This window comes from Streptomyces sp. NBC_01515, from assembly GCF_045040345.1.
Taxonomy (GTDB): Bacteria; Actinomycetota; Actinomycetes; order Streptomycetales; family Streptomycetaceae; genus Streptomyces.
Map to the genome: position 1 here is coordinate 1 of NZ_CP109416.1, position 57,671 is coordinate 57,671.

A 57,671-nucleotide genomic window follows, 5' to 3' on the forward strand; every position below is an offset into this window, starting at 1 on the left:
TGCCCCGGCAAGCCGGGGCATAGAGCGCGAATTGCGCAAGCGCAATTCGAATTCTCGCGTAAACGCGGAAATGGAATTCCGTAAACGGAATTCCGAAAGGAAGTCAATTCGCGCAAGCGCGAATTGGAGGCACCCGCGCAAGCGCGGTCGCCCGGGCTGGCAGCAAGGGGCGGTGCATCACGTGCGGGCCTGTGTAGCGACTGGGAATCCCAGCCATCTCCCCTACAGCGGAAGTGACGGACTGTCAGGTCGACAGGTGCCGGCCTCACCGCAGTGACGGGCTCCGCTGCGCTCCACCCGAACCCCTCCCCCACTCCCGAATCTGTCAACTGCATGGTTCGCGAATGTCCTGCCAGGCTACACTGAAACTCGCCGCGATGGGGTAGGGTTCGACGGTGTATCACTTCTGAGGATGAAAGTTGACTCAAGATAGATGCATCACGATGATGCACTGTGTAGAGTCTGGTATCAGACAGCACCACCCCCGGACCTCTCAACCGCTCCGGGTTTTCCCCTTTCTGATTGCGCGTCGTATTCCGCTAAAAGGAGAACACGGAAATGGCCGTGAAACTGCGTGACCACCAGACCGAGGCTGTCTCCGCCATTGTGCGCGGTCTCGACATCCCGCAGGGCGGCATTCCCTTCCATGGCCTGCGCGGGCAGGTGCACGCCGCGTGTGGCACGGGGAAGACCATCATTGCGGCGGCGTCGGCGAAGCGGCTTGTGCCCAAGGGGCGCGTTCTCGTGCTGGTGCCGACGCTGGATCTTCTGGCGCAGACGGTGAAGGCGTGGCACGACTTCGGGCACAAGGGGCCGGCGGTGGCAGTGTGTTCGCTGCAGGACGACCCGGAGCTGTGGGACCTTCGGGTGCGTTCGACCACGAACCCTGTGCAGCTGGCGCTGTGGCACGGGCAGGGTCCTGTGACGATCTATGCGACGTACGCCAGCCTGGGTGTCCTGGCCGAGGCTTTCGAGGGCGTCTACGGACAGCAACTGGCACCGGTGGACCTGGCGTTGGTTGATGAGGCGCACCGGACTTCTGGGTCGATGGGTAAGGCGTGGGCGGACGTCCACGACCAGACCGTGATCCCGGCACACCGGCGGCTGTACCTGACGGCCACGCCGCGGATCTGGGAAGAGCGGCTCAACCGAGAGGTTGCCGAGGGGGTGCGGGACCCGCTGCCGCGGGAGATGGCAGCGTCCATGGACGACGAGAAGGTCTTCGGTCCCGTCCTGTACAAACTCTCGCTCGCCTCTGCCGTCTCCCGGGGGTTGCTGGCGCGGTATCAGATCATCGTCCTGGAGCTCCAGGACCCGGTCGTCACCCCGGAACGGCTGATGGGCGAGGAGCGGCGCAGCGAGGAAGTGCGCGGGCAGCGACTGGGAGCCCTGCAGGCCGCGTTGCTGCACACGATGGCGCAGCACAATCTGCAGACGTGCATCACCTTCCATCACCGGACGATCGAGGCGCAGGCGTACGCGGAGGGCCTAGAGCGCGTGGCCGCCAAGCTGCACGCGGATCGGCCGGAGACGTACCCCGCTGGGGTCTGGGCGGACTGGCTGTGCGGCGAGCACGTCCCCGAGCGCCGGCGGGAAGTGCTGGGTTCGTTCGGGTCGACGGCGCAGCGGGCCGTGCTCTCGAATTGTCGTGTGTTGGGTGAGGGTGTCGATATTCGAAGCGTGGATTCGGTTGCCCTGTTGGACCCCAAGGGGGCGCCGCACGACATCGTCCAGGCCATCGGCCGGGCACTGCGGCAGAAGCCCGGGCAGGGCAAGCTCGCCTCCCTGATCGTGCCCGTCTTCCTCCAGCCGGGAGAACAGCCCGAGGACATGTTCACCTCCGGCTCATACAAGCCTTTGGTGAAAGTCCTGGAAGGGCTGCGGGCCCACGACGAAGAGGCCGTGGAACTGCTCGCCATCCCCCAGGAACCGCAGAAGGATGTGGCGCAGCCGTCTGTGAACATCGGTGTCGCGCCGGAAGAAGGCGAAGAAGAAGCCCGCCTGCTGCTCCGCTTTGCCGCTCCGCGTGATCCGGTGATGGTCGCGGACTGGGTGTCCTTCAACCTGATCGACACCGAACGTCAGGACTGGGCCCGCGGCTGGGCGAAGCTGAAGACGTACGTCGAACGGGTCGGGAACGCGAGGGTGCCCTACGGACACCGAGAGGGCGCGACACCACTTGGACAATGGGTCGCAGAACAACGACGCGCCTACGCAGCCGGGGAGATGAACGGGCAGCGCGCGCAGCGCCTGGAGCGGCTCGGCATGGTCTGGTCCGTAGCGGATGAGCGGTTCCAGGAGAACCTGGAAGCCGCCAAGGCGTACTACGACCAACACTGGACACTCTGCGCCCCCCGCACGGCGGCCATGCTGGACAGGCCGTTGGGGATGTGGCTCGCGAATTTGCGGCGTCCCGGCGCGCTGGACGACCACCCCGAGTGGAAGACGGCGCTGGAAGCCGTGGACGAGGACTGGAACCCGTCGTGGCCGGCCGACTGGCAACGCCACTACGCCGCACTCCGCGAACTCGTACGCGACGAAGACAGCCAAACCGGCGGACCCGATGTCCTGCCCGGCCTCACCGTCCACGGCATGGACATCGGACGATGGCTCAACAAGCAACGCCAACACGCCACTTGGACGAAACTGACGGCTCGGCAGCGCGAACGACTGGAACAGCTCGGCATCACACCGCTCACCCCGGAACCGCAGATGCCCGCGAAGCCCTCCATGACGCCCTCAGGGGCCTTCGAGAAGGGCGTGGCGGCCCTCGCGCAGTACAAGACCCGCACCGGCTCCGTGACCGTCCCACGGGGGCACGTAGAGGTGTTGCCGGACGGGTCGGAGGTGAAGCTCGGGGTGTTCCTGTCCAACACCAAGACTCGGCGCGCGAAGCTCAGCAGCGACAAACTCGCCGCACTCGCCGACCTCGGGCTCAACTGGGCGGTGGTGTGACGTTGCCGTGAGCTGGCCATTGGAAACACGTGGCCGCCCTGTGATCGCGCAGGTATGGTCGCTCGGCATAGAGAGGGCTGCGGATGAGCAAGAAGGTTGTGAAGCTGCCGGAGATCCCCGGGGCCGGTGAGGAACTCGAGGATTACATTGCCGCGCTTTTCCAAGCATCGAGCCACTTTGTAGAGAAGCAGATTGTGGAGTCCGATCCTGCTGACCTCCTTGAGCTCGACATCGTCACCACTGATTACGCGGATGAGCAAGCCCCGCGGCGGCTCATTGAAGTCAAAGGTGGCAAATGGGGGTACACGGAACTCTTCAAGGTCGTCGGTTGGATGCAGTACCTGAAGATCCACCAGGGCGCCTTCTTCCACACCCGTTGGGACGACCGCGAGACAGCCCCCACCCGAATGGGCCCTCTGGGGCTTGAGGTCATCTGCTTCAACGACTTCCAGGCCGCTCCAAAACAGTTCTCGGAAAAGGGCTTCGGCACCTTCGTGGAGCCGGAGCTCATCGACCTGTGGCGGTTCTCGTACGGGGTGGAGCGTAAGTTCGTCCATCTCATTCATGAGCGGGCGAAGAAGGGCGAGCAGGGCGCCAGGTCGGCGAAGACCTACCATCGCCAGATCAACAACGGCACCTTCCTCGCGCGGGCTCCCGAAGAGTCTGTGGCGATGCTGTACGAGGCGTACCAGGAGCATCCACAGTTGACGCGCGGCTATGCGCATGAACTCGATGGAGGCACGTTTGACCCACAGTCGGCGCCCGCCAGCAGCCCGAGCTACCAGGCGATGCTCAGGGGGAAGTATCCGGAGTTGCAGGCATGCACATACCTCGAGCATCGTGCCCGCCTGGCCATCCTCAAGGCCGCCGTCGACTACGCGCTCGCACACCCCGACGGCGCGCCGGAGTTCAATATGTCGGAGGACCGAGGGGTTTTCATCTTCCAAGGGCTGACTTACCACACCCTCCCTTCGACCTTCCACACCGGCATGGAGTGGCTGCGGGAGCAGCCGAGCTTCCGACGCTACGCGACCTTCTGGCAGCAGTTTCTGTGGGGCTGGGGAGGGTTTTACCTTGAAGACCGGAAGGAGCAGGAGTTCGATTGGATGTCGAAGTACTCCAGCATCCCGGTCGACGAGATCCCGACGGCGCTCGAAGCCTTCGACCACTTCTTCCCCATCTCAGACGGGTGGTTCACCACAGCGGGGGCAACGGACGTCCGCATGGTCAAGCTGGTGCCGTGGGTCTTTCAGGGACTTGGCGCCCACCACCGCCGCGTCCAGTACGGACTGATCGACCAGCCTGACCTTTCCGCTCTGAACCCGAGCTCCTGGTACACCCTCGCTGACCTTCACAAACGCATCGGCTGCGCTGTCGACTTCCTGCTCCTGACGGACAAGGAGCTCAAGTAGTCGAACTGGGCCTGAAGCACCGGGGCCACACGATTGTTGTGCCCACTCCGATGAATTCGGAGCGGGCACGGTCAAGAAGCCGATGCCTTTCGCACAGAAGGAGATCTACGCCGCAACCGCCCAGCTCGGCCCCTGAAACGAGCGGTAGGCAGCGGGCCGTTCGTCTCGTGTCAGGAATTACCCGGTGGATCCGGTTTCGCCGCCGCCTGCACAGGCGCCGTCTGCCGGCACGTTGGCGTAATCGACCCCGGGAAAGAGCCGGATACGGCTCTCATCGACGCGGACTCTGGCTGGCCGCGGAGCGTCATCCGAGAGGCGGCACAACACATCCGCTTCACGGCGGCCGTCCCTCGTAGTGTGCCAGGATCGCAACTGGCCGAAGCGACGTTTCCCGTCGGCGGTCTCCACGAGGACGAGCGGGCCGGGTGCGCGTCCCGGCCCCTCGGTGACCTGGGCGAAGAAGCCTTCCTGGCGGAGCCGGGTGCACAAGTCCACCAGTGAGGATGCCTGGGTGCTTCCCAGTTCCATGCCTATCTCGAAGTGCTCTTGAAGACCGAGGGAGGACAGGTTCGCGCTGCCGAAATAGCCAGTGGCGCGGTCGGCGACTACGAACTTGGCGTGCATGATGCCGGGGTTGGCCCCGGTCCACCAGTACAAGGACGTTCTTCCGTAGTCGGCGCAGTCTTTGACGAGATCGTTCAGGGGTTGGGCCCGGCTGCTCGGGTCGTGGGCGTAGAAGTGGACGGCGACCTGACGCTCGGCGACAGCGGGCAGCAAAACCTCGCGCAGCAGGTCGCAGCCGTGGCGGTTCCAGAAGGGGCCGCCGATGTGGAGTTCGCTGTTGGCCCCGGCGATGACGTCCTGGACTAACAGGTCCAGGCGTCGGACGGGGGGCGCTACCAGGTGGGCGGCGGCTCGGGGGGTGGTGAACACCAGAGGGCGCTCGGATGGTGGTGCTGCAGGCGGTGGGTCAAGGCCGTCCAGGACGTCCAGGAGCACCTGGAGTTGAGAGAGGCGGGCAGGGACGAGCCCTGTGTTCCGGCCTGAGACCAGTAGGCCGCACTCGGCGGCGAGCTGGCGTACGGCGGTAGCGTAATCGTCTGCGACCCCGTGCACACGGAGGGCGTCAAGGGTGTCGGCTCTGGCGACCTCCCGTGTCCATTCGGCGGCTGCCGCGTAGCTGCCCGCGAGGCGCTCCAGTAGCTGGGCGAGCGGGACCAGCGGTCGCAGTTCGTCGGTCATGTGTGGCTCGAGGCGGCCGTGTGGCGGAGGAACTCTGCGGCAAGGCCCCGGTCGAGGTCGTCGTTGAATAGCCGGCAGCCGAACGTGAGGTAGACGCAGCGTTCGCAGCACCGTGGTGAGGACTGATGGCACAGCGGGTCGTTCTCGCAGCTGAGCACCGAGTCTGCGGTGCTCTCCAGCCAGCTGAGCACGCGGTTGCTGAGCAGGGTCCACAGTGATCCGAGAGTGAATTCACGGACGTTGTCGGCGTAGATGGCGACGGTGAGCGCCTTCGTGACGACCCATTCGGCGAGCGTGTTCTCGGCCAGTCCTACTTGGCCGTCGTCCAGGGACCGAAGCAGGAGGTGGCCGAGGGTGTGGATGACCGTGTGTACGGTTGCTGCCGCGCGGACGGCTTCCGGATCATCCTGATCCGTGAACAGTTCCAGCAGCCGCTGGCGGGCCGCCGATTCGTCTTCGGCCGCCCCGACGGCGAGTCCTTTGGCGATCAGGAACGATAGGACGGAACGTGCAGAGAAGGTGACCAGGAGGGCTTCAGTGTCGGATGCTGCGACGTAGACCGGGTACTTCCCGTCGTGGTGGTACTTGTTGTGGAAGCCGGTCAAGACGCCCCGCTCGGGCTCGTGCTCCTCTCTGGTGTAGCCGAAGGCAACTCGGGCTACGGGAAACTCCCAGGTGACCGCGATCTCTGCAATCCCCAGGGTGCGGGCCTGCTCGCGGGCGCGCTCCGTGGTCTGCTGGGCCAGCCGGTCCTGGAGCTCGGCGAAGCGCGCACACTGGTCGTCGAGGGTGATGCGCTGGATCTGAGCGGGGTCGAAGACGGCTGCGCGTTCCACGAAGGGGCGGTCTGCACCGAGCAGCTCCCACCGCGCGTTGTCGGCGTCCGTGTTCGGCAGAGCAGCCAGGCCGCTCTCCTCGGGGCCCATCACTCTGCGGAGCTGCTCAATCTCCTCCTCCCCCATGTGGATCTGGCGCAGTTGCTCTTCTCTCTGTTGCCATTCCTGCGGGGACAGGCGCGTCACCGTGACTCCGTGGGAGGCATCGCCGATGCCCTGGGCGAGGGAGCCAATCAGATTCAGATAGTGGGCGGCCGCGATCCGGCCGCGCTGGGGATGGCGCTGGTACTGCCGGAACTCGGAGTTGTCGATGTTGACGAGCTGCAGGGCATGGACCTGGTAGGCGCGGGTGTCGTTGAACGTCCTTGCACGCATCATGGCGCGGCCGGCGGCGTCCTTCCATTCGCAGCCGCAAGGGGACTGCGATGTCCCCTGGAGCTTCACTCCGCCGCAGCCTGGGCCGACGCAGCGCCAGAGGGCGGTGACGAAGCTTCCCGTGTTCTCGAACACGATGTGGTCGTAGCCGTGCGCGGGAACACGGCACTTGGGCACGTACATGGGGCGGACGCGTCCGCAGTTGTGCGCGTTGAAGTACGGGAGCTGCCGCAGCTGTGCGCCGCAGGTGCGGCACCGGGGGTCAGCCGCGAGTTGCTGGGCTTTCATGTACGTGCGCACGCGGCGGCAGGAGCGGCGGACGCATTCGAGGACGAGCGGGAACACCTCGAAGCGGACGAGGTCGGGACTGACCAGGACGAAGTTCTGCCGCAATCGGCCCTGCGGCACGGGCAGGGCGGCTCTGGCGTCCTCGCTCCAGCGCTCTAGGTAGCGGGAGATCTCGTCGTAGATGACGTCTTCGTTGAGCTTCTTGACCACGTCCCCGTCGACTGCCTGGACCCTGCCTCGCAGCCGCTGCTCGTGGCGGAAGACGGCACCGGGCAGGAAGGCGGTCATGGCCTGGCTACGGCTGCGGTTCATCCTCGCCCCCCTTGCTGTCGGCGGTGTTGGTGGCGAGCGCTTTGAAGGCGTCCTGGCTGCTGGTCAGTGACTGGAACGATGTGCTCTTGTCGATGTCGCGGAAGCTGGTGAGCGGCTGTTGGAGGAAGAGGTAGGCGGTGCGCCTTTCCTCTGCGCCCTTGTTGAGGTTGGGCCGTTCCTCCTGCCGCCAGGTCTCCATGATCCGCTCAACGAGGTCGTTCTCCAGTCCGCGCCCGTTTACGCCCGCCACGCGCTCGCGATAGCAGGCGGGGATGCGTCGTTCCAGCCAGGGGTCGAGGAGTGGTCGTTGGGCGCTCCACCAGCGCTTGAAGTCTTTGGAGTAGTCAGCCCCTTCCGGTGGTGGCTTCAGCGCGGGGTCGCGGGCGGCGTCGTGGAGCAGCGCCAGCACGATGCCGGGCAGGGTGCGCCGGGCTGCGAAGTAGGCGTACTTGTTGACGGGCACGGGGGTGACCATGCGGTCGAGCAGGCGGTGGTAGCTCAGGAAGTTGGAGAACATGGAGCGTTCGCGGCGCGAGACGGGGTCGTAGACGGTGACGACGAGGCCTGCGTGGGTTCGCCCGGCCCGGGCGGTGACCTGGATGTAGTCGGCGGCGGTCGGCGGCATGCCGGCCAGGACCAGGAGGTTGAGGCGCTCTAGGTCCACCCCGTGGCTGAGCACGCTGGTGCCGACCAGGGCACGCAGCCGCTCTCCTCGTGGTGTGTCCAGGTGCTCGCGTTGGACCCGGGCGATGGCCGCCGCGAGGTCGGGAACCGGGACTTCGCCGGTGAGCACCGCGTGCTCGACGCGGTCGAGGCCAGCGTGCTGCAGGTCGTCGGAGAGCTGGCCGAGCTCCTCGTCGAGCTGGGTGCCGTGCTGCTTGCTGTTCACATAGGCCAAGGAGACCTCGTAGGGGAAGAGGAGCCGTGGGAGGTCCGAGTCGGGCAGCCCGTGCAGGGCGAGGCGCTCGCGCAGGGCCTTGGGCTCCTCCTGGAGCCGGGCGATCTCGGTGAGGAGCTCGCCCTGCACGATCGCGGCGACGTCGGCTTTGCGGCGCTTGTGCGGGAGCACTCCGATGTGAACGCGCCGGAAGTCGGGCCGGGTGGTGGTGTAGAAGCTCTCGCCGAGTGTCCATCCCGGTGCGGGGAAGGCGCGGGGACGGCGGCCGTAGAGCTGGCGGAGCTGGTCCTGGTACTGCTCGATGGTGGCGGAGGCGCCCAGTACTTTGCTGGGCAGACCGCTGCCTGCTCCTGACTGGAGTTCGGCGATCAGGCCTTCGTAGTGCGCGTTGAACGCGCCGAGCTCCTCCTTGAGGAGGTGCATCTCGTCCTGAACCGTCAGTGCCGGTACCGGGTCCTTGATCGGGCGGGCCGTCGGGTAGCCGCCCTTCGGCGCGGTGCAGTGGCTCGGTCCGGCCAGGCAGGCTCCAATACGCGGGAAGGAGAAGTAGCCATGCTCGGCGCAGCGATGTCTCGGTCCGTGATGGAACGCGGTGAACTCGGGGAACCAGCTGTGCCCGGTGAGTTTGTCGACGGTGGAGATGACGATCGCCGGCAGGGTGCGGTAAACCTCGACGTCGCTCACGTGCAGGGGCAGGATCCGCTGGCAGGCGGCGCACTCGTGATGCAGGCGGACCGCGTCGGTGTCCAGGCGCAGCCGTACGCTGTCGCGCTCACAGTAGGGACAGGTGATCACGAGCCGGTCGCGCAGGTGGTCTTCGGCGAAGGTCCCCGCCCGGGTGGCGGCGGCCTCGGTCTCCCAGCCGCGCCACCAGCCCCGCTCCCAGTGGAGGTCGTTGGGACTGCCCGCCCCGCCCGCCAGGTAGCCGAGCGCGAAGGGGTCGTCGTGGGGGGATCCGATCCGACGTTCGACGCGAAGTCCCTCGGCGGCGATCAGCATGCGCAGGGTGCGGTCGAGTTGCTGCACGCTGAGCATGCGCAGCGGGAAGCGCAGCCAGGCGGTGACCCCTGCGTGCTTGCCTCGCAGCCGGTCGTAGAACAGGGCCGTGAGGATCAACCCCAGGTACGCCTCGGTCTTCCCCCCACCCGCGGGGAACCACAGTACGTCGGTGTGGTCGAGTTCAGCGCGCAGGTCCGCACGCTGCGGGTGCTCGCGCACGGCGAGGGCCGGCAGGTGGGAGACGATGTAGACCAGTTGGAAGAGCCGCCAACTGTCGTACGTGCGGCCTTCGTTGACACGGGCGAAGACCTCGTTGGCGAGCTGGAAGGCACGTTTGAGGTCCGGGTCCAGGTCCAGGCATTCGCGGCCGAGGCCGAACCGCTTAGCCTCGTCGTCGAACTGGGCGCGGTCGGCTTCGATGGCCTTGTGGTGCGGCAGCTGTTGGGCGGCACGGCAGGCGGCGGCGAACTCCCGGGAGTAGCGGGCCATCGCGACTTCGACGGAGTCCAGGATCGGGGCCGGGTCGTCGGCGAGCTCACGCCACTGCGGGTGCCGCACCCCGGCTTGGCGGGGCACGACAGTGCGTTGGACGTGGACGGGCAGGGTCTCGGTCCGCAGGCCGCTGCCATGGGGGACTGCTGCGCAGCCGGTGCCGCGGCCGATCACCTCCGCCAGCGCCTCCAGCCGGTAGTCGCGGGGGGCGAGGTGGAAGCGCTGGGGCACGATGCTGATGCCGTCTCCGGGCAGGACCGCGAAGCGGCAGTCGTACACGGAGAGGTCTTGCCAGTCGCTCTGCGCCGTGTCGCTTTGGTTGTGCAGGGAGACGCGTATGAGGTGGTCGCCGCCGTCCAGGGCTTGGGCGTGCGCGGACAGCACCAGCTGGGGTGCGCAAGGGGTTGCGTCGCGGTCCAGCAGTGCCGCGACGTGGCGGTGGAAGGTCTCCTCGTCGGCCATGGCCTCCGCGGGGAGCACGTTGCGCCTGCGTCGGCCCTGGCGGCTCTGCGGCCCTGCGGTGAGCGGGCGACGGGCATCGGATCCGGCGAAGTGCGTGTCCACCGCGCGGCGGACCGCCCGGTCCAGCACCTGCTGGGCCTCGCTGAACGCGTGCGGATCGACGTCGCCTTCTCCTAGCGGCACTTCGATGACCAGGTCGGGCACGTGGACGTCGTGGCGGCGCCAGACGCCCAGCAGCTCTCCCGGCCGGGTCTGTGCGCCGGATGGGTCTTCATCGCCGCGCAGGTACTCCCTGTGCTCGGTGTAACTGGCAATGTCCTCCAGGTACAGGGCGAATCGGCAGTGGACGGCGAGTTGTGCGGTCCTGCGGCCGGGGATGGTACGCACCCGGAAGTCGAGTGCCAGGACCGGGGGCGTCTGTGTGCCGCGCAGGGATTCGACGGGCCGGCTCGGGTCGGCCGTCGCCTCGTCTGGTGCCAGCAGGTGTCGCGGCGGGACCACGGCGGCGGGCAGCACTCCGACGACCACGTGGTCGCGTGGTGTCCACGGGGGTTTGTGCGGGGCACCGCTGCGGTCGGCGAGCCTGTCGGCGAGGACCTGCGTCAGGTGGTCGATCAGCACCGTCTCCCGCTGGTTGTCCGCAGCACTGTCGGGGTGCGGCGCCAGCGGGTTGTTGCGGGCATCGTTCACGGCGCCTCCTGTGGTGAGCTGCTTGCGCTGCGGGGACCTGGCGCGCGGTCCAGGGCGGACGCGGACACGCTCTTCTGGCCGCCGACGCGGCGGACGACGACCAGGTCGAACTCCTCAAGGACCTCCGAGACGTCGATCCCGGAGCACAGTGTCTTTAGCTGGCGAAGGGCGGGGCCTTCCGTGCCCCGTACGGCCTCGGTCATCGCTGCAGCCGCGGTGTGGCCCAGCGCCCGGTGTAAGCGGCGTAGTTCCTCCGCCATGCGAGCCAGGCGCTGCCACGTGCCTCCCGAGGTCAGCCGGGTGTCCCGGGCCAGCAGGGCAACCCGGTGGATGTCTTGCGGGTCCTCCGGGGCGATGACGCTGCCGTCGGCCCATTTACTCACCGCCTGCCATGACGAGACCTCGCTCCCGAGGTTCTTCAGGGCGGTGAGCACGTTTGGCCACGACCCTCGCTGCTCGTGCACGGCGATGATGGCCTGGCGGAAGAAGCCGATCATCGTGTCCATGGCGGTCACCTCGGCGCTGTCGTGCATCACCATGACGAGCCGGTCGTGGAGTCTGGACTGCCCGTCGCCGCGTGCGCGCAGGAGCCGGCTGCCGGGGGTGAGCGCGGCCACGGGCACCCTGGCGTAGCGCTGGCCGATGAGGACATCGACCTGCTCGTCACTGCGCAGCCAGAGCACCGCCCCTTCGGGCTCGGTGAGCACGGCCGTGGCCGGCACCGGGCCGTCCGCCGCCACCGCTGTGGCACCGCGGCCGGGGGCCGCCGGGGTGCTGATGGCCCTGGCCGGGGCGTCGTAGTCCTCGAAGAGAGCCGAGAGATCGAGGGCGAGTCGGCTGTCACGCTGGGGCGAATCGTCTGGTGCGGAGGACGGTCCGGAGAAGTCGACGGGGCCGTACGCGACGGGCAGCGGGGGCGTCGCCGGCTCCGGTACCTCGCCCAGCCGCAGCACCGCGGCAGTCTGGCGTATCTGCTCGTGCCAGTCGTGCAGCGCGCGGCCGGCCGAACGCTCCAGCCACGTGTACTCGCTCTGCTCCACCACGGCGACGTGTTCATCGGCAGCACCGGAGAACAGCACGCCGGTGCGCAAGGTCGAGGGGACACCGAGGTGAAGCTCGAACCTCGGCGAGGGGTCCCAGGCCAGGCGTTCCGTATAGGGCATCACGTGCAGCGCACCGGTTGCCCCGGCGACGGGCCCGGGCCGGGGGGCGAGCAGCAGGGAATCGGCATCACCGCCGAGTGCGTCGGCCAGTTCCTCGGCGACAGCTGCGGCGGCAGAGCGGGAGCGGGTGCGGACGAGAACGGGGACGCCTGCCCGGTCGGCCCGCGCCCAATCGATCAGCGCGAGCAGTAGATCCCAGCGCGGGTTGCCGTCGTACAGCAGTTCATACAGGTTCAGCACGCCGCGCCGAAGGTCGGGCCATTGGGTCTCGCGGAACAGCCCCCACGGCCCGGCCCGGCCCTCCAATGTCCCGCGGGACACCGACCGGGCCAGCGCCCGTGCGCCGCTGCCGCGCCCCATCAGTACCTGCCAGGTGTCTTGCCTCCCGATCGAACCCCAGCTGCACCACAGCAGGTTGAGCAGACGCACGGCGTCGGCGATCGGCTGCGGCCAGGGCTCCAACGTGTGGACACGCCGTGCTGCGACCACACCCGCCACGACCGTCCGGTATAGCTCGGCGAGCTGCTCGTGGCGGTATACCGCCACGCTTGGTGCGGCTGCCGGGCGGTGGGCGAGGAGGGCGTTGCTGGTCAGGGGGCCGTATGCGGGGCGGTGCCCGAGGGTGTGCCGCACGTCGACGCGCAGCGCGGGAGTCCACGGCCACTGCATCCAGGCCCGGCTGCTGCCCGGCTGAGTGCCCAGGTCGGCCACGGCCACTACACGAGCGGCGCCGTGCTCGCTCGCCCAGGCCAACGCGCGCTCCCAGGACCGGTCGTTGGCCATGCTGGTGCGGTCGATGACGACAGTGCCGACGCTGGTCCCCAGTGAGGGCCTGCCGAGCGCGGTGTTGAGGTAGAACAGCCCCGAGGGCGAGTCGACAGCCCTGGTGATCTTTCCTTGGAGGTCAACGACCCGCCCGTCACCGCGGATTCTCTGCATGCGCAGGGCTCGCGAGAGGTTCTGCCTGCCGATCGCGAGCTGTGCCAGCCGTACGGTGACGTTGGTGCGCAGTCCGACGACGACCACCGGTCCGTCAGGGACCGGGCAAGGTGATTTGCCGGTCAGCTCTGCCCCGCGCCGTACGAGCTGGAGGTAGATCCCGATCAGCACGGCCAGGTCGTGTTGCCCGCGCGGGAGGCCCAGGTACACGCTGCGTTGATCACTCGATAATGCGCGGGACAGCAGGGTCAGGGTGGCACGGTCCAGCGGGCCGAGATCGACGGTGCGTCCGCGGTCCGTCATACGAAGGGCCTGCACGCGCTCGAAGAAGTCGGCCGGGTCTGCGTCGGGAGGGACGAGACAGTCCAGATACGTCACGCGCGCCATCACCCACCTGGTATCCCCCGACTACCTGCCGTTACAGTAACGCACGTTGACAGGCCGTCACCTGCTCCTGCCCAATCCGAGGGCGGTGGATCCGGGTTCGGACCACCGGGGGCGTACACATGAACGAGAAGCCAGGGGCGGGCCTCCCCCCGGTCTCACTCCTCGAGGCCGGGCCGGCGCCAGTGGAGTGGAGCCTGATCGCCGAGCACGAGTCGTGGCGCAAGGAGGTGCACCGGCCCGCGACCTACGTGCACAAGTGGTGGGCGAGGCGCCTGGGCAGCGTCGCACGCCACTTACTGTTGGCTGCCGTGTCCGGGCCGGACGACTCCGTTGCGGACGCCGCGGCCAGGCTGCGGGGGCTCGTCGTCTATGACCCCTTCGCCGGATCGGGCACCACCCTTGTCGAGGCGGCCAAACTCGGGGCCGCCGTCGTCGGCCGCGACATCAACCCCGTCGCGACGCTCACCCAGCGGCAGGCGCTGCAGCCATGGGATCTAGAGGTGCTCGCGGACCTCTTCGGGCAGGTCGTCAGGAAGTGCGCCCGTCCCGTCCAGGAACTGCACCGCACCGTCTCCAACGAGCCGGTCCTGCACTACTTCTGGGTGGCCCTCGCGTACTGCCCGGAGTGCGGTGAGGACGTGGAGCTCTTCACCACCCGGGTCTTCGCCCGCCATGCGTACCCGCGCCGATTCCCCCGCGCCCAGGCCGTATGCCCGGGCTGCCGGGGCATCTGCGTCACCGACCTGAGCAAGGACGAGAGGGGGCACTGCCCCGCCTGCGGCCTGACCTTCCCGTTCCAAGGGGCCGCACGCGGAAGGTTCATGACATGCCGTCACGGGCACCGCACCTCTGTCATTGGTGCGCTGAACGGCGCCGTCCCGGAGCGGCGCATGTACGCGAAGTTGGTGTTGCGCGCCGACGGCAAGCGTGAGTACCGGGCGATCGACGACTTCGACCTCTGCCTGTACGACAAGGCGGCGAAGTCCCTCGCCGACACATCCCCCGATGAGCTCGTACGTCCGCTCGGCGCGCTGGAGGAAGGCGTCAGCACGGTCCAGGCGCTGCGCTGGGGGTACGACTCCTGGGAGCGGTTCTTCAACGAGCGCCAGCGTTACAGCCTCGGGCTGATCGGCGCGGCGCTGCGCGATCTCCCCGGGGCCTCCGCGGAACGCGAGGCGCTCATCGCATCGTTCGGCAGAACCGTCGAACACCACAATCTGTTCTGCTCCTACAAGGGGGAAGGCACCGGCCCGGTCCGCTCGGTCTTCCACAACCACGTACTGCGACCGGAGCGGTGCAGCGTCGAAGGAGACCCCTGGGGCGCCCAAGGGGGATCGGCCGGATTCTCCGGGGCGCTCACCCGGCTACACAAAGCGGCCCAGTACAAGAGCACCCCGCTGGACTTCAGGGCCGAGGCCGATCGGATCCTCGCCGTCGACCAGTCCTCGCTGCCCGTCGCCCGCCCCCTGAGCACGACGTGGCAACAGTTTGTGCGGGATCCCGCAACGGCCTACACCACCACCGGCGACGCCTCGCGAACGGATCTCCCCGACAACAGCGTGGACCTCATCGTCACCGACCCCCCCTACGTCGACAACGTCCACTACTCGGAACTGGCCGACTTCTTCCACGCCTGGCTCAGCGCCATGCGCCCCTACCAGGGCTACCCGGACATGCCCAGCACCCGGACCGTCCAAGAAGTACAGAACGCCGCCCCTGACGGATTCCAAGCCACCGCAGCCCGCGTCTGGCGCGAGTGCCGACGCGTCCTCAAGCCCGGCGGCTGCCTCCTGTTCAGCTTCCACCAGTCGCAGACCACGGGCTGGTGCGCTCTGATGCGGTCACTGTCCGACGCCGGCTTCACCGTCACCACCACCCGCGCCGTGATCGCCGAAGTGGCGACCAGTCTCTCCAAGACCGCAGCGGCGGAGCCCAACCGCATCGACGTCATCGTGCTGTGCCGGGACGCTGCCGGCACGTCTGCCGGGGCAGCCCCCGACGTCGACCAGGCCGCCGCGCAGGCGCTGTCGGAAATCCAGAGCCTCAGGAGGGCCGGACTGCGGGTGGGCCCCGGCGATGTCCGCACCGCCGTACGCGCCGCGGTCCTCGCGGCGGGAACACGCCAGGCAGCCGCCGACTGGGAGATGCTGCAAGCAGAGGCAGACCAGCGAGCCACGGCGGCGGTAGCGGAATTCAGCACCACCTGACTCCTCCGGGGCCAGTGCCAGCCACATCCGACCTGGCCCAGGCCAGCGAGGGGAACGGGGTACGGCGCCAACACGCAGCGCGCCCAACGGCGAAGCCCCGCCCTCGCACTGCTGCAGTCGCCTGCCGGGAATGGGGCGGCGTCGCACTACTCACGGCCGCCCCCGTGGTCCGACTCAGAGCCGGTCGCGGTCCTGCAGCGGCGTTACCCGGTAGAAGACGCGCGGAAGACGGGGCCGAGGTCAAACTCGGGGTGTGGATCATGAACCAGAAGGACGCCGCGCGAAGCTCACCGTCGACAAACTCGCCGCGCTCGCTGCGCTGGAATGGGAAAGGTTAAGGAATGGGATAAGTTTTTGGCTAAGCAGTATCGAGTCCTGATGTGAAGGGGCAGGGAATGGCTTCTGAGGAAGAGCTGTTCGCGTCCGTCGACGCTCTGTTGGAGGAGGAGCCGCATCTGCCGCCTCCGGCGGAGCGTGCCCGGCTGCGTGAGGCCGCAGGCATTACACAGGCCCGCCTCGCCACCGCGTTGAAGACGACGACCCAGTCGGTGAAGAACTGGGAGAACGGCCGCTCGGAGCCGAAGTCGCCGCGTCTGGATGCCTACCAGCGGCTACTGGACGGCTGGACAGCGAAGTACCCCGCCCAGGCAGGTCCCGCCGTCGCGTCCGTTCCGTCTCCCGCGCCCCGCCCGGAGCCGGTCCCGGAGACGTCCTCCAACCTGGCCGCGACCCAGGCACCCGCCGCCGTGGAGGCTCCCGCAGTCCAGGCCGGCCAGGCCGCTCCGGAGCCCGAGCGCCCCGCCAACCTGTCTGCTGCATCGACGTCACGCCGACCGGCGCCGAAGCGTGCCGCGCCTGCGGCCGACGCGCGGTTCCCGCACGGCCCGCTCGCCGTGCTGGACGCAGACGGGTCCGCGTACGGCGTCGACGGCATCGTGCTCGACTGCCCGGCGACCACCATCCCGCAGCTAGTGGAGTGGACCCTCAAGGAGTCCGGCCTCGGTGCCGCGAAGCTCAACCGCCATGGCAAAGACAGCGATCCGCTGATCGTCCTCACCGCGGCGGCCGCCGTGAAGCTCGGGCTGCCGGAACGCCTGGAGGGCCACGAGCAGCGCCGCTCCCTGCGCCTGCCCGAGGACCACTCGGTCGTCAAGCAGGTGGTAAAGGCGAAGTGGCAGCTCACGCAGCGCGGGTTCGGCCCGTGGGCGCGGATCTACCGCAAGGCGCAGGGGCGTGAGCGGCAGTGCGTGCAGCTCGCGATCCTGTCCTGGGACGCCCTCGATGAGCGGTCCTGGCCCGGCGTCGCGGACATGGAGGCGGCCGACATCGCCCGCGTCCTGGGTGTGTACGCCCAGCGGGTCATCACCCCGCGCGGCTCCACCGCCGTCTCGGGCCTGGAGCTGATGACGGCGCTGCGCCCGCCGACGAAGGCCGTGCAGGACCCGGCAACCGGGAACTGGGTGTCCGGCTACAACGCCGGATCGCTGGGGTCGGAGCCGATGGACCCGGCGCCACCGGAGGCCACCCCGGAACACCCCGTGGTCGTGAACAGCGGCTGGACCGGCGGGTTCCTCAACGAAGAGGCCTACCAGTGGGTGCGCTCGGTGGACCTGCTCAGCGATGAGGAGTGCACACTGCCCTTCGCCATCGGCCTGGACCTCAACACCGCCTTCCTCGCCGCCGCCGCACGCCTGGTCGTCGGCCTCTCCGCCCCCGACCACTTCCACACCCCGGCGTTCAACCCGAAGATCCCCGGCTCCTGGCTGATCGACCTGTCCCACATCGAGCTGGACCCGCGCCTGCCCTCGCCGTTCACGCCGGACGGCAGCCGTCCGACGGGACCTGCCTGGTACCAGACGCACACCATCGCCTACGCCCAGGAGCTCGGCTTCAACGTCGCTCCGATCGAGGGGTACCTGCGGCGGGAGACCGGCGCGTACCTGGACCCGTGGCACGACCGGCTGAAGACCGCCTACGTCGACACCCTCGCCGACCTCGGTGTCACCCGGGACCTGGACGACCGCCAGTTCCTCGCGGCGATGGAGCAGCACAAGCAGGTCGATCCGGCGATGGCCGCCGTCCTCGGTGCCATCAAGGCGACCGTGAAGGGCGGCGTCGGCAAGCTCCGCGAGCGCCCCCAGGGCAAGCAGTACAAGGACGGCGACCCGTGGCCGGCCATGCAGCGCCCGACCTGGCGCCCCGACATCCGCGCCGCCGTCATCAGCAAGGCCCGGGTCAACATGCACCGCAAGCTGCGCAACATGGTCACGATGACGGGTCTGTACCCGCTCGCGGTGCTGTCCGACTGCGTCGTCTACCCGTCCCCGGGGGAGAGCCCGCTGGACTTCCTGCCGTACGCGGCGTCCGGCAAGCCGCAGCCCGGCGGGTTCCGCCTCGGGCCCACGCCGGGCCTGGCGAAGCTGGAGGGCGTGCAGTCGATGCTGTGGGCGGTCGACCTGATGGAGAAGGGCCTCAACCCGGCCCGCCACATCAAGGGCGGCGACGCCGTCCTGGACGAAGGGGAGTAGGGCTGTGGGCGAGATCGACGACGCGATCGAGCGGGCCGACCGGGAGGCCTTCACCCGCGAGCCTCCGAAGACGCTGAAGGGTCAGATCGGCTACCTGCTCAAGCAGATGGGCAGCGCGAAGGCCGTCGCACAGGAACTCGGCGTCACCGCCGACTCCGTCAACCGCTACCGGCGCGGCGCCCGCAAACACGCCCGCGCCGACGTCGCCACGAAAATCGACGACGCAGTACGGCAACGGTGGCAGCCACAGGTGCGCAAACGCCGCCAGAAACAGGCTGCGACCTCCGGCGGCATCACCGTGGAGACGAGGGCCCGCTTCGGCTACAGCGCACCCGTCGGCACAACCGACGACGGACGCTTCCGCCGACTGACCGTGCACCTTCCACCGGCTTACGCACAGCGCCTGTTCGACGCTCGCACGGCGGGCGCCAGCGACCAGCAGATGCGTGGAATCATCGCCGAAGGATTCAAAGAGATCTACTTTCAAGACGGCGGAGGGCGCGCCACAGGACTCTCCGACATCACCCTCAACGACATCGACTACCTCGACCTCGACTACTGACCCGACACCGGCCGGCGGGCCCGGCACCTGCTTGTTGAGCCGAAGCACGATAGGTGTCACAAGCGACGGGATGGGTGGGGACGCTGTTGCTGGATGCGGGTGCTTTTCGGGTGGCGCCCCTGCAGGGTGAGATGACGTTGTCGTTCCTGGGGCGGATCGCGGACAGGTACGGCCTGACGGTGCGGAGTCTGCTGTCGTCGGTTACCGAAGTGGCTGGCCAGCAGGGCATCGTCCGGGCTCTGCAGGGCGACAGTGAGGTGTTCTTGAACGCCGCGGCCCGGGACCGGGTCGCGGCGCTGTGTCGTGTGCCGCAGGTGGGCTTACGCCATGCGTTGCCGGCCTGGACGCGGGAGGAGCCGCTGGGCCCCTCGAAGGAGCGGCCGGCGGCGCGGCTCTACAACGGGGTGGAGACGGTTGCTGCCTGGGGTCCGGCGTGCCCGGGCTGTGTGGCCGCGCGGACCGGTCGCGTTGCACCAGCCCGGGTGTACCTGGCGGCGCACCAGCGAGTCTGCCCACGCCACCGGTGCTGGCTGATGAACGTGCCTGGCAGCGGGGGCCGTGTCGTGGGGTTGGCCGGATGCCCGGAGGTGGTCCAGGCGCAGGCGGATCACCGCAGGCTGCTGCGCCGCTCCCCCGTCGCTGGTTCGGCGTTCGAGGTTGCGGAAGCGGTCACAGCCTGGTGGTGGGCGCAGGAGTGGCCCGAGGAACGTCTGTGGCCGATGCGGCTGGATGCGGCCATGCCCGCGGGCGAGGATCCGCAGCGGTGGCGGATCCTGGCGCGGGATCTGGTCACCTACCCCGAGACCGTCGCCCTCGCCACGCTTCTGGCAAGCCGGGCCTGGCGGCTCCGTGTCGCTGCTGACGGTGGTGGTCACCTCCCTTACCGGTTGGCTGATGTGCCCTGCGTGCCCGGCGAGCTGGGCCATCGCTTGCGGCGTTCGTGGCTCACCGAGCGTCTGGCCGACTGTACCCACGGAGCGCTGTTTGCCTGGACGTACCAGTGCATCCGTACCGAGGGCGGCAGTGGAGACGACGAACAGCGCCTGTGGCAGGTCCCCTTGGCGCTCCGGCCCCGGCCTCTCGCCGACGTTCTCGCGGGCTACCAGCGTCGGCAGACCGCGGGCACAGAGGGTCTGCCGGCTCAGAAACGGCTGCGGGGTCACAGCGTGCACGCCGAGGGCGCCTTCGCCGCCGGCCTGGCCCACGCGCGCACCTACGCCGCCCAGCACGGCCACCTCGCCACCCAACGCGACACCCGAGTCGGTTCCTTCGCCCTGGGGAAATGGGTGCACAACCAGCAGGCCCACGCCTTGGTCCTGCCTGAAGAAAAGGCCGCCGCCCTCAAGGAGGTGGATCCGTGGTGGAACATCCCCTGGTCGGTGAAGTGGCAGCGCTCCTACTACCGCGCCCGCGACCACGTCAGACACCACGGCCCCCTCAACGCCGCCGACGGCTTCCCCGACACCCACATGCTGACCGGGGAATGGCTGTACCTGCAGTGCACCGACTACAGCTCACTCCACCCCGAACAACGCCGTCTGCTGACCGACATCGGCCTCACGGCCCAGGCCGCCGGCAGCGCACGCCCGCGCCGAACGAGCAGGACAGCAGGCATCGATAAGGCTGTTGACTGTGCGCGCGCCTTCGCCGCCGAACACGGATGCCTGGCCCTGGCCACCAAGAACATCTCGTACCAAGGGTTTTTGCTCGGGAAGTGGCTCACTGCCCAGCGTTGCCTCACCCGCCGCCAGGACGAACCCGGCGCGCACCTCCAGGTGCTCGACGCGATCGACGTGTGGTGGAACCCCCCGTGGCCCCTGGCGTGGCAGCGAACCTGGCACCTAATCCGCGCTCATGCCCGAGACCGGCACCAAAGGGCTACAGAAGGGAGCTGGCCGGACGGCAGTGACGGCTGGGCCACATGGCTGTCCGTACAGTGCACCAGCTACAAGCAGTTGCATCCGCAGCAGCAGCATCTGCTGGCGGAGATCGGCATCACCGCCGAGACCGCCGCCGCTTGCCCCCACGAGATCATCGGCCAGCTCTGCGGTACGGGCCCCGGGCTGGCCCACGCGCGCACGTACGCCGCCGCACACGGCCACCTCGCCACGCACCTGAAAGCTTGTCCTGAGGGGTTTCCGCTGGGCCGGTGGCTGAGCGAACAGCGCCACCAGGCGCGGGAGCACCATCGCAGTACAAGCGGGACATGGCCGGTCAGCACGCTCCTCGCAGCGCTCGACCCCTGGTGGAACCCGACCTGGTCCTTGGAGTGGCAACGCCATTGGAGCCGCGTACGCGAGCGGTCAGAGCCCGCAGCCGGCGGCGGCGGTAGCGGCATTGCGGACCTTGAGAAGGAGCTGGCCGACTGGCTGAGGCGGCAGTGCACCGGCTACGGCACACTCCACCCCGAGCAGCACCGCCTGCTGACCAAGATCGGTATCACCGCCGAGACAGCCCGAGCCGCCCAACCACCGGCTCCCCGCGCCGCGCCCGATCTTCTGGACACCGCGCTCGCAGAAGCTCGCGCCTACGCGGCCGAATACGGCCATATCGCCGCGCCCGTCAGCATCGTCCTCGACGGGTTCCCGCTGGGGAAGTGGCTGGCCTGGCAACGACTACGCGCCCGTCAGGGTCGCCTCTCCCCCACCCGGGCCGAAGCCCTGACCATGATCGATCCGTGGTGGAATCCGCCCTGGCCCCTGCGATGGCAGCAGGCCTACCACCGCCTCCGCACGGCAGCCACGGGTGCCGCCGGCATACCGGCCAGGAACCTCTCACGAGGCCTTTGCCGCTGGATCCGTGTCCAGCAGGAGTCCTGGGAGCATCTCCACCCCGGCCAGCAGGACCTCCTGACCGCCCTCGGCATCACACCCGACGCTGTCGTAGGCGAACGACCCGCCCCGGCCACACGCTCCTACCCCGCCAGCCCCGGACTCGACCACGCACGCGCCTACGCCGCCCAGCACGGCCACCTCACCCCGGACAAGCACACCCGACAAGACGGCTTCCCCCTCGGCAGATGGCTGGGCCAGCAACGCCGCAAAGCCCGCGCCGGCGTCCTCTCCACCACCACCATTGAGGCGCTCACCGCCCTGGACCCGTGGTGGAACCCACCCTGGCCCTACACCTGGCACCGCACCTGGCAGCAATACCGCGCCACGACCAGCGGGAACGAACCCCTCCCCGACACACTCCAACGGTGGGCCAACGCCCAACGCAGTCAATGGAGCACCCTCCACCCCGACCAACAACAACTCCTCATCACGGCCAGCTTCACTGAGGGCTGGAGCAGTTCGCACATGAAACCCTGAGCTCAGCGCCTCTGCGCCGCCCCGAACCACCGTCAAGCACACGACCTCGCCCACGAAAGCTCCCGAACGGGCCCTGGAAGGCGGCGCGATGGGCGATACTGGTGGGCAGGTCTGGCGTGCCCGCAACAGGGTGCACGCGGCCAGCGAACAGAGAAGGGTGGTGCGGCAGAGGTCAGATGAATCGGCTCAGGGGCTTTGTGAACATTCTTTTTGTTAGCTCACAGCTGTAGCCCACCCTGCCCAAAAAGCCGAAGAAAACCTCCCCCGCAAAAACCACCTAGCAAACCCTCTGAATCACGCCCCAGGGAAAAGAAAGTCCCATCCTGGGGCGCTGAAAAGCCTGCCGTAAAACATCACCGGGCCGCCTCACGGCGGCGCCGGCCGTCGGCATGCCCTCACTCTCTGGCACACACGTGCCGCCTCTTTCCGTCCCAGTCGGCCCAGGCCGACTCGTTCAGGCATGAGGCGGCCCTGCCGTCGCGTGCTGGAAGGGCATCCACGCGATGAACTCGTCCTCCCTCTCACCCGTCGCCGGCCTCCTGGCCGGCCTTCCTGCCGTCCTTGCAGGCGCTCTGGGCGGCGCGCCATGGTGGGCCGTGGGAGCGATCGTCATCGCGGCATACCTCGCCATCCCCCTCACCAGCCTGATCCTCGACCACAACCGCCAACGCAAAGGAAACATCGTCGACGAAAAATTCGCAGCCGCCCTCGATGAAATCACCGACCCCGAAAAAAGAATCCAAGCAATCATCAACTACCGTCAGGCCACAGCCCCCGCCTCCGTCCCCCAGCCGCCACCCGATCCACCACCGGGCGGGCTACCGTCCGGGACCCCACTCACTGGCTCAGACAGTGCCAGCCAGTCACCGGCGTCCGCATAGACAGGGGGGCGGGAGGGCTTTCGCCCCCCTGTCTATGCAGCACTGGCGTGTATCGCTTCAGGACCTCAGTGCTCGATGCGCAGTGCGTGTCTTCCGCTGGAGCCTTCAGCCATCGCGGGTCGACGGTAAGGAGGCATCGATCGAGGTCGAGGTGGACGATGCCGGCGTCTTGTTCACGTAGCTGTCGCCAGGCGGTGTAGCCGGTGAAGATGGCGTGCTCCCAGCCGGCCCCGTGCAAGTCCTATACGTCGTCGAAGCTGGGCTGGCTCCATGGCTGGTCAGGGGGTGGACCTTGGGCACCGAGAAGCTGCGTGATCTTCTCGGCCTCGTCACTTGAGAGATCGGAGAGCAGGCGTGCCGTGGTGCCGAGGAGGGCGTCCAGCGGTACCTGGGTACGTGCGCCGCGGGCGCTGGCGATTCCGGTGCCGAACAGGCACTGGAGAGTCTCGCCGGAGGGGATGCGGGCATCGGCTTCGATGACTCCCTCGGCCTGTCCCAGCGCGTCGCTGATGCCGTCGAGTTGGGCGTCGTGGGAGATGTCGTCTCCGGGGCCGCCGTATCCGACGTGGCGGTCCGTGACGACCATGCGAAGAGAGGTCAGCGGGATGCTGAAGCGGTCGGCCCTGTTCCTCACTTCGTCGAGGCGGGGCAGGTCGTGCTCCTGCCCGGGCGGGAGCTGGCGCCGGGACTGGGCAACGAGCACATGGAAACGCGGGGTCTGCAGGATCAGCTGGCCGGCCTTCACCGCCCAGCGCCACGGGCTGATGTCCGCGTCTGCCGCGCCGGGCACGATCATGCAGACGCGGCTGGTCCAGAGCTGGATCGCCTCACGCATCAGGTGCTGAAGGTTGCCGGTGCCGGCGGCCGGGGTGCGCAGCAGGATAGGGAGGCTGATCATGCGGACGACCCGGTTCCAGAACGCGGAGTCGGTGATGTCCTCGGATTCCAGGAGGTACATCAGGGCCGTCTCGTCGAGATGGCCGACGCCTCGCTGGGGTGCGGGGAAGCTGGCGAGCGTGGATCCGCCGCCCTGCCAGAGCGCGGCGAGGAAGGCTGACATCCGGTCGGCGACGTCGGTGGTCATCCGCGCGGTGAGGGCGTCGACGGCGTCGCGGGTGGGAACGCGTTCTCCCGCACGGGCGGCCTCGGCTCCCTGAACGACCGTGTCCAGGAACTCCTCGGTCGCCGCTTTGTCGAGGGTGCCGCGGCCGCCTTCAAGAACGGAGCGGGACACCAGACGGGGAATGCCAGGAGAGTCGTCGGCCGGCTGGAGCGCGCCGAGCGCGGAAGCGTCGAGGAGCAGCGCGGTGCTGCTGCCGGGCAGCGGGGGAAGATCTCCCTGCTGCCGTACGGTGGGCAGTTGGCCAAGCGCCAGGAGCACCGGCCGGTCCGCACGGGGAAGGCGCTGCAGGTCGTCCTCCAGCTCGCGCTGGTCGGATGTGGTGCGCAGATAGATGAACCGGCGCGGTGTGCGGGGCCTGCCGGGCCATTCCAAGACCATGTCGGGGACATGGGTGTGGTTGAAGAACTCGGTCTTGGTGACGGTTGCACCGGGGTCCATACGGCGCAGGTGCCGGGCGACTACGTCTTTGACCTGGGTGAACATCAACCGGTCGTCGGGCTCGTCCATGGCCTGGGAGATCGACTGCTCGACGATGTTCACCACGAGCCCTCTCTGCGGGTGAGTTCGGCGGCGACGATGGCTGCCCAGTCCTTGAGCGGCAGGAGAGTTTCCTGCTTGTCCGAGAGCACGATCAGCCACAGACGGGCGGCGACCGACCGGACGAGTTCAGCGTCCAGAAGTTTTCGGGCTTCCTCGGGGTCGCTGGTGCCGAAAACACGGCTGCTGTGCTGAAGGACCGCGGTCTCCACCTGGTCAGGTGAGTTGAGGGTGGACCAGGAGTTCGCCCGGAACGGTGCCCAGGTGATCCACATGAAGTGATCGCTGAGGTGGTGCTGGGCCTGGGCAGCCACGTAGCACTTGGCGAGAAACTCGTCGAACTGGGTTCCCTGGTCGCTGGGTTGCGCGTAGTTCTTGACCTCCGCGCAGAACATGTCGTTCTGGTAGGGGTCACCGCGCATGGCACCCCCCAGATCGAAGGAGAACGTCCGGCCTCCGTACGGCCAGGACAGAGTCAGCCGACGGCCACAGGACTCCGAGTCCGTGTTCGCGTACGCGCCGAAGATGCGCATCGTGCCCTCGAGCCACTGCTTGGCTCTGCGGGCCCCCGAGAAGCCCTTCACCTGAGCATCTTCGCCAACCACCACAGGCGTAGCTTAGTGCGATCGGATCATCACGATGCGCTCGAACGGGCCAATCCCCCACCACAGCAACGTCCGCAGGCTCCAGGAAAAGAGACACCCGCGGCATGGGCAAGCAAGCAGACAACAGGCCCAGGCCGGACGGCTACTGCGAAAGCGCCCGCCGGAGACGGCGAACACGAGACCGTGGTGGAGTGACCCAACATCCCGGCCTGCTGCGGACCGCTCCCCTGCAGGGGGAGACGACCTCGTCGCTGATCTGCCGCATCGCAAGCCGCTACGGGATGGAAGCGAAAGTGTTGCGGTCGTACTGGCAGTGGCGCAACTACCCGCCGGGGCACGACGGCGGGGGCGCGCGGGCCGACGCCGAAGTGCTGCTGAACACGCCCGGACGGCAGCTCCTGGCAGGCCTGTGCGGCGTCGAGGAAGACGTCCTGGCGCGGGCATTGCCGTCCTGGGGACAGGAAGACGCCAAGCTGTCGGCCGGAAAGAACGGGATGCCGGCGGCGGCGTGGCGGACCGGCGGCGCGGTCGCCGGGCCGGTCGCCTTCGGCTGCCGCCTGTGCACCGCCGGGCGCACGGGGACGGCCGTGCGGGTGGTGCGGTACGCGCCTCGCTGGGAGCGGGTGTGTGTCCAGCACGGGCGGTGGCTCCTGGACGCGGACGCCGGCCAGCCCCTTGAGCATCTGGACGTACGGGGTGTGCCGGAAGTGGCCGCGGCCCAGCGGCGGTGGACGGGTGTAGCGCGGCGGGCAGCACGGGCCGGAGCAGAGCCGGAGAGGGTGTTCGCGCTGGCGCACGCGGTCGTGGCCCGGTGGTGGGAGCAGGCCCTGCACTGGGAGCACGAGGCGGTCTGGCCGCAGCGGCTGCACCAGGTCGCGGGCGGCAACGCCGGGACGGAGCTGGAGCGGTGGCGGATCGCGGGCCGGGACGCGGTCGTCTTCCCCGAGGTGGTGACCGTCGCCGACGCACTGCTGGACCCGGCCATGGCCGAGCTGGCCTGGCGCGCAAGCGGGGGGACACGGCCTCGGGCGCGGGGCGGGGACGACCCGTTCTGCCGCCGGCTGGGCGAGCGGGTCGGGCGGGGGTGGCTGGGGCCGCTGACTGCCACCGACTACGGCGGACCGCTGACCTCGTGGATGGGCGCTGTCATCCGCCTGCGCCGAGGGTCCGGCGGGCCGCCCGGTTACGACAACGATCCGTGGTGGCTGCGTCAGGAGCACCAGCCGGCGACGATGGCCGGGCAGTTGCGGGTGCTGGGCAAGGAGAAGAAGGCGCCCGGCTCGGGCAGGATGTGGCGGGCCGTGGTGCCTCCCGAGCAGCGGGCGCTGATCACCAGTGCCGTGCAGAGCGCCGAGGAGCAGTTGCAACAGTTGCGCAGGGTGCAGACCGGGCCGGCCGCCGACGTCGCCCGCCAGCTCCTGCGCAGCCTGCGTCACAGCGCCGACCTGATCGACAATGCCTGGAAGCGGACCGCCCTGGCCGCGGTGAACGCCGGGATGCCCGTGGAAGAGGTCGCCCAGTGGGCGGAAATGTCTCCCGACAGCTTGATGACCCTGCTGACGGCGGGCCAGGAAGACGGCGGCTGAGCATCGTGTTCGGAGCGGGCACGTTGGCTGTTGGCCGATAACAGCACTCGTCGGTGGCAGAAATACTGAAAACGCAGGCACACGCGGCCGGGCAGGAGTTGGCTGGCGCGAGTGATCAACGCAGCAGAAACCCGGCCCGGGGGCCGGCCAGGGCGGGCCGCACCGTGCGGAAGCGGCTTCGAGGCGGTGTTCCTCGACCCTCTCGGGCAGATGGTCCAGCAGCGATGGGCGGACGCGGCCCTGGCAGTGGCGTTCGAGGACCTGTCGCCGGTGTCCGCGTTTCCGGTGATCCCGGGGCGGCGGTGGGGACCGGGCCTGTGGTGGTCGGCCACGACCGGACGGCACGTGGCGGCCGGGTCGAACGCGATGCGCCTGCAGCTGATGGTCCTGGACCGCGCCCCGGAGGTGACCGCCCTGGCGGGCCGGCCTGTGCGGCTGCTGTGGCACAACCACCGCGGACAGGTCCGCTCCTGGGTTCCGCAGCTGTTCGCCCGCTACACCGATGGCACCGCACTGCTCGCCGACTGCCCCAGCCACCCCGACGCCGGCGGCGAACGCGCCCTGAACGCCGCGGAGGCCGTAGCGGAAGCCTGCGCGCACCTCGGCTGGACCTACCGACGCCTCGCCCCGCTCGACGACATCCTCGCCGCCAATCTGAAATGGCTGGCCGGGTACCGCCACCCCCGCAACGCCGGCCGCCCCGGCCTCATGCCCGCCGTCCTCGACGCATTCGCCCAGCCCCGGCCCCTGCTCCAAGGCGCGGAAGCGGCCGGCGACCCGATCGAGATTCTCCCTGCCCTCTTCCATGCCCTGTGGCACAGACAACTGACAACCGACCTGGACCGCCCCCTCCACGAGCAGGTCCTGGTCGGCCCGGCCCAGAGCCGAAACCGCCTGGACAGAACAGGAGGCCGCAGGTGAGCGCCCGTCGCAACGCCCGGCCGGCACTCAGGGTCGGGGCTCACGTCCGCTTCCGCGGCGTGAAGTGGCAAGTGGTCGCCCTCGCCGGGCAGGACATCCACCTCATCGGCCCGGACGGCGGCGGTCAAGTGGTGCTCGCCGGGCACCTGTTCGCCGACCCCGGCTTCACCGTCATCGGGGCCGACGTGCCCCAGGCGGCCCCGCAGTGGGGGCTGTTCGAGACCGCCCCCGCCGCGGCACGCGAGAAGGCACTGGCCTGGCAGCGGCACGTCAGAGAAGTCGAGTGCGGCCTTACCGGCGGGCCCGGCAGTGACGGGACGGTGCGTCCGCAGTACGACCCCGAGCAGCACACGCTGGCCCAGCGCGAGCAGGCCAAGGCCCAGGAGCTGACCGCGCTCGGCTTCGGCCGCGTCTCACGCACCACGGTCCAGCGCATGCGGCTCGCCTACCGCAAACAAGGCCTGTGGGGGCTCCTGGACCACCGCAGCACCCGCGCCCCCAGTCCCACCGGGCGGGCCGACGAACGCGTCGTCACCGCCGTCCGCGAGGCACTGCGCCGCCGGCGCGGCCGCTCCAAGGGCACCATCAACGGCCTGTTCCCGCTGATCAACCACATCCTGGAAGACCGGCACGGGCCAGGCACGGTGCCCGCACCGTCCCAGGCCACGCTGTACCGTCTCGTCACTTCTCTCGCCCGCCCCGGCGAACTGCCCACCGGGCCCGTCCGGCAGACCCCCGCCAGCTTCGACGGGCGAGCCTTCACCCCCACCACAGCTTTGCGGCCCGGCGAGCAGGTCCAGGTCGACACCACCCGCCTGGATGTCCTCGCCCTCTTCGACGACGGCCGCCTCGCACGGCCCGAACTCACCATCGCCATCGACGTCGCCACCCGCGCCATCCTCGCCGCCGTCCTGTGCCCCAGCGCGACCAAAGCCGTCGATGCGGCCCTGCTGCTGGCGGAGATGGCCGTCCCGCACCCCGCCCGCCCCACCTGGCCCGACATCCTGCGCATGGACCACGCCCCCGCACTCCCCCACCAGCGGCTGGCCACGCTGGACGAACGCCTGGCCGGCGCCGCGGCCCGGCCCGTCGTCCTGCCGGAGACGATCGTCGTCGACCGCGGCCGCGTCTTCGTCTCCCGCGCGTTCACCGCCGCCTGCGAAACCCTCGGCATCAGCGTCCAGCCCGCTCCGCCCCACGCTCCCACCGCCAAAGGCATCGTGGAGCGCGCCTTCGGCACCATCAACGCGCTGTTCTGCCAGCACCTGCCCGGCTACACCGGATCCGACGTCACCCGCCGCGGCCCCGACACCGAACAAGACGCCTGCTACAGCGTCCCCCACCTGCAGGACCTCCTCGACGAATGGCTCGTGCACTACCACCACCGCCCTCACGAAGGCCTGCGCCACCCGATGATGCCCCGCAAGGCCCTCACCCCCAACCAGATGTGGGCCGCCCTCGTTGCCGTCGCCGGACACGTGCCCGTCCCGCTGACCGGCCACGACTACCTCGAACTGCTGCCCGTGCGCTGGCAGGCCATCACCGCCTCCGGCATCCGCATCCACCACCGCACCTACGACGCGGACCTCCTCGCCCCCTACCGCGGCCAGCCCTCCCCCATCACGGCGCGCGGCGGGAAATGGGAGATCCACCACAACCCTCACGACGTCCGCCAGATCTGGGTCCGCCTGCCCGACGGCGAACTGACCGAGATCCCGTGGATCCACCGCGACCACGTCCACCAGCCGTTCAACGACCACACCTGGCAGCACATCAGAACTCTCGCCCTGCACGACAACCACAGCGATGCAGAGCAGTACGAAGCCGACCTCGCCGACGCCCTCGACCAGCTCATGCGCCGCGTCCACAGCGGCCACGCCACCAAAACCGAACTAGCCCTGCTGGCCCGCACCACTGCCATCCCCCTCCCCGCAGCCCGCCACCCAGAACACGACACCGGCCAGAGCGCCGACGACCCAGCGCAGCGGGACGAGGACGACAGCATCGACGACCTCGACGACGACGACACCCTCGCCGCAGCCACCGGATTCGGGCTCTACAACCCACACGAGGAAGCCGACAAGTGGTAACCACCCCCAGCCCGCGCACCGACCACGCCACCCGTGCCGGCGTCACCAGCCCGAACGCCGCCCAGGCCCACAACGCCGCCACCGGCGCAGACGGCGGTGCGGCCGAGCCGTCCTGGCCCCTGACCACCTGGCAGGGCTGGCACCAATTCGTCACCACCGAACCTGTCACCCCGCCCCAGCCCGGCCAGCCACCCCGCAGCCCGGAGGAACGCCTCGCCTACCACTCCGCGTTCGTCACCATCCGCACCCCCGCCATCAGCCAACTCGCCACCCAGGTCCGCACCCTGATGATCCTCGGCCGCCACCAACAGGCCACCGCACGGCCCTCGCTGATCGTCACCGGACCCGCCGCAGCCGGCAAAACGACCGCCCTCCTGAACGTCGGCCGCACCTGCCACCTCGCCCACACCCGCAAAAACCCCGCACAGCCCGGATCAGCACACGCCGCGGTACCCGTCGCGTACGTCCTCGTCCCGCCCGGCGCCACCGCGAAAACCCTCATCACCGAATTCGCCCGCTACCTCGGCATCCCCACCACCACCCGCATGACCCAGACCCAGATCACCGACGCCGTCTGCCACACCTACACCGCCGCGGATGTCCAACTCGTCCTCATCGACGAAATCCACCGCCTCAACCCCCGCACCACCACCGGCGCACAAGCAGCCGACCTCCTCAAAGACCTCACCGAACGCCTCCGGGCCACCTTCGTCTACGCCGGCATCGACGTCACCGACACACCCCTCTTCTCCGGCACCCGCGGCGCCCAACTCGCCGGACGCGCCACCCTCATCACCTGCGGCCCCCTCCCCGCCCGCCACGGAACACGCGAACCCTTCCGCGACGTCATCACCGACATCGAAAACAACCTCGACCTCCACCACCACAAACCCGGCACCCTCCCCCGCCACGCCCCCTACCTCCACCAACGCACCGCCGGCCGCATCGGATCCCTCACCCGACTCATCCGCCAAGCAGCCATCACCGCCATCTGCGACGGCACCGAACACATCACCAAGCAATCACTCGACGCCATCCGCCTCGACCACCTCGCCGAAACCCACCACCGCCCCCGCACACGAGGCCGCTAACCCCACCACCCCACCAGCACAAACAGCCCTGACCAGCACAAACACCAGCCGAGCCCTTTCACGCCAGAGCTACCTACGACAAACCAAGACAGGATCAACACACAACACACAACCCCAGCTCACACACCCCGGCCTCCCCACCGAAGCCGTCCACCCCGCCTCTCAACGAACCAACAACACACCAGGCCAGCCGCTGCCTCATACACCAACAAACCCCCCTCCGAGCGTCACCGCACTGGCGGCGCGGCACGATCGTCGCTCGGGCAACGAGCCGACCAGGCAAGGGCAGGAGCGGATCAACCGCGTCCGTAATCTGTGAAGATCACTGCCCGCGAAGACGCTTGAAAGCGCTCCTCCTTGGCCCCGACGCCGTGTCCCTGCGCTGCAACCTCCGTACCGCCTGGGGGCGCCGCGGCCTTCTTCGGTTCACTCATCGCGCACCTCCTCCCGTGGCTCCAAGCCCCTTCCCGGCAGCGGGGATCCGTAGGAAGCACAGCTCAACTGTTCAGCCCGGCGGGCGGGCTGGAGACGGAGAACGTGCCGGTTCCGGTGGAGTAGCGGTGGCAGTCACGGCCGTACTGTCCGGTGTCCCGGACGCCCAGGCAGGGCCGAAGAGGAACCACCGCTCTTGCGCCCCATGCCAGGCGCCTGCCGAAGGAGCGCGGCCCCGAGAGGGGTCAGAGTGTGTAGGACCGTCGGGCCGATCTGCCGGCTGGTCGTCAGCCCGGCGTCGCGGAGCACCGAGGCGTGCCGGCTGGCGGCGGACAGCGAGACCCCCACTACCTGGGCGAGTTCTCCCGTGGTCAGCCCGCCCGAAATGCACCGCAGGACCCGCGCGCGCGTGCACCCGAGCAGCGCGCCCAGCGGCCTGTCTTCCGCGGGCAGTGCTTCCTCGGGCACCGTCGGGTGATTGAGCGGGTACGAGAGCACAGGCGGCAGGTCGGCGTCGGCCAGGGCGACGGGCGTTCCCCACGAGAAGTACGTCGGCACGATCCTCATCCCGCGTCCGCGCAGATGGAGATCGCGGTCCGTCCGGTAGTCCACTTCGAGGACCGGCGGGTGCCAGCGGAATCGAGGCCCCAGGCTCGACAGGAGCCCCTCGACGCCCCTGGTCAACAGCGCGCGGGCGAGGAGGGCGCGGTGCGCGACGATCCCGCTGGCCACGCGTTCCGTGAACGGCGCGACGGCCACCTCGTGGTACCGGCGGATCAGCTCGGTGAACTCCCGGCGCTCGGCCCCCTGATCCAGCCGCAGCGCCCAGGACGGCACCGGAGAGAAACGGTCCAAGAGCCGTAACTCGGCGCGCACGTCCCGCCCGGGCATACGGAGGATGCCGTCGAGGGCCGCGGTGATCCCGCCCTCGGACTCCGGCGGCGTCAGGAAGTCGGGCAGGTACGGCCCGAGGGCGTACAGCGGGAACAGCACCTTGCGCACGGGCCGGGCCAGTCCGGCCGCGTTCAGGTCGGCTCGGATCGTCCGGTGCCAGGCCGCGAACTGCCAACGGCCGCATCGGGACTGCAGTCGGTGGAGTGTCGAGAGCACTTCCCACATCGGGTCGGGCTCCGCGGCGACGCGGATGCGGGCGAGGTCGACCTCGGTGAAGTGAATACGGAGCACGCGACTCCCCCCGGAGAGCTCCACATTTGCGCTCAGGCACAAGAGTGTGTCGCCGCCGGCGAGAGCGTGCCAGGGTTCCGCCAGGCCAATAAGGCACCGTGGCCGAATCCGACGTTCGACCGCCCGAACCAGGAGGAACTCGCGTGCTTTCGAAGAGATCCAAAGTGACCACCGGCACCATCGGAGCCCTGACCGCCGGAGTCCTCGTCCTGAGCGCCACCCCCGCGTCCGCGAGCGGTAGCTACAGCGGCCTGGCCTACGTCTACGGTGCGGGGGTCTTCACCGACGACTGGGACAACGAAGGCATCGTGGACACCAGCCACAACACCGCGTCCAACGCGACCTGCCTGTGGCAGAAGATCCTGTGGGCCGACGGCGAACTCGCCGCTTCCGGCATCGACGGTGACTTCGGGCCCACCACCAAGGCCGCGACCGCGAGATGGCAGACCAAGTTCCAGGTCGACAGCGACGGCTCGGCCGGGAAGAACACCTGGACCGCGGCCGGCAACTGGCTGCGCAACTCGTCCTACGGGACGGACGGCACGGTGGCCAAGTACATCGGCACCGAGTTCATCATCGACGTCACACGCGACAGCGACGGCTACTACCACTTCGTAGACGGCACCGGCGCCGGCCGCATCGCCGGATACAACTACCGGACCTGCTCGTAGCTGCGGATCTTCAGCGATGAACAACCCTTGTCCGTAGCCGCATGGCGGCGAGTCCGAGGTGTGCCGGGCCCACGACGGCCGCGTGCACACCTCGCTCAGCCGTCATGGCGGGCAGCGTCCTCCGCGCGGCGGAGGGCGTGGCGGAGGTACCCGCACGGACGTCCTGCCGCGCCGGCGCCAAGGGCCTCCTGAGCCTCGTCGAGCCAGCACTGAGCGAAGCAGTTCCTCGGCAACAGGCCGGAGTTTCGCCTCCGCACGCACCGATTCCGCTGCTGTGGCGGTGACGAAGACCGCGGCGACGGGACGGCGGTATGGCTGTGTAGGTGTCAGCGGGGATCAGGCACACATTCCGTGAGGACGATCACCGGGGTCGGGCTTTCCAATGGGCGTCGACGGTGTTCAGACTGCCCACCCGCCGGTGTTCGAGTACGACTCGTAGGAGTACCGAGTGCGGCGGTCCCATTCCTCGCCGGTGATGCGCTCGTAGGCGTGGTCTGGCGTGTAGAGCATGAGCGGCGTCGTTCGGGCAGGCATCGGTGATCCGCTTTCGGCGTGCGTCGTCACGCCGACGAAGGTAGCCGGTCCGCTCCCCCGCTGCTGGCGTCTGCGGGCCCGGTAGCAACGCCACAGCACCCACGCTGTACAGACGATGAGCAGAGCTTCTTCGCCCATGCCCAGGTGCACGCCAGTTGGCCGTGGTGCGACACCCGAACCAGCGCGTCACCGTACTTGGTTCAGCGGTGGACAGCGACGACTGAGACCTCCGCGTTCATCGCATGCAACCGTCCGACTGCTTGGAGCAGTGAGACCCGGGCGAAGGCGAAGAGCGAGTCGACACGGATGTCCTGTCCGTCCTTGAGGAGGATCCCGAAGGCCACCCGGAGGGTGCCGAAGTCGTGAAGCAGCGGTGGTCCGGCGCTTCCCGGACAATGCGCAGCGTTCAGCAGTCCTCGGCCTTTGTGGCGGAAGGCGGCAGCGCCAGGACCAGCAGAGCGTCGATGGTTTCGCCGTCGGACAGCAATGCACGGACGGCAACCCCGCAGTCCGGCACCACACATCCTGCCGCTATCCAACCCCACAATGCGAATCAACACCCACCGGCCCCTCCTTTCTCCCCGGAAACAGTCGGCGCCACGGCCGCCCCGAAGGCTCAGCCGGTCTTCCCGTTCGGGCCCTGGCCCAGCTCACCCCCGCGTCGCAGAGGATGGCGAACGTCTCGCGAACCAACACCGAACCGGAGACGGCTCGCCCCCAAGGACAGAGAACCGTCGGGGGCAGCGGGAACCTCTCCGAACGCAGATCGCAGCCAGGGCCGCCGACGGCCGGCGCAGCCCGGCACGGCAGACGGCGGCGCCGTCACTGCCCCATCGCGGCCTGCTCACAAGCGCCCCTTCCGCGGACGGGACCGCAGGCGCTCAGCTGCGCCTGGCCATGAGGCGAGGAGGCGGGCGATAGGGTCGAGCGGGTGACACCCGAGACACTGTTCAGCCTGCCCGGTAACACGTTGCCCGTGCCTGCTTCGCTGGAGGAGGCGGTCCGGCACGGCGAGGTTTTCACCAGGCGCTGGGTCGTCGATGCGATCTTGGACATGGTCGGGTACACCGCGGATGAGGATCTTGCCGTCAGGCGCCTGGTCGAGCCGGCGTGCGGCACCGGCGCGTTCCTGAGTGCGGTCGTGGAACGGCTCAGCGCCTCGTGCCGCGCGCACGGCCGCGGGCTGCTGGATGCGATCGATGCCATCGAGGCGTTCGACCTGGTCGAGGTGAACGTGGAGCGCAGCCGGGAGGCTGTCGCCGACATACTGCGCGCGGACGGGTGGGGCACGGCAGAGGTCGGCAAGGCGGTCGCCTCATGGGTGGTGCAGGGGGATTTTCTCCTGCAGGACACGCGTGCGGAAACCGCTGATTTCGTGGTGGGCAATCCGCCGTACATCAGGCTGGAAGACGTTCCGGACGAGCGGATGGAGGCCTATCGGAGGTCTTGTTCCGCGATGGGAGGCCGGGCGGATATCTACGTCGGTTTCTTCGAGCTGGGCCTACGCCGCCTGAAGCCGGAAGGGCGGCTCGGCTTCATCTGCGCCGACCGGTGGATGCGCAATCAGTACGGGCGCGGCCTGCGCAATCTCGTCACGCAGCGCTACAGCATGGATCTTGTGGTGACCATGCACGATGTGGACGCGTTCGAAGAGCGGGTTTCGGCCTACCCTGCCATTACCGTCATCAGAAACGGCCGCCAGGGATCTGCCGTCGCCGCCGACACCACGGGGGCTTTCGGCGCCCGGCAGGCCCGGGAACTGCAGGTGTGGTCGGCCAGCGGGGACGAGGCGCTCATTACGACGCCGGCGTTCCATGCGGCGCGGCTGCCGCACTGGTTTGCGGGTGAGGACTCCTGGCCTCAGGCCTCTCCCGCACGCCTGGCGATGCTGGAAGACCTCAGTGACCGCTTCCCCCTGCTGGAGGACCAGTCCACCGGCACACGGGTGGGGATCGGGATCGCCACCGGGGCGGACAAGGTCTTCCTGACCGAGGACCGTACTGCGGTCGAAGAGGACCGTCTGCTGCCGCTGGCGATGGTCCGCGACACCACCAGCGGCACCCTTTCCTGGGACGGCACCTACCTGGTCAATCCGTGGAGCCGTGAGGGTCACCTGGTGGATCTCGACGGCTTTCCGCGGCTCGCTGCGTACTTCGAGAGGCACCGGACCGCACTGAGTAAGCGCTATGTCGCTCTCAAGCAGCCCAGCCGCTGGTACAAGACCATCGACAAGGTCGACGCCAAGCTCACCGCCCGGCCCAAGCTGCTGCTGCCGGACATGAAGCTGACCATCCACCCCGTCCTGGACGAGGGAGGCCACTACCCGCACCACAATCTGTACTTCGTCGTGTCCGACACCTGGGACCTGCGCGTGCTGGGCGGTCTGCTGCTGTCGAAAGTGGCCCAGGCGTTCGTCGAGGCATACGCGGTCAAGATGCGCGGCGGCACGCTTCGCTTCCAGGCGCAGTACCTGCGTAAGATCCGTGTCCCGGATCCAGCAGGGATCCCGGCGGGGGTTGGCTCAGCGCTGGTCAAAGCGTTCGAGGACCGGGACGTGCAAGCCGCAACGCAGGCAGCGCTGCAGGCGTACGGACTGGAGAACCTCCCGGACTGAACGCAAGCGGGAGGGGCGCTGTGACGGTCAGCCGTCAGGAGTTCGAAGACGCCATAGCGGCGTACTGGGGAGTCAAGAACACCCAGCGGGAGCTGTCCGCGATCAAGGACGCCGTCGGGGCCGGCACCGCCGGCTCCGTCCGCGGCGGCAAGCACTTCGACACCATCGCCGCGCTACTGGCCAAGTTCTTCCTCGATGCGGCTACCCGCCCGGCGACATCCGCATCAGCACGCAGCAGCGCCTGGAACTCCCCGGCTACTACCGTCCTCAAAAACAGTGGGATGTGGTTGTCTCCCACGGCACCACCCTGGTCGCGGCCTTCGAACTCAAAGCGCTCGGCGGTCCGTCCTTCAGCAACAACTACAACAACCGGATCGAAGAAGCCCTGGGAAGCGCCGTCGATCTGCAACGCGCCGCTCTCACCGAGCTGTATCCCGGTGAAAAGCCGTGGCTGGGCTACTTCTTCATCATGGAAGACCACCCCAAGTCCCGCTCCCCGGTCCGGATCGCCGACGGGGCTCTTCCCGTGCACGACATCTGGCACAACACCTCCTACCAGGACCGCTTCGGGATCTTCTGCGAGCGGTTGATGGCCGAGGGACTCTACGACTCCGTCTGCTACATCACCTCCTCCCCCGCCGAACCCACACCCGCCGAACCCGTCAGCGGCCTGGACTGGCGCCACTTCGCCGCCGCCATCAACGCCCGCATCTCCTACCTCGCCGAGCTCGGACTCCCCCTGCCATAGGGCTGGTCGGCAAGGGAACGGCGCACCCAACCACCATCCCCCGGCAACTGTGGCAACAGGCCCAAAACAGCCCCCGGCCGGCGTCCCATCGGGTTCCAGTCGCCGCGGGCGTCAACTCGACGTGCCCGGCGACGTGTTCCCCTCCCGATGCGCCTCCTGCGACGTTCCCGCCAGCACCTGCAGCACCATCGCGGCCGGTACGCCCCAGCCGCCCCACCTCCGTCGGCTATCTGGTGCGGGCTGCGGTGAGGCGCCCCTGTTGCTGGGCCTGGTTGCGCACGTCGCGCAGGGACAGCCGCAGGCCGTCGGCGGTGGTGATGTGCCAGAAGGCCATGCCGGTGCAGCGGCGGGTGCCGCAGATGGTTTTCCCGGCCTCGTCCGCGCTGGTGAAGCGGTCGCCGCTGGGCAGGGTGATGACTCCGTCGGCGTCGACGGTGGCCGTGTGGTGCCGGCCTGCGTGGTCGGCTTCGATCCGGGTGCCGGGGGCCAGGATGCCCTGGCGCATCAGGCGGGCCAGGTCGGTGCGCAGCGGGCGTCGGCGTGGTGGGGGTGCCGCAGTGGCCGGTGTGGGCGGGGGTGGTGGGCCGGCGGGTGTCTGGAAGGCGGGTGGGTGCAGGCCGAGGCGGTGGGGGTCCCAGATGCGCAGGCACAGGCGGCGGTAGAGCTCGCCGCGGATCTCGACGGCCTGCCCCATCGTGGCGTTGCCCAGTTCCCGGAAGTGGCCTTCGATGTCGTTGTCCGCGATGAACCGTCGCAGGGCGGGGTGGTTCTTGCGGTAGTCGGGGGCGAGGATCGCGGCCAGGGCGTTTTCGCGGGCGTAGTGGCGGCGTTTGGTCTCCAGGGGCAGGTCGTTGTAGCTGGCGTTGTCGCTGCGGCGCAGCAGGACCAGCACGCCCAGGCGGGCGCGCCAGGCGCGGAAGGTGGCCTCGTCGGGGGCGTCGTGGGGGACGTGGCGTTCGGGGTGGTTGGCGTAGAGGTGCTCGATCTGCCAGTGGCGTTCGGCGCCGAGGTAGCCGGCGCTGAGGTCGGTTCGGCCCAGGCCGGTTTCGACGTAGGCGGTCAGGCGGGCCAGGAGGTAGCGCACCTGGGCCTTGGTGTTGCCGCGCATGCCGAAGGTGACGACCTGCTGGAAGGTGGTGTCGGGCAGTTCGGCCGAGAGGATGTCGGCGACGTCCGCGGTGGTGGCGCAGCCGCGCAGGCGCGGGATGAGGCGGTGGATGTCGTGGTGGAAGTCCTTGGCCTGGACGGGTTCGTCGTTGAGGATGCGCTCGACATAGAGACGGTCCAGGAAGTTGGCGATCAGGGCCGCTTTCTGCTTGGCGGGCGTGTCCGTGTCGTGAGGCTGGATCGCCGCCAGGATCATCGCCATCTGGCCGCCGAGGCCGTTGGTGTCGTTGTAGTAGAGGGCAGACAGTCCCTGGTCGGGATAGGGGCGTTTGCAGGCCTCAAGGAAGGTGCGGTGGTGTCCGGCCAGCCGCAGCAGGTCCTCGACGAAGCGGAAGTAGTCGTCCGGGTGGCGCAGTCCGATGCGCTCGCGGTGCTTGCGGACCCAGATGTGCAGCGCGGCGTCGATCTCCGGCCCGTCCCCGGTGTCGCTGTCCCCGCCGAGGTCGGCGTAGCGGGCCAGGAGGGCGGCTTTGAGGAAGGTGCGGGGGGCGTCGGTGTCGTCGCGGACGCTGGTGAGTTCGGCGAGCATGCGGCGCCATTGTTCGTTGAGTTTCTCCTCGTCCCTGCGCGCGTTCGACAGCAGGAAGCTCTTGACCAGGTCGACCGGGGTCAGGCGGGCGCCACGGTCGTTCATCGACTCGAAGATGCGGAAACCGCTGTCGCGGCTGGGTGCGCGGATGCCGACCAGCACGACCTTCGACAGCAGCCAGTCCACGAACTGCGGACAGTGCTCCGCCTCCAGCCGCTCCTCCAGCAGATCGGCGATCTGCCGGCTGCGCTCGTGCAGGTTGCGCACCGACAGCGAGGCCTGCGGCGGGAGTTCGTAGGGCCGGTCGCGGTAGAGGGCCTCCAGCGCGTCCTGGCGCTCGTCGATGTCGAGGCGGAACATCAGGCGGTTGCCGGGGCCGAAGTCGGTGATGACCCGCTCCAGTTTGCTCACGGCGTCGCGCTGCCTCCACTCGACCGCGGCCCTAAACAGGTGCAGGAACAGCAGGTGCAGTGTGGTGAAGCGTTGCTGGCCGTCCACCAGGAACCGCTCGCTGTCGGACTGCTGGACGTAGACGAACGGGCCGAGGAAGAACGCCTCCGCGTTCCTGCTGAGCAGGCGGCCCTGACTCTGCAGCGTCTCGAAGGCCTCGAACAAGTCCTCCACCAGCGTGCTGACGTCCTGCGCCGACCAGGCGTACTCCCGCTGGTAGTACTCGATCTGATAGTGGGCCTGCCCGAACAGCTCCTTCAGATCGAACGTGTCGCCCTGGATCGTCCCAACCGTCACCACGCCTCACCCCCGAGCAGATACCGTGCGCCCCAACTCGTCCTGCTCCGCAGGCATTTACCCAGCGTAGGCAGCCGCGCAACCCACCAGACCCACACCAGCACCCGCACCCGCACCCGCACCCGCACCCGCACCCGGCCGATCCCCCGAACAGCCACGCTCGGCGGGGCAAGGCTCACTGCAGCCCAACTCCACACGAACAACGCGGAACTGTCCTGACTCCTGGACCGTGGACGGACAGCGTGCAGGAGGATCTGGCCGACACTCGCCCCTGTCCAGGGGCCGGGGAATTTGGCATCGCCGCGTGAGCCTCTGAGCAATCCGCAGGACGTTGCCCAGGCACATGAGGGCTCTACCGCCGTGAGTACAGCACTGCGTGCGCCTGAGGGTGGCGAGTCCCGCGTCCGCGCTTGTTCTCTCTTTCGATCATCCGGTCACGATGAGGGTGAGGTCCGCCCTGAGCCGGACGTGAAGGTGACCGTCAGCCGGCAGTCCAGTGCCGAGGCGATGCGGTCCAGGAGTGCCAGGGTGGGCAGGTCCCGCCCGGATTCGATGCGTGAGATCGCGGCCTGCCCGGTCCCGGCGAGTTCGGCCAGGCGTGTCTGGGACATGCCTCGCTGCCGGCGCCAGGACCGCACCAGGCCGGCGGTGTCGTTCACCGTCCGGCGTCCGCGCTGTAGCGGGGCAGAGCAGTGGTGTCGATCTTCCAGCCGGTGACGGTGACGGTGTCTGCGAAGGTGTAGTGCTGCCTGTTGTCGTAGGTGGGTTCGCCGGTGCGGCGTGTGGGCGCCCAGTGATGGACAGCGGTCCCGTCCCGGGGGTCGACGATCAGGTAGTGCGGCACTCCCATGGCCGGATAGTCGCGCAGCTTGCCCTCGTAGCCGTTGCCCGGGTTGGACCGGGAGACGATCTCGATCACCAGGTGGCAGCGGCGCGGGTCGATGGCATCGCTCTCGGCTGTGGCCTCTTCCTCGTCGATCACGACGAGGTCGGGGACCCGCAGAATACCCAGTGCCTCATCCTCCATGTCGGTTCCGGGCATGAGGACCAGGTCCGTACCCAGTTGGGGCTCCAGCTGGGTGCGCAGGCGGTGGGCAACGAGCTGATGCTGCTTCTTCGGGCTCATCATCAGCCGCTGGCCGTGGCTGATCTCCGGCCAGGCCAGCGGCTCAGGCTTGTCGAAGGCCTCACGGAATTCACGAAGATGCCCGTAGATGCTCTGCTCCGTCACACCCCCACCGTATTTGACGAAATCGTCATGACACGTGAGGAACGAACCACCCCGATCCGCCAGGCGCGCCGCACATCCGCAGGGGTGTACCGGGCGCCGGCCGCCGGCGCCGTGCCGGGAGCAGCGGCTCGCCTCGGGATGCACGAGCGTCACCCGCCACACCGCCAGGGCAGTTCACCCCGCATGCGGCCAGGCTCTCGTCAACAACCAGACGGGCCGGGCCCGGTCTGCCCGTCGGAGTCAGTGGAGCGTCACGTCCGCACATGGCTTCACCAATGAGTCGCCCCTGCTGGCTTCGAACGTGCCAGCTGACCCCAGAGGAACGACTTTGGTGGTCCCAGGTAGCGATCACGGGGACGTGATGCGAACGAGTATTCTGGCCCCACCCGTTGTCCGTGCTCGCCGGAGCCGGGCATTCGGATGGGCCAGGGGTCAAGCAGCCGGTGGCTGCTGGGCCGGGGGGTTCGCCTTCAGCTTCTCGAATGCGGTGGGCGTCGAGCGGTGAGGCAGGAAGTCCTTGATCTGCTGAGCGCAGTCGGCCGGAGTGGCGGTGCTCGTGTCGCACTCGATGTCGTAGAGACCGTGGGCATGAACCTGGGTGATCTGGCGTGCGGCCAGCCCCGGTGCGCGGTCCCCGCGCTCCTGCTCTCGCCGTTCCAGTTCCTGCAGAGGGCAGTGCACTCCGACCAGTACCACGTCTTCGGGGGCGAAGAGCGCGACACAGTCGAGCAGGTACCAGGGTTCACTCAGGACGTGGTCCACCACGACGTTGTTGCCGCCCGCAGCCATACCGGCGACCGCACGATGGAAGCCCATGAATGCACGCCTGAGCACCGATGGCAGTTCGTCCGGAGCGATGGCCCGCTGCGACCGCATGGCATCGAGCATGTCCACCGGCATGTGGAAGTACATATCGTCCAAGACCGTGAGGAGCGCCTTGGCGATGCTCGACTTCCCAGAACTCGACGTGCCGTTCAGAAAGATGATCAGCCCGCCGGATGACTGCGAAGCACCCGCCGAGCCCGCATTCCCGTGCGATCCAGTTCCTGTTGGAGCCGCCATCATCTTCCCCCCGCTTCATGAGCTGCCCTCATCTGATCATGATGCATGCTCGGATACCGGCCTGTACGGGTGGTCGATCAAGAGGCTGCGGTGGCCTGTTGGCGGGCTTTGGTGTGGGCCAGGCGGTAGGAGTCGCTGCCCGTCTCAATGATGGTGCCGCCGAAGGCGAGGCAGTCCACGATAGCCGCGCAAAACCTGGGGCCGGTGAACGTCTTGGTCCACGAGAAGAACGACTCGTTGGAGGCAATCGCCATACTGTTCTTCACCTCACACTCCGTCAACACCTGGAACAGCAGCTCAGCGCTGCACCGGTCCAGCTCCATATAACCCAGCTCGTCAATGCAGAGAAGATCGACCCGTCCGTAGCGGGCGATGGTCTTGGTCAGCAGCTTCTCGTCGGCGGCCTCGACGAGCTCGTTGACGAGCTTGGTGGCCAGGACGTACTTGACCCGGAAGCCGGCCATCGCGGCCTCGGTGCCCAGCGCGATCAGCAGGTGCGACTTGCCGATGCCCGAGTCGCCGATCAGACACAGAGGCAGCCCTTTGCGGACCCAGTCGCACGAGGCCAGGGTATGGACGGCTGCGGGGTCGGTGGCGGAGTTCGCGTCGAAGTCGAACGTGCGAAGCGCCTTCTCGCGGGGAAAGCCCGCGGCTTTGATCCGGCGCTCGGAACGGCGGCGGTTGCGGTCGTCGCACTCGGCCATCAGCAGCTCGGCCAGGAACCCGCGGTAGGTCATCTGGTCGCGGGCCGCGGCGTCGGCGAGCTCGGAGAACTGGCCGCGCATCGTGGGCAGTCGCAGGTTGCGGCAGGCCGCGTCGATGGCGGCGTCAGCAGCCGGTTCGGTCAGGCCGCGGTGACGGGTGACGCTCATGGAAGGACTCCTGCAGCTGGTGGGACGCCCGGCCGATGGCCGGGTGTGACGCAGGAGTTGGTCGTAGGCGGCCACCGACGGCAGCGGACGCGGGTCCAGCGGCAGCGCAGCCAGCCGGCGCGCGGTCAGTGACGTCACCGGAGCGGCGATTCGGCCGAGTGCCGTGTCCGGACCAGCCTGGCTGGGGGCCTCGTGTTCGGCGGCCCGGCGTGCTTCCAGAGCGACCGCGTCCGAGGTCAACGCGTCGGCCTGCAGGGCGGCGGCGATCCCGGCGACGACGTGGTCGTGGCTCATATGCCGGTGCAGCAGCAGGACTTCGATCAGCGCGCGGGTGCCGGCCGCGTCGCCGTGCGCGCGGCTGGTGGCTTCCCACCAGGCGTCGTGCACCGGGGTGAACTTCCCCGCCGCCCGGGCCTGTTCCAGCGCAGTGGCCCCGGGCAGTGCGCCGGGCTTGCGCAGCAGTCCTTCCAGGTAGTGGTCCAGGTCCAGGCGGCTGCCGCTGCGGGTGGCCCGTCCCCCCTGCCAGGTTCGGCGGTATCAAGGGCCTGCCCCACACGATGCGGACAGCCGCCAGACCGTCACCGGCGGACAGAACACAGGCACGCGCTGGGCGGTGACGGAGGGCATACAGTCCTCGGGCGCGTACCGCCGCGACGACGCGCAGCGGCCCGCCATAATGGGAGTCATGGCAGCCAGCCCACCGCCCCACGCTTCGTCCCAGACACCGGACCTGTCCGGCGCGTACGCCGAGGACCTCGCGCTCTACCGGGAGAAGTTCGTTCAGCGTCTGCCGACATCACTGGAGGAATTGGACGGGCCCACCAAGGGGGTCGTGGAGCTGCCGCTGCACATGGCCTGGTCCGGGCTGACCGCCTACGACCTGGGCAAGCCGCGCCAGCGCATGGGCCTGTACCGCACCGTCCTGCACGAGGGCCTGCGCGAGGACCTGCCCCACTACCTCAACCAGGACCTGCTCCTGCAGATGTGGCCCATCCTGCGCACCCTCACGGGCCGCACCGTGCGCACGGTGTGGGAAGACGCCTTTCCCCAGCTCGCCGCCCGTGCCCGGGCAGCCGCGTGAGGGACATGCCGCAGCTGCACACCCGGCTCCTGGCGGATGTGATCGACCTCGGCTCCCCCTATCCGCTGGTCCTCACCGGCGGATACGCCGTGCGGGCACAACGGTGAATAGCCGCCCAGCTCCTTCTACAGCCGAACCCGCCCCGGCAGGGGCAGGCCTTCCCAGCCGCACCGATCACCTCCAGCAGGACGGGCCCATGCGCGGTGCGGTGGCCTGCCGGATCACTCCGGCCGCTCCGCTGCCTCCTGTGCCGTCGGCCGCCGCCCGCAGGCCCGGCTCCGCCCGGCACAGCACCTACACCGCCCTTCGCCGAGGACGAACCCGGCGCTCCGACCGGTCTCTGGACGCACCATCACGTACCGGTCCAGGTCACAGGCCCCGGCCCGCGGGCGGCGCGGGCGCCCGCGCCGAGCTGGAGGTACGGGACGGGTCCCGGCGGGCCGACGTGCTGGCCTCCGCCCCGGACGGCTCCTGGCGGATCGCGCCGGAAGCCCGGCTGTCGCCCGATACCGATACGGACATCGCGGCCCGCCTGTGGGCGTCAGCGCCGGTCGGCGTTCAGTCCGTTCATCGTGAGGTCGAGGAGGCGTTCGGCCTGCTCGCGCTGTTCGGGCTTCGCCGAGGTGAGGGCGATGCCGGTGAGGGCGGCGAACATGTCGGACGGGCCGATGTCGGACCGGATGGCGCCGGCGGCGGTGGCGGCGTCGAGGAGCGCTGTCAGGGCTTCCAGGATCATGTCGTGGCTCTGGGCGTAGGGGTTGACGCCCGTTTCTGTGACGCTGCGGAGGGCTTCGGCCATGCCGAACTTGGCCGTCGCGTAGTCGATGAAGCGGCCCATCCAGGCGCGCAGGGCTTCGCGCGGGGGCAGCGTCGCCAGGAGTTCGGGGCCGGCGTCGCACAGCCGTGCCAGTTCGTTGCGGTAGGCCGCCTCGATCAGGACCTCCCGGGTCGGGAAGTTGCGGTAGAGGGTGCCGGAGCCGACTTCCGCCTCCTTGGCGATGCGTTCGAGGTGCGCGTCCAGCCCCTGTTCGGCGAACACCCGCACCGCTGCGGACAGGATCTTTTCCCGGTTCCGCTGGGCGTCGGCCCTCAGCGGTCGCCCGGTGTCCCTGGCCATCTGCGCTCTCCTCACGCTCGCGGCGGTCACATTTGCTAAGTGGGGGCGTCTCCGCTTACGCTCATGAAAGTGGCGGCGCCTCCGGTTCCACTCTACGGGACGCGCCGTACCCACGGCTTACCCGCCCGCCCTCGGACCGAGGGCGGCTCGCCCCCGTGTTCAGGCACCCACCCGCGCGCCGGGTCGGCTCGCGCTGCGCACAAACAAACTTCAGGAGAAAAATGAGCCGCACGCTCGAAGGAAAGACCGCCGTCATCACCGGCGGCGCGTCCGGCGTGGGCCTGGGCATCGCCCAGGAATTCGCGGACCACGGCGCCAAAGTAGTCATCACCGACCTCCAGCAGTCGGCGCTGGACCAGGCGATCGCCGCGATCGGGCCGAACGCCTCGGGATTCGTCGCGGACGTCACCAAGCTCGCCGACATGGAGTCGATGTACGCGCACGTCATCGACCGGTACGGACGCCTCGACGCCGTCGTCGCCAACGCCGGCCTCGGAGCACACGCCCCTCTCGGATCGATCACCGAGGAGCAGTTCGACCGGACCTTCAACGTCAACGCCAAGGGCGTGCTGTTCACCGTGCAGCCGGCCATTCCGCTCCTCCCGAGCGGCGGCACGATCGTCATCATCGGGTCGACGGGCTCCATTCATGTCCCGCGCGGCATGGGCCTGTACGGCGGCTCCAAGGCCGCCGTGCGCGGCTTCGTCCGCGCCTGGATCCAGGACATCAAGGGGACAGGCATCCGGATGAACGTCCTCAGCCCCGGCGCGGTGGACACCGAATCCCTGCGGCGCGCCCTCGCGATGGCGCAGGGCCCCGACCAGGTGGACGCCGGAGTCAAGGCGATGGGCCAGGACAACCCGACCGGGCGGATCGCGGACGTGCGGGAGATCGGCAAGGCCGCCGTGTTCCTGTCCAGCGACGCCTCCAGCTTCATCACCGGTGCCGAACTGTTCGTGGACGGCGGCATGGCCCAGGTGTAACCGCCGCACCCCCGGCCCGTGGGCGATCGGCCACACCCCCGCCACGGCGGCCGCCGTCATCCAGCAGGACGGAACGATCCTGGCCGACGCCCCCGACTCCCCGTCCCTGACCGTGCTCCGCGGCTGGCCCCAGAGCGGGAAGAGGCCGTGCGCCCGCCCCCGCCACATAGACCCCCGCCCCGGTCCGTACCGGCGACGGCTGAGACCTGGGACTCTCCCGGCAGCCGCTGCCGCCCCGTCCGCCCCTCCCCCGCACAGTGCCACGCGACGCTTCCTGCCGCCCGGCGTGAGTACCGCAGATATTCACGACAAATGACGTCGCCGCCGTGCGGTGCCACAGGAATGCGGCAGACGGGCCGTCCCTTGATCACCCATCGTTGGACTCCCGGGGCTCGGGTGCTGCCGGTGGTCTGGAAGGCCAGGGCGTGGACGACGACTTTTGGACCGGCTGGCCGGACCGGTGGGCCGGCATGGACTGCGACGTGCGGACGGCCTCGGGCGCGATCCCACGCGAGGTCAAGGACGGGTTCGGGTATGACGAGGTCCCCTGGCAGCGGTTCCGGCACTTCTACGGCCCGGGCGAGGAGATCCCCGGATTGCTCGCCACGCCCGCGTCCGGGGACACCGATGCCGCTGACACGGCCTTGAAGCGCCTTTGGAACAGTCTTCACCACCAGGTGTCGCCGTCCACCGTGTGGCGGCGCTTGCTGCAGCCCGTGACCACGCGACGGCGCAGCCAAGACGCAGAGCGAGATCACCTCGATGGGGAGGGCTAGCGAGTTCGCCGGGTTGTTGTCGGGTGCCGGGTAAGAGTGAGTCCGGCATCAGCGAGACAGCCGTCGATGAGGTCGGGCCGGAGCTGGATATGACGCAGACCCCGGCGGAGGGTGGTCACCACCGTCACGTTCCGGGACGACGGGGCGGCCGGCGCCGAACCGAATGCGATCTCGGCTCCCGCCTGGCCCGCGGTGGTGTCCGCCACGCGGCGAACAAAATACCGGCCGCGCCGATCACGGCCTGGAGGGCCGCCACACCGGCCGACAGGCAGATCGCGGTGCAGGCAGCCAGGATGCACACGAGCGCGATCAAATCGACTGTGCGGTGATCAAGCTCTTCCGGGGATTCCTGGGCGGTATCCGAAACAACAGAGTTCTCTTCTGGTGGCTCAACCTGCGAGGGCACCGCCGTTCCTTCCCGGTCGGGAAGGACGGGCTCGCGAGGAACTCGGCCCCTGGAAAAGCAACAAGCCGCTTCACGCCGCATGTCTCCTGGGGTTAATTCCCCGGCTTCCATCGCTCACGCGATGAAGCCCGCCCCCCAAAAACATGCAACCAAGCGGCTACACACAGCAAACGTAAGTCGAGTACCGACAGCGTGTCAACTCCCTTCCGACAATGCCGTCAACGCCACCTCCCCTGGCTCTCCGGGCGGCCGGCCCGGCCGCACCGAGCGCCGCGCCGCCCCGCCATCCATCCGATGCGTCGCCAACAGCCGCACCCGCCCTCCGACCGCCCTTCACCCGAGTCGAGAATGAAATCGACGCTCCGATCGATCTCCTGACGCACCATCACTCGACGGTCGGAATCACGTGTCCCGGCCGGCAGCACGGCACCTGTCAGCGGCCGGCCAACAGCAGGAGGGCGTGCGCGGACAGTTCGGAGGTGTGCGCATGCATGGTGGCCGGCCCAGCGCCCTTCTGCACACCCGTGCCGTACGGAAGATGTCGATGGTTCGTCATCGGCCATGTGTTTCGGCACCCGGCCCGCTGATCGTTTACCGCCCCGTGCCGGGCCGTCCCCCCGGCGCGGCAGTGAAGATCTCGCTCCTCGATCTCGAATCGGTGAATCCTCAACTGATCAGGCGTCAGCAGCATCAACCGGCCTATAGCCTGCCGATCCATCTCATCCCTGGGGGATCATGACGGACATCATGCCGCCGCTGCCCGACACTCCGCCGCTCCCTGCTCAGCCGCCCGCGCCGCCCCGCAGAGGCCTCGGTGCGGCCGCCGCCGGCCTCCTCGGACTGGCAGCCGGGGCCGCCCTGACGGGCGCCGTCTGGGGCATCACCGCCACCACCGGCACAGGGCCCGGCACGTTCACGCTCCATGGAGCCCTCGCCCTCAACGAGGACGCCTCCGACAACGGCAGCGGCTGTCAGGGCACCGGCGGTTACGACGACATCGCGGAGGGAACCTCCGTCACCGTGTACGGAGCAGACGGAGACGTCATCGCCACCGGCCACCTCGGCGACAGCAAGTCCCCCAGCTACGGCACCTGCACCTTCGACGTCTCCGTGCCCGACGTCCCCAAGGGCGAGAAGTTCTACAAGGTCGAGGTCAGTCACCGCGGCACTCTGCAACTCACCGCGGAAGAAGCCCAGAACGGCGAATTCGCCGGCACCCTCGGATAAACCACACCCCCACCCGGCCGGCCCACACATCCCTGCCGCCCCCACCCGCGGCGGCGGCAGGGATGCGCCGCGGACGGTGCGCCCGCAGCGATCTCCCCTCACCACGTGCGGGCCCTGCGTGCCGGTCAGGGGTTTCCGGGACTGCCCGCCAGGCCCAATGGCCCGTCCCCCCTGCCAGGATCGGCGGTATCAAGGGCCTGCCCCACACGATGCGGACAGCTGTCCCGTCTCAGTTGATCTGGGCCACGTCCAGGGCGGCGATCTGCGACGACCAGGTCATCTGAGACGCGTGCCTGTGGAAGATCTCAGATGTTCTGGTCCCCGGCCCACGAATGCCAGCCGCTGTCTCAGTTGACCTGGTTCGGCGGCTGCCTTGTCTCCGGTGGGTCCATTCGAGCCCTTGACTATCCGTTGATGATCGACATCAATGCTGCGGTGAAGGGCGTGGGGTCCAGGTCGCCGCGGATGGCCAGTTGCTGGTTGTAGCTGATGCAGAGGGCGACGAACCCTTCGGCGATCTGTTCGGCCTGCCGACGGCGACGGTCGGGTACCAGCTCGGCGACCGCGGCCCGCATGGCGGCGAGCTGTTGTTGAACAACGGCCGCCAACGGCGGCGACACTGCGGCTTCGGCGTAGATCTGGGCGACCAGTCGAGCATGGCCGGTGTCACGCGCCAGGGCGCGTACGTGTTCGAGGAAACCCTCGACGGCCTCGGCGGTGAGCGTCTTCGGCAGGGCTTCGGTCCCCTGCTCGCAGACGGCGACGACGATCTCGTCCTTGCTGGCGAAGTACCGGTAGATGGCCCCGTTGGAGAGCCCGGACTCGGTGACGATGTCGGCCATGGACGTGCGGGCGAAGCCGTGGCTGGCGAACCGGGCGCGGGCGGCGTCCACGATCTGCTGACGGCGGGCGTCAAGGTGCGCTTGGCTGACCCTGGGCATAAAAAGAGTGACCCCTCGTTTTACTTGGTACGTTAGAGGACCGTACCGCACCATCGACTTTCAGGAGCTGTCATGCGTTATCGGACGTTCGGCCGGCTGACCGGACTACGAATGTCGGAGTACGCGCTCGGAACGGCGAACTTCGGCACATCGGCCGCCAGCGCCGGCCCCGAGGGCTCGCGGCAGATCTTCGACGCCTTCGTCGCCGCCGGCGGCACCACGTTCGACACGTCCAACCTCTACCAGGACGGACAGGCCGAAACCATGCTCGGCGGGCTGCTCGGCCGCCAACGGGACGACTTCGTGGTGATCACCAAGTACACCGGGACACGGCAGGAACAGCCCCGCCCTGGCACGACCGGAAACAGCCGCAAGACCATGATCCGCTCTCTGGAGGCGAGTCTGCGCCGCCTGAGCACCGACTACGTAGACGTCTTCATGCCGCACTTCCCCGACGGAACCACCCCGGTCGAGGAGATCCTGGCCGGATTCGACGATCTCGTCCGCTCCGGCAAGATCCTCCACGGCGGACTCTCCAACTTCCCAGCCTGGCGCGTCTCCGGCGCCGCGATACGGGCGGACCTGCGTAATCTGGCCCCGCTCGTCGGCATTCAGACCGAGTACAGCCTGGCCGAACGATCCGCCGAGCGGGAACTGCTGCCGATGGCGCAGGCCCACGGCCTGGGCGCGTTCCTGTACTCCCCGCTGGCGGGAGGACTACTCACCGGCAAGTACCGGCAAGGCGAACAGGGCCGGTTGACTGCTCGCGGCGACGCAATCGAGGGCACCGCACAGCGCACCGCCGTCGTCGACGCCGTACTGGCGATCGCTGACGAGATCGACGCCAGCGCAATCCAGGTCTCCCTGGCCTGGCTGCGCCGCCGGGCCGCCTTGGCCGGCACCGCCCTGATCCCGATCGTCGGCCCCCGCTCCCTGATGCACCTGGAGGAATACCTCAGGTCTCTCCACCTCGAACTCGGCGACCAGTACTACCAGCTTCTGGACCAGGCCAGTGCGGTCCGGATGGGAACCCCGCACGAGGACGTCGCGGCTGCCCTGAACCACGGCTTCGACGGCGACCGCACGCTACTCGACCCTCCCGCCGTTCCCGTCATCTGATCCGCACCGCTCATACTTCACCGTTGTCCGGACAGTGTCACGGGAAACGACCATCAACCAGACGGACCAGATCAACTGAGACGGCGAGCGAATCGGACCAGATCACCTGAGGCAGGGACCAGATCGGCCGAGACGGGACAACAGCCGCCAGACCGTCACCGGCGGACTGGCTTCGTATGTGAAGTCGGGTTCTGGCGGTCGGGTGGCCCGGGGGAATTTCACCCCCGGGCTCCCACAGATCCCGGCGTGACAGTCTCCCGTCACCGGGCTCCTATTGCCCTGATCACCAGATCGAGTGGACCCATTTCCAGTGGGCGAAGAAAAGCGGGTACGCGCTGGTGACCTGCTTCCATCGCCGGTGGAAATTCTTGAAGGTCTTCAGCCGCCGATATTTCTTGCGGACCCAGCGCATCAGGTAGTAGTTGATGCGCTTGAGGAGGGGATACAACTCGGTGCGATAGAACGCACCGTAGTACTGCATCCAGCCGCGGATGATGGGGTTGAGCCATCGCGCGAACTCGCCGAGGGTATAGCCGATGTGCATGTGGAGCCGCCAGGAGCGGACTTCCATGCTCATCTTCTTGAGGGCATCCTTGCTGGGCGCCGGAAGGAACGAAGTGAAGATCTTTCCGTTCCGGCCTCGTGCTGGACGACGCTGGAACGTGAAACCGAGGAAGGTAAACGACGTTGCCGCGACTCCGTCGTGGCGCCCGTCTCTTCCGCAGTACACGATCCGGGTCTTGGCCGGGTGCAGTTGCAGGCCAACCTCTTCCATCCTGTCCCCGATCGCCTTCAGGACCGCACGGGCCCGGCGCACGGAATCGCAGTGCACGACTGCGTCATCCGCATAGCGTTCGAACTGAACGTCCGGAAAGTTCCGGGAGAGCCACAGGTCGAACGCATAGTGCAGAAACAGGTTCGCCAGCACGGGAGAAACCGCTGAACCTTGTGGGGTTCCGCGATCCCTCTGCCGCAAGGTGCCGTCGGGAAGTTGCAGTGGAGCGGCAAGCCACCGCTTCACATACAACACGACCCACGCGGCATCGGTATGGGTTTCCACTGCCTTGATGACGAGGTCCCAACGGACGCTGTCGAAGAATTTGGAGACATCGAGATCGACGGCCCACTTCTTCTTCCAGCACCGCCGCCGGCATGCCTCAATCGCGTTCAGAGCCGACCTGCCCGGCCGGTAGCCGTAGGAGTCCGGGTGGAACACCGGTTCCACCTGCTTCTCCAGATGAGCGGCCACCACCGTCTGGGCGATTCTGTCAGCGACCGTGGGCACACCGAGCAAACGAACCCCGTCGCCATGCGACTTCGGGATTTCCACACCTTTCACCGGAGGAGGAAAGTAGCTTCCCGAGGACATCCGATTCCAGATCTTGTAGAGATTCCCCTTCAGATCCTTCTCGAACTCCTCGATCGTGCAGCCGTCCACCCCCGGAGCACCCTGATTGGCCTTGACCTTCAGGTATGCCTCCCAGACCTCCGTCTTGGATATCTCGAACGACTTGATCTGTGACTTCAGCTCGCCCACGCAGCTCCTCCCAGGGAACTCCTGGTTGACCGAACAAACGAACCACGGACAATCCGGCCCCTTCGCTCCGCTCCCACCGCGCCCAGCAGGAGGTTCACCGCTACTACGAACCGGTCCGCCAACACACCTCGCATCGGTACTCAGTTCCTCGCGGGTTGTCCGCTTGGAAGGCTCCCTTTCACAACACTGCGGGAAAACGCAGAGTTGAGGCATCGAAGTGTGTCTTCCCACGTTCCGCACGAAAGCAGCAGACCAGATTCACGTCGCCTCCACGCCGAGCACCACCTGGCCAGTAAACGGGTTTCCGCCAGACTCATCCCGGGCCAAAAAGTAACACCCGGTTCTGATGCCATTTCATCAATAACGACGCGTCAACAGCGATCCCCTGTAAGGGGACTGCGCTCCGTCTCTCTGATCCCCACCTGACGCCTCACGGACGCCTTTTCCACAGTCGCTCACCACGGTCGCGTCACCGCTTCCGCAGCATGTGGCGGTTTGAAGCCTCCCCCCGCAGGGCGACTCCGAAGGGCCGAAAGTCCTTCATCTCTCGTGCAGCACCGCGTTCAGCTACTCAACTACCGCAAGCAGCCTCCCGCGTTCGTGGCACACCTTTTTCCGTGAAGTAGTCACGGAGAGTCAGATCTTCGGGGCCATGCGATAACGGTCTGGATGGGCACGCAGCCGAGGTGAAGTGAGTTCGAGGGCCCGATTGTCACGTCCGGCGCTCATGTGGTTGAGCCAACGTTCGTACCAGTCGAGGAAGTCGATGGCGGAGGAGACGTTGGGGCCCCAAAACCCATCACTGTTGCCAGTCAGGACGCGGCCGGTGAGGGGACCGGTCACTGCTATGACGCATACGTCGGTGCAGCCCATCTCGATGACGTGGAGGAAGAGATCGCTTTCGTGGTCCCCGGGTCCTGCGCCTTCGAAGCCGCGGGGCGTCCCTGGTTCTCCGCGCGAATTCATGACCAGCAGGGAACACCGCTCCAGCGGCAGGAGTCCGTAGAACGGCGACGCGCCTGAGCCTCCGATGTGCGTGAGGAACTGCCGATAGGCGTCGGGCAGGGCGATGCCGTGCCCGGCCTCAAACCCAGTGACGCGTGTTTCCGCCAGTTTCGGACCGAGGCGGAACTGGTGCTGCTCTTCCCCGAAGGAGTGGCTGCGAAGTGGTTGGAACGGGATCGCTGCCAGCTTGCGACGCAGGCGGGGTATGCGGGGATCCACGGTGTATCTTCTCTCGTCCCCGTCACCCTATGGGTGACTGTGGTCAACTGGCCAGGAGGGCCCTCTTCCGTAGGAGAGCAAAGCCGGCCCGGCCGAACATCTGGCGCTTGAGCATCTTGATTCGGTTGACGTGTCCTTCAACGACGCCGGAGTTCCACGGCAAGGTGAGGCCGGCGATGACGGCGTCGCGGTCACGGTCGATGCCTGCGGCGAGGGTGTGGAGGCTGGGGAGATCGTCTCGCCGGACGGCGTCGAGCCACTGCGGAAGCCGGTCGCCCTGGCGCTCGGTGAGCAGCTGAGCGAAGGACCGGACGTGGCCCGCAAGGGCGTCGAGTTCGGGGCAGTTGACCAGGACTACCTTGAGCCGGACTTGTTCGATCTCGGTGAGGGATTCCGGGCGGCTGAGAATCCATCTGGTGACCAGACGGGGCGCCGGTGGCTGTGCGGTGACCGGTCGGGGTGACGTGCGCTTCTTCCTGAAGTAGGCGCTGACGATGCCGTAGCTGCCTTTGTAGCCGAGCGGGACGATCTCCTCCCAGAGCTTCCAGGCATTGGTTGCGCCCTCGTTCCAGCGTTCGTCGAGGTAGGGCTTGTAGTCATCCAGGGCGGAGGTCCGGTTGTTTTGCCATTGCCCGTGGAAGAGGTCTTCGGGCCTGGCGGCGTCGGCGAGGCTTTTGACGGTGCGGTGGGTCATCTGGAGTTGGCGGCCGACGGAGCGGCGGCTGTGGCCGGCATCCAGCATCGCGTGGACGGTGGCGTGCCTGGCCCGGATGCGGTTGGCGAACCTGTCGCTTTTCCATGGCGACGTCAGGGACTCTTCGGACGGTGTGGGCTCGTCGCGCTCTTGACCGTCACCGGCTGGTTCGGGAACCAGGATGCGCAGGCACTGGCGGTGACGGGCGACTGCCCGCTCGGCGGCCTCGCCGAGGTTGTGCCACAGGTGCCACCGGTCGGCAATCTGAGTTGCCTGGGGTGCCCCAGCCCTGGCGCCTTCGGCGAAGAACGGAGCCCGATCTCGGCAGACCACCTCGATGCCGGGCCGTTTGGCCAGCCACTTTGCCAGGCTGGATGCCTCCCGGTCAGGCAGCAGGTCCACTGGCCGTCGGGTTTCCACATCGACCAGAACCGTGCCGTAGACGCGGCCCTTGCGCGTGGCGTACTCATCGACGCCGACTACCCGCGGGGCTGGTGCCTCCGGCTCGGGCAACGCATCGAGCAGTCGCAAGACCGTGCTGCGGCTGACGGACACCCCGAAGACGCTTGCCATTCGGGCGCCGGCTCGGCCAGCGAGCGCGAGACCAACCGCGGCAAGCGTCGAACGCAGCCGCTCGGTCCACCGGCTGTATCTCCGGGTCAGCCCCGGCATCTGTTCGACAAAGGTCCGCCGTTCGCGCGAAGTATCCCGGCAGAAGAACCTGCGGACCCGCAGACATAGGACAACCCGTCGCCCTGCACTGGGTACATCAGCTGGAAACCTCAGGTAGGAGCTGTGTATTCGGCTCGAACCGCTCCCGCAGCCCGGGCACGCGGCCCCGGCCGCCGCGCTACAAACCTCGATGCGTACAGCCTCGTCGTTCACGTCGATCGACAGCACCGTCACGTCTGCGACCGAGGGGAACAACAACTCCTCCAGCCGGAACACTGCTTCTTCCACGGCACTGAACTGTCGCCCACGCGAACACCACCACTGATCATTTTCAGGCAACTTCCCGGAGGCTGCTGCGCGCGCCAGCCGTCACTCACCGTGTTCGCTTCACGGAAGTTGAGCCAGAACCTGAAGTCGGACTCCACTTGTCTGTCAGTTCTGACTCCACCTGCGGCTGTGGGCACCGCTTTGTGTAGCTGACATTTGACTCCACCTGCTGACGTCGGAGGCTTGGTGGAGGCGGCTCTCGGTAGGTTCCGGACGTGGATCAGCGGGCCGTGTTCGAGGAAGTGTGCGCGGTGCTGGCGGGCTCCGCCAACGGCGGTGCGGTCGGTCACCGGCTCTGTCGGCGGCCGGGCGTCGAACCGTTGGTTGGGCTGGCGCTGTCAGCCGGTAGGGGTGCCGATATGGTCGCGTTCGAGTGCGGAGCGCAGTTGGCGGAGAGCTTGGGCGGCGGCTGCTGTCGTGGACTGGTCGAGGGCGCCTTCGACCAGCTCGCTCAGGCCCGCGGCGAAAGTGGTCTCGGCGGCACCGAGGAGCTGTGAGCCGTCGGCGGTCAGTGCCAGGAGTGAGGACCTGCGGTCCGCCGGGTTGGTCTGGCGGACGATCCACCCCTGGTTCTCCAGGCGGTCGGCGCCCTTGCTGGTCGCGCCGACGCCGATGGCGAATTCCGCGGCGAGATCGGCCACCCGGGCCCCCGGGTGCTCGCGCAGGAACCGCAGAAACTCGAACTGCGACGTCACGATCCCGTGCCGCTCGCGCAGGCGGTCGTTGAGCGCGTTGTACAGGCGCGTCTCGCAGCGGACAAGATCCGCGAAGAATCCCTGGAGGTCGGCGACGCCGTCCGATTTATATGCCACGGCATATAGTGTAGTGGAAGGTACTTCGACAGGAGAGAACAGATGAGCAAAGACCAGCTCGCCAAGATCGACGCGCTGCTCCGCCGGCCCCGACCTGGAGGTGAGCGCTCCGTCGAGCAGTTGCGCGCCGGATTCAGGGCACTCATGGACACGATGATCGTGCCGGACGACATCCGCACCAGTGTGACCACGCTCGGCGGCCGACCCGCCCTGCACGTCACACCGGACAACGGCACGCGCCCGGGCACGATCCTGTACTTCCACGGCGGCGGCTTCGTCTTCGGCTCCCCCGAGACCGCGCTGTCGCTGACCGCGCAGCTCGTCTCGAAGACCGGGTTCGACTCGTACTCGGTGGACTACCGGCTGGCCCCCGAGCACCCGTTCCCGGCTGGTCTGGAAGACAACCTGAGCGCTTACCGCGCCCTCCTCGACGGCGGCCTCGACCCGTCCGCCATCGCGTTCGCCGGAGACTCCGCCGGCGGCGGTTACTCGGTCACCACCGCCCTGGCCGCCCGCGACGCGGGGCTTCCGCTGCCCGCCGTGATCGTGACCTTCTCCCCGGGCCTGGACGCCACCCGGACCGGGGAGAGCATGACGACCAAGGACGGCATCGATCCGATCTTCACCCGCGAGGCCGTGATGCACACCGGGGCCATGTATCTCGCCGGCCAGGACCCCCAGCAGCCCCTGCTCAGTCCGGCCCTCTTCGCCGACCTGACCGGGTTCCCCCCGCTCCTGATCCAAGTGGGCACCAACGAGATCCTCCTCGACGATTCCACCCGCCTCGCCGCCCGCGCGCGCGACGCCGGAGTCGATGTCATCCTCGACATCACCGCCGACGCCCCCCACGTCTTCCAGGCCTTCGCCGGCGGCACGCTCGACGAAGCCGACCAGGCACTCGACCGCGCCGCCCTCTTCCTCGCCCAGCACATCCCCACCCCCTGACCACCGGGGAGGCGGCCTGGCGCGGACCGTGTTCGGTCGTTGCCCCGGTATGACAAGGCGACTCGACGGCCGTGCCCCGGATCCTGTGATCGCCGCCTGGCGGCGGCGGTGCGCGGCGGCGCCGACGGCCGTATCCGCGACCTGCTGCGGGCATTGGCCCAGTATGCGGACGTGGACACGCTGTTCGCGCTGCGCGACGCGCTCACCTTGGATCTGGAGGCGGCGCGTCCAGGTCCCCGCGCAGGATCTGGTCGATGACCACCTTGAACAAGTCCAGGCGGGACGCCCGGGCCGGAAGCTCCTTGCGGGCGGCCGGGAACACCGACTCCAGCGCCGTCGCCACCGTCCGCCGGCCCACCCCGTACTTGGCCGACAGAGCCCTGCTGGACAGCCCTTCGACCTTCGCGTCACGGCGTATCGCCGCGTACAACTCGATCTTCGAGACCGGCACTTGAGTCACCCAGGGCTACCTACTGCACTCGGCATCCTCCCACCGCAAGGCCCCCAGTGGCGTCAAATCTCACCGACACTAAAACCGGCTCCACCCCGCCCCACCCCACTGGAGTCAGAACTCACTTACAACTGGCCTCAAGACTCACTTACAAAGCCACCTCGAGATGTCCGTTCTCAGATCCTCAGGATCCAGTGTCTCGTGTGCCCAAGATCAAGGGTCAAGGCCCTACCTCGCCGAGACCTGCGTTCAACCTCACACCAGAAATTCCAATTGGTAACTTGCAGCATTCCGCTCTCTAAAACTGAACAACACCCTGGTCAGCACCCGATGACTGCCCACCCGGCAGAGCCGCGACAACCGCCGTGGTGCCGCGGGCCTCGGCGAGCCGTGACGGGCCGATGCGGTATCAGGTGGCGGATTTACTCAGCCAGGAGCCTGAGAAGTTGCGGCGGAAGGGGCGGCGAGAACGGAGCAGCCATGGCTGGAGCCTCGTGTGCGCTGCCCGCCGGGTTCGATCACGACCACGGTCACCCCTGTCGTCACCGTGTTCCGGTCGTCGGTCAGACGTGCCTCGGCTGTTGTGCAGATCAGTTGCCAGGCGGCGAGCGGCGGCAGTGGGTCGGTACCCGCGGGCAGACGAAGTGTCACCAGGGCGTCCTGCGTGTTGATGGC

Annotated in this window: 45 protein-coding genes and 1 pseudogene (1 of these 46 running past the window's edge); 20 read left to right on the forward strand and 26 right to left on the reverse strand. The window is 68.3% G+C overall.

Translation table 11 applies throughout. From position 1 onward, the window contains the following. The first annotated feature begins 558 nt into the window (after nt 1-558). Both OG407_RS00005 and OG407_RS00010 read left to right on the forward strand, forming a co-directional pair. Nucleotides 559-2,955, forward strand: coding sequence for a Helicase associated domain protein (locus OG407_RS00005; protein ID WP_405853752.1), 2,397 nt, complete (start codon nt 559-561; stop codon nt 2,953-2,955). An 83-nt stretch (nt 2,956-3,038) separates the two neighbouring features. Continuing rightward, on the forward strand, nt 3,039-4,367 hold the full coding sequence (locus OG407_RS00010; protein WP_405853754.1) for a hypothetical protein: 1,329 nt from the start codon (nt 3,039-3,041) through the stop codon (nt 4,365-4,367). 177 nt (nt 4,368-4,544) lie between these two features. On the opposite strand, the gene OG407_RS00015 is transcribed toward OG407_RS00010, so the two are convergent. Genes OG407_RS00015 through OG407_RS00030 form a run of 4 tightly spaced genes read right to left on the reverse strand, consistent with a single transcriptional unit; the run spans nt 4,545 to nt 13,450 of the window. Then, nucleotides 4,545-5,609: a phospholipase D-like domain-containing protein gene (locus OG407_RS00015; RefSeq protein WP_405853756.1), complete on the reverse strand. Its 1,065-nt coding sequence runs from the start codon at nt 5,607-5,609 to the stop codon at nt 4,545-4,547. Continuing rightward, nucleotides 5,606-7,420 carry a hypothetical protein gene (locus OG407_RS00020; protein ID WP_405853758.1) on the reverse strand — a complete coding sequence of 605 codons (1,815 nt, stop codon included), beginning with the start codon at nt 7,418-7,420 and terminating at the stop codon, nt 5,606-5,608. Before OG407_RS00020 ends, OG407_RS00015 begins: the two co-directional genes overlap by 4 nt. Then, nucleotides 7,404-10,961, reverse strand: coding sequence for a helicase-related protein (locus tag OG407_RS00025; protein WP_405853760.1), 3,558 nt, complete (start codon nt 10,959-10,961; stop codon nt 7,404-7,406). Before OG407_RS00025 ends, OG407_RS00020 begins: the two co-directional genes overlap by 17 nt. Next, nucleotides 10,958-13,450 (reverse strand): hypothetical protein, encoded by a 2,493-nt coding sequence (locus tag OG407_RS00030; protein ID WP_405853762.1) that lies wholly within the window; start codon nt 13,448-13,450, stop codon nt 10,958-10,960. Before OG407_RS00030 ends, OG407_RS00025 begins: the two co-directional genes overlap by 4 nt. A 119-nt stretch (nt 13,451-13,569) precedes the next feature. Here OG407_RS00030 and OG407_RS00035 point away from each other — a divergent pair, with 119 nt between their 5' ends. The 5 genes and pseudogenes from OG407_RS00035 to OG407_RS00055 all read left to right on the forward strand — a co-directional run bounded on the left by OG407_RS00035 (nt 13,570) and on the right by OG407_RS00055 (nt 22,058). After that, nucleotides 13,570-15,657, forward strand: coding sequence for a DNA methyltransferase (locus OG407_RS00035; protein WP_405853764.1), 2,088 nt, complete (start codon nt 13,570-13,572; stop codon nt 15,655-15,657). 395 nt (nt 15,658-16,052) lie between these two features. After that, entirely contained in the window at nt 16,053-18,185 is a 2,133-nt protein-coding gene (gene tap / locus OG407_RS00040) for a telomere-associated protein Tap (protein WP_405853766.1), read from the forward strand. Between the two features lie 4 nt (nt 18,186-18,189). Then, a complete protein-coding gene (tpg, locus tag OG407_RS00045; RefSeq protein WP_405853768.1) occupies nt 18,190-18,747 on the forward strand; it encodes a telomere-protecting terminal protein Tpg in 558 nt (185 codons plus the stop codon). Nucleotides 18,748-18,857: 110 nt separating this feature from the next. Continuing rightward, nucleotides 18,858-19,268, forward strand: a pseudogene (locus OG407_RS00050) (TniQ family protein); the annotation flags it as partial. 12 nt (nt 19,269-19,280) lie between these two features. Continuing rightward, a complete protein-coding gene (locus OG407_RS00055) occupies nt 19,281-22,058 on the forward strand; it encodes a helicase associated domain-containing protein (RefSeq protein WP_405868203.1) in 2,778 nt (925 codons plus the stop codon). Between the two features lie 521 nt (nt 22,059-22,579). Here the strand turns inward: OG407_RS00055 and OG407_RS00060 are convergent. The 4 genes from OG407_RS00060 to OG407_RS00075 form a co-directional block, all read right to left on the reverse strand. Further along, complete coding sequence (locus OG407_RS00060; protein ID WP_405853769.1) at nt 22,580-22,801, reverse strand: hypothetical protein; 222 nt, start codon at nt 22,799-22,801, stop codon at nt 22,580-22,582. A 94-nt stretch (nt 22,802-22,895) separates the two neighbouring features. Next, complete coding sequence (locus tag OG407_RS00065) at nt 22,896-23,177, reverse strand: hypothetical protein (RefSeq protein WP_405853771.1); 282 nt, start codon at nt 23,175-23,177, stop codon at nt 22,896-22,898. Between the two features lie 3 nt (nt 23,178-23,180). Next, the gene (locus OG407_RS00070) at nt 23,181-24,605 is read right to left on the reverse strand and encodes a hypothetical protein (RefSeq protein WP_405853773.1); all 1,425 of its coding nucleotides are present in this window, start codon (nt 24,603-24,605) and stop codon (nt 23,181-23,183) included. Further along, nucleotides 24,599-25,207 carry a hypothetical protein gene (locus OG407_RS00075; protein WP_219094016.1) on the reverse strand — a complete coding sequence of 203 codons (609 nt, stop codon included), beginning with the start codon at nt 25,205-25,207 and terminating at the stop codon, nt 24,599-24,601. The genes OG407_RS00070 and OG407_RS00075 overlap by 7 nt, the downstream gene beginning before the upstream one ends. Nucleotides 25,208-25,395: 188 nt before the next feature. On the opposite strand from OG407_RS00075, the gene OG407_RS00080 reads away from it, so the two are divergent. From OG407_RS00080 to OG407_RS00095, 4 genes are all read left to right on the forward strand, one after another. Next, entirely contained in the window at nt 25,396-26,790 is a 1,395-nt protein-coding gene (locus OG407_RS00080) for a DNA-binding protein (RefSeq protein ID WP_405853775.1), read from the forward strand. A 210-nt stretch (nt 26,791-27,000) separates the two neighbouring features. Further along, the gene (locus OG407_RS00085) at nt 27,001-27,711 is read left to right on the forward strand and encodes a TnsA-like heteromeric transposase endonuclease subunit (RefSeq protein WP_405853777.1); all 711 of its coding nucleotides are present in this window, start codon (nt 27,001-27,003) and stop codon (nt 27,709-27,711) included. Next, entirely contained in the window at nt 27,708-29,801 is a 2,094-nt protein-coding gene (locus OG407_RS00090) for a Mu transposase C-terminal domain-containing protein (RefSeq protein WP_405853779.1), read from the forward strand. The genes OG407_RS00085 and OG407_RS00090 overlap by 4 nt, the downstream gene beginning before the upstream one ends. A gap of 119 nt (nt 29,802-29,920) precedes the next feature. Continuing rightward, entirely contained in the window at nt 29,921-30,892 is a 972-nt protein-coding gene (locus OG407_RS00095) for a TniB family NTP-binding protein (RefSeq protein ID WP_405868205.1), read from the forward strand. A 567-nt stretch (nt 30,893-31,459) separates the two neighbouring features. Here the strand turns inward: OG407_RS00095 and OG407_RS00100 are convergent. Further along, the gene (locus tag OG407_RS00100; protein WP_405853781.1) at nt 31,460-32,509 is read right to left on the reverse strand and encodes an ArsR/SmtB family transcription factor; all 1,050 of its coding nucleotides are present in this window, start codon (nt 32,507-32,509) and stop codon (nt 31,460-31,462) included. A 143-nt stretch (nt 32,510-32,652) separates the two neighbouring features. On the opposite strand from OG407_RS00100, the gene OG407_RS00105 reads away from it, so the two are divergent. After that, nucleotides 32,653-33,180 (forward strand): peptidoglycan-binding protein, encoded by a 528-nt coding sequence (locus tag OG407_RS00105; RefSeq protein ID WP_405853783.1) that lies wholly within the window; start codon nt 32,653-32,655, stop codon nt 33,178-33,180. Between the two features lie 734 nt (nt 33,181-33,914). Here OG407_RS00105 and OG407_RS00110 read toward each other — a convergent pair. After that, the gene (locus OG407_RS00110; protein ID WP_405868207.1) at nt 33,915-34,238 is read right to left on the reverse strand and encodes a DUF6119 family protein; all 324 of its coding nucleotides are present in this window, start codon (nt 34,236-34,238) and stop codon (nt 33,915-33,917) included. 407 nt (nt 34,239-34,645) lie between these two features. Here OG407_RS00110 and OG407_RS00115 point away from each other — a divergent pair, with 407 nt between their 5' ends. Together OG407_RS00115 and OG407_RS00120 are read left to right on the forward strand one after the other, a co-directional pair. Then, nucleotides 34,646-36,328 (forward strand): Eco57I restriction-modification methylase domain-containing protein, encoded by a 1,683-nt coding sequence (locus OG407_RS00115; protein WP_405853784.1) that lies wholly within the window; start codon nt 34,646-34,648, stop codon nt 36,326-36,328. Next, nucleotides 36,231-37,076 (forward strand): PaeR7I family type II restriction endonuclease, encoded by an 846-nt coding sequence (locus tag OG407_RS00120; protein ID WP_405853786.1) that lies wholly within the window; start codon nt 36,231-36,233, stop codon nt 37,074-37,076. Before OG407_RS00115 ends, OG407_RS00120 begins: the two co-directional genes overlap by 98 nt. A gap of 226 nt (nt 37,077-37,302) precedes the next feature. Here the strand turns inward: OG407_RS00120 and OG407_RS00125 are convergent, their stop codons facing one another. The 5 genes from OG407_RS00125 to istB all read right to left on the reverse strand — a co-directional run bounded on the left by OG407_RS00125 (nt 37,303) and on the right by istB (nt 42,684). Next, the gene (locus OG407_RS00125) at nt 37,303-39,519 is read right to left on the reverse strand and encodes a DUF262 domain-containing protein (protein ID WP_405853788.1); all 2,217 of its coding nucleotides are present in this window, start codon (nt 39,517-39,519) and stop codon (nt 37,303-37,305) included. A 434-nt stretch (nt 39,520-39,953) separates the two neighbouring features. Next, nucleotides 39,954-40,178 carry a helix-turn-helix domain-containing protein gene (locus tag OG407_RS00130; RefSeq protein ID WP_405853789.1) on the reverse strand — a complete coding sequence of 75 codons (225 nt, stop codon included), beginning with the start codon at nt 40,176-40,178 and terminating at the stop codon, nt 39,954-39,956. Continuing rightward, nucleotides 40,175-40,750 (reverse strand): Uma2 family endonuclease, encoded by a 576-nt coding sequence (locus OG407_RS00135; RefSeq protein WP_405853791.1) that lies wholly within the window; start codon nt 40,748-40,750, stop codon nt 40,175-40,177. The genes OG407_RS00130 and OG407_RS00135 overlap by 4 nt, the downstream gene beginning before the upstream one ends. 432 nt (nt 40,751-41,182) lie before the next feature. Beyond that, a complete protein-coding gene (locus OG407_RS00140; protein WP_405868209.1) occupies nt 41,183-41,812 on the reverse strand; it encodes a chloramphenicol phosphotransferase CPT family protein in 630 nt (209 codons plus the stop codon). Between the two features lie 77 nt (nt 41,813-41,889). Then, a complete protein-coding gene (gene istB / locus OG407_RS00145; protein ID WP_405868211.1) occupies nt 41,890-42,684 on the reverse strand; it encodes an IS21-like element helper ATPase IstB in 795 nt (264 codons plus the stop codon). Nucleotides 42,685-43,369: 685 nt separating this feature from the next. On the opposite strand from istB, the gene OG407_RS00150 reads away from it, so the two are divergent. After that, nucleotides 43,370-43,765 carry a hypothetical protein gene (locus tag OG407_RS00150; protein WP_405853793.1) on the forward strand — a complete coding sequence of 132 codons (396 nt, stop codon included), beginning with the start codon at nt 43,370-43,372 and terminating at the stop codon, nt 43,763-43,765. Between the two features lie 369 nt (nt 43,766-44,134). On the opposite strand, the gene OG407_RS00155 is transcribed toward OG407_RS00150, so the two are convergent. Then, entirely contained in the window at nt 44,135-44,287 is a 153-nt protein-coding gene (locus OG407_RS00155; protein WP_405853795.1) for a hypothetical protein, read from the reverse strand. A gap of 19 nt (nt 44,288-44,306) precedes the next feature. Then, on the reverse strand, nt 44,307-44,882 hold the full coding sequence (locus tag OG407_RS00160; protein WP_405853797.1) for a TetR/AcrR family transcriptional regulator: 576 nt from the start codon (nt 44,880-44,882) through the stop codon (nt 44,307-44,309). 221 nt (nt 44,883-45,103) lie between these two features. On the opposite strand from OG407_RS00160, the gene OG407_RS00165 reads away from it, so the two are divergent. Then, nucleotides 45,104-45,865 (forward strand): SDR family NAD(P)-dependent oxidoreductase, encoded by a 762-nt coding sequence (locus tag OG407_RS00165; protein ID WP_405853799.1) that lies wholly within the window; start codon nt 45,104-45,106, stop codon nt 45,863-45,865. A gap of 425 nt (nt 45,866-46,290) precedes the next feature. Next, nucleotides 46,291-46,641 (forward strand): hypothetical protein, encoded by a 351-nt coding sequence (locus OG407_RS00170; protein ID WP_405853801.1) that lies wholly within the window; start codon nt 46,291-46,293, stop codon nt 46,639-46,641. A 124-nt stretch (nt 46,642-46,765) separates the two neighbouring features. On the opposite strand, the gene OG407_RS00175 is transcribed toward OG407_RS00170, so the two are convergent. Both OG407_RS00175 and OG407_RS00180 read right to left on the reverse strand, forming a co-directional pair. Then, complete coding sequence (locus OG407_RS00175; RefSeq protein ID WP_405853803.1) at nt 46,766-47,047, reverse strand: hypothetical protein; 282 nt, start codon at nt 47,045-47,047, stop codon at nt 46,766-46,768. Nucleotides 47,048-47,480: 433 nt separating this feature from the next. After that, a complete protein-coding gene (locus tag OG407_RS00180) occupies nt 47,481-47,603 on the reverse strand; it encodes a hypothetical protein (protein WP_405853804.1) in 123 nt (40 codons plus the stop codon). A gap of 179 nt (nt 47,604-47,782) precedes the next feature. Between OG407_RS00180 and OG407_RS00185 the strand changes: the two genes are divergently transcribed. After that, nucleotides 47,783-48,274: a hypothetical protein gene (locus tag OG407_RS00185; protein WP_405853806.1), complete on the forward strand. Its 492-nt coding sequence runs from the start codon at nt 47,783-47,785 to the stop codon at nt 48,272-48,274. 404 nt (nt 48,275-48,678) lie between these two features. Here the strand turns inward: OG407_RS00185 and OG407_RS00190 are convergent, their stop codons facing one another. Continuing rightward, nucleotides 48,679-49,215, reverse strand: a complete 537-nt coding sequence (locus OG407_RS00190; protein ID WP_405853808.1) for a TetR/AcrR family transcriptional regulator — start codon at nt 49,213-49,215, stop codon at nt 48,679-48,681. Nucleotides 49,216-49,287: 72 nt separating this feature from the next. Between OG407_RS00190 and OG407_RS00195 the strand changes: the two genes are divergently transcribed. Continuing rightward, nucleotides 49,288-50,334: an aldo/keto reductase gene (locus OG407_RS00195; RefSeq protein WP_405853810.1), complete on the forward strand. Its 1,047-nt coding sequence runs from the start codon at nt 49,288-49,290 to the stop codon at nt 50,332-50,334. A 283-nt stretch (nt 50,335-50,617) separates the two neighbouring features. On the opposite strand, the gene ltrA is transcribed toward OG407_RS00195, so the two are convergent. The 4 genes from ltrA to OG407_RS00215 all read right to left on the reverse strand — a co-directional run bounded on the left by ltrA (nt 50,618) and on the right by OG407_RS00215 (nt 55,600). Continuing rightward, a complete protein-coding gene (ltrA, locus tag OG407_RS00200) occupies nt 50,618-51,871 on the reverse strand; it encodes a group II intron reverse transcriptase/maturase (RefSeq protein ID WP_405853811.1) in 1,254 nt (417 codons plus the stop codon). Between the two features lie 636 nt (nt 51,872-52,507). Beyond that, nucleotides 52,508-53,095 (reverse strand): SMI1/KNR4 family protein, encoded by a 588-nt coding sequence (locus OG407_RS00205; protein WP_405853813.1) that lies wholly within the window; start codon nt 53,093-53,095, stop codon nt 52,508-52,510. A gap of 43 nt (nt 53,096-53,138) precedes the next feature. Then, entirely contained in the window at nt 53,139-54,749 is a 1,611-nt protein-coding gene (locus OG407_RS00210; protein WP_405853815.1) for an ISL3 family transposase, read from the reverse strand. Nucleotides 54,750-55,126: 377 nt separating this feature from the next. Then, nucleotides 55,127-55,600, reverse strand: a complete 474-nt coding sequence (locus tag OG407_RS00215; RefSeq protein WP_405853817.1) for a MarR family winged helix-turn-helix transcriptional regulator — start codon at nt 55,598-55,600, stop codon at nt 55,127-55,129. Nucleotides 55,601-55,642: 42 nt separating this feature from the next. Here OG407_RS00215 and OG407_RS00220 point away from each other — a divergent pair, with 42 nt between their 5' ends. Next, entirely contained in the window at nt 55,643-56,545 is a 903-nt protein-coding gene (locus OG407_RS00220) for an alpha/beta hydrolase (RefSeq protein ID WP_405853819.1), read from the forward strand. 202 nt (nt 56,546-56,747) lie between these two features. On the opposite strand, the gene OG407_RS00225 is transcribed toward OG407_RS00220, so the two are convergent. Together OG407_RS00225 and OG407_RS00230 are read right to left on the reverse strand one after the other, a co-directional pair. Next, nucleotides 56,748-57,005: a hypothetical protein gene (locus tag OG407_RS00225; protein ID WP_405853821.1), complete on the reverse strand. Its 258-nt coding sequence runs from the start codon at nt 57,003-57,005 to the stop codon at nt 56,748-56,750. Between the two features lie 417 nt (nt 57,006-57,422). Continuing rightward, a protein-coding gene (locus tag OG407_RS00230; RefSeq protein ID WP_405853823.1) for a hypothetical protein crosses the window boundary here: on the reverse strand, nt 57,423-57,671 show its 3' end. It continues 273 nt past the right edge of the window; only the last 249 of its 522 coding nucleotides appear in the window; its start codon lies beyond the right edge, outside the window — the gene reads right to left on this strand; it ends in the stop codon at nt 57,423-57,425.

What these genes read in the sequence shown, in the direction of transcription:
- OG407_RS00195 (WP_405853810.1), top strand. Translation starts at nt 49,288, where the DNA reads ATGCGTTATCGGACGTTCGGCCGGCTGACCGGACTACGAATGTCGGAG.
- OG407_RS00190 (WP_405853808.1), bottom strand. Translation starts at nt 49,215, where the DNA reads ATGCCCAGGGTCAGCCAAGCGCACCTTGACGCCCGCCGTCAGCAGATC.
- OG407_RS00035 (WP_405853764.1), top strand. Translation starts at nt 13,570, where the DNA reads ATGAACGAGAAGCCAGGGGCGGGCCTCCCCCCGGTCTCACTCCTCGAG.
- OG407_RS00140 (WP_405868209.1), bottom strand. Translation starts at nt 41,812, where the DNA reads ATGGCGGCTCCAACAGGAACTGGATCGCACGGGAATGCGGGCTCGGCG.
- OG407_RS00180 (WP_405853804.1), bottom strand. Translation starts at nt 47,603, where the DNA reads ATGACGAACCATCGACATCTTCCGTACGGCACGGGTGTGCAGAAGGGC.
- OG407_RS00110 (WP_405868207.1), bottom strand. Translation starts at nt 34,238, where the DNA reads ATGTGTGGTGCCGGACTGCGGGGTTGCCGTCCGTGCATTGCTGTCCGA.
- OG407_RS00155 (WP_405853795.1), bottom strand. Translation starts at nt 44,287, where the DNA reads ATGTCCGTATCGGTATCGGGCGACAGCCGGGCTTCCGGCGCGATCCGC.
- OG407_RS00005 (WP_405853752.1), top strand. Translation starts at nt 559, where the DNA reads ATGGCCGTGAAACTGCGTGACCACCAGACCGAGGCTGTCTCCGCCATT.
- OG407_RS00010 (WP_405853754.1), top strand. Translation starts at nt 3,039, where the DNA reads ATGAGCAAGAAGGTTGTGAAGCTGCCGGAGATCCCCGGGGCCGGTGAG.
- OG407_RS00030 (WP_405853762.1), bottom strand. Translation starts at nt 13,450, where the DNA reads ATGGCGCGCGTGACGTATCTGGACTGTCTCGTCCCTCCCGACGCAGAC.
- tap (WP_405853766.1), top strand. Translation starts at nt 16,053, where the DNA reads ATGGCTTCTGAGGAAGAGCTGTTCGCGTCCGTCGACGCTCTGTTGGAG.
- OG407_RS00185 (WP_405853806.1), top strand. Translation starts at nt 47,783, where the DNA reads ATGACGGACATCATGCCGCCGCTGCCCGACACTCCGCCGCTCCCTGCT.
- OG407_RS00085 (WP_405853777.1), top strand. Translation starts at nt 27,001, where the DNA reads ATGGTCCAGCAGCGATGGGCGGACGCGGCCCTGGCAGTGGCGTTCGAG.
- istB (WP_405868211.1), bottom strand. Translation starts at nt 42,684, where the DNA reads ATGAGCGTCACCCGTCACCGCGGCCTGACCGAACCGGCTGCTGACGCC.
- OG407_RS00055 (WP_405868203.1), top strand. Translation starts at nt 19,281, where the DNA reads ATGAACGTGCCTGGCAGCGGGGGCCGTGTCGTGGGGTTGGCCGGATGC.
- OG407_RS00020 (WP_405853758.1), bottom strand. Translation starts at nt 7,420, where the DNA reads ATGAACCGCAGCCGTAGCCAGGCCATGACCGCCTTCCTGCCCGGTGCC.
- OG407_RS00160 (WP_405853797.1), bottom strand. Translation starts at nt 44,882, where the DNA reads ATGGCCAGGGACACCGGGCGACCGCTGAGGGCCGACGCCCAGCGGAAC.
- OG407_RS00150 (WP_405853793.1), top strand. Translation starts at nt 43,370, where the DNA reads ATGGCAGCCAGCCCACCGCCCCACGCTTCGTCCCAGACACCGGACCTG.
- OG407_RS00220 (WP_405853819.1), top strand. Translation starts at nt 55,643, where the DNA reads ATGAGCAAAGACCAGCTCGCCAAGATCGACGCGCTGCTCCGCCGGCCC.
- OG407_RS00165 (WP_405853799.1), top strand. Translation starts at nt 45,104, where the DNA reads ATGAGCCGCACGCTCGAAGGAAAGACCGCCGTCATCACCGGCGGCGCG.
- OG407_RS00015 (WP_405853756.1), bottom strand. Translation starts at nt 5,609, where the DNA reads ATGACCGACGAACTGCGACCGCTGGTCCCGCTCGCCCAGCTACTGGAG.